Source organism: Acinetobacter sp. MD2 (assembly GCF_035615575.1).
Lineage (GTDB): Bacteria > Pseudomonadota > Gammaproteobacteria > Pseudomonadales > Moraxellaceae > Acinetobacter.
Genome location: NZ_VTDK01000001.1, coordinates 634385 through 681533 on the forward strand (window position 1 = coordinate 634385; position 47149 = coordinate 681533).

Below are 47149 nucleotides of genomic sequence, written 5' to 3' on the forward strand. Positions count from 1 at the left end.
TTGTAATTGTCTGGCCCGAAGTGGAGATAAATCGTAACCACGCGCTTTGGCATATTTTTGGCTGCGTGGGTCCGGCGCTTTGCCTATGTGATACGCAGCTGTACCAGCAGAATCCACCACAATATCAAGATGCTGTTGCTGACACACTTGGCGTAGAACTGCCTCGGCTGTCGGAGACCTACAAATATTGCCCAAGCATACACACAAGACTTTTTTAGCCGTCATATCTGTTGCTCCTCACATTGCACCATTGTTCTTTAAACACCTAACCCTAACGAGCTATTCAGTTTTAAGTTGAATATTCCGAATTTCACCGTTAAAGCTTTCAAGCAAAGTAGAAACGGTTTCATCGGCATGAATCAACTGTTCAGCACGTAAATGTGCATTATGTTTACGTTGTTGCTGCAAAACAAAAGGTGTAATCATACTGACTTCACCATATTGCACCGCAAAACGCGTATTTTGCCATTGCTGCTTTAAGGCATGTTCTAAGTTATGTTGCTGTTGCGTGAGTAATTGTTGATATTGTTCAGGAATACGAAAAATACTCTCGGCATTAATTTCACCTTGCATTACACCATATTGCGCCAATTCTTGTACTGCTGGCGACAACTGACTATTTCTAAACCAATATTCCCATTTGTCTACTGTCCATGTCCCTGTTAAGTCTTGCACTGCCACTTGTAAAATTTGTTGTGGTGTTAAGGATGAATCAACCTTTGGTTCAGGTTCAGGTTCAGGTTCAGGTTCAGGTTCAGGTTCAGGTTCAGCAAACAACATATCGTGCACAACTGCCGTTTCAACTACAGCGAAAGGTGCATTTGCTTGTTCTAACACCCCTGTCGGCTGTATTTCAGTAGCAATTTCTTCATCTTTGCGATAATCAAAAGCAAAGATGGCATCATCCTCTAAACTTGCTGCAATATTTTGCGCAACAGGTGCTGTAGCAAGGGGCACTTCTATGAGTGCAGATTCGTCGGCATTTATTTCAAAATGAACAAAATCAGCCGAACTTTGCGCTGCAACAGGCGCTGCTATTGGCGGTTGTTCTGAGATTGTAGCCGATACATCGACTAAAACAGCTGCTGCATGTATCTGCTTGCTTGGTGCTGCAACATCTACACTGTGCTCAACCGCAGAGGCTTGAGGATTTTGCACAGCCATGTTTTCCACCACCGATGTGGTGATAACAGGCGCTTGTGCTTGCGGCTGTACCACTTCGTTGGCTTGTAAAGGACGAAATGCAAGCAAACGCAACACACACATTTCAAAGCCTTGTTCTTGTGTGACTGCCCATGCCAGTTCTGAACGCCCTTTGCAGGCAATTTGGTAATACAATTGCAAGTCAACCGCAGCAATTAAGCCTGCCAAGGTTCTAATTTTTTGATTAATTTCTTGGCTGTATTTTAAGCTTAAATCGGGCAGATATTGCATAAGTGCCAATTCATGCAAGGTCGAAATCAGCTGATCTAAAACTAACGCCACATCTAACGCTTGTTGTCTAAATTGCAGCAATAATTGGCTGACGTGTTGTGTCTGATTTTGATGAATCGCCAAAATTAAATCGTAAATAATACTGCGGTCAATTAAACCAAGCATATCTTTAACATCTTGGGCTTGAATTTGTCCCTGCCCGTAAGCAATTGCTTGATCGGTTAAAGACAGTGCGTCACGCAATGAACCTTGTGCAGCTTCAGCAATTTGCCAAATCGCATCGGGTTCATTTTGAATATGTTCTTTTTGTAAAATTGCAGTTAAATGGTGCTGAATTTCACTACCATCTAAAGGCCGTAAGGTAAATTGCAAACAACGTGAAATGACCGTAATGGGCAGTTTTTGCGGATCGGTGGTGGCAAATAAAAATTTAACGTGTTCTGGCGGTTCTTCTAAAGTTTTGAGTAGCGCATTAAAAGAATGCGTCGAAAGCATGTGTACTTCGTCAATTAAGTACACCTTAAAACGCCCTTGAGTCGGTGCATAAGGAACATTGTCGAGCAATTCACGCGTATCTTCAACTTTGGTACGAGAAGCCGCATCAATTTCAATTAAATCGATAAAACGCCCTTCATTTACCGCAGTACAAGTTGCACACACTTCACACGGCGTAGAAGTCACGCCCGTTTCACAGTTCAAGCACTTCGCTAAAATACGTGCAATGGTGGTTTTCCCCACGCCACGCGTGCCCGTAAACAAATAAGCATGGTGCAAACGTCCACGCTCTAAAGCACTGGTTAAGGCTCTAGAGACATGATTTTGCCCAACCAACTCATTAAAATTACGCGGACGGTATTTTCTAGCCAGAACTTGATACATGTATGCTCCTCTTTATAGGGTTAAGCATACTGTTTTTTGTCGCAATAGTGAATGAGAGCCAAGTCGATTGGATGAAATAGCACGCATTTCACCCAACTTTATCAATATTTTAAGCACAAATTTTAGTTTTAAAGCGCAAGTAATTGACCTTGTAAATGTGGCTTAGCACTTTTTTGCTGCTGTAACATAAAATCGGTTTGCTGTAATTGCGTTGCAGTATAAAGCTCAACGGTGGATGGTAAGAAAATTGGCAATTTAAATTGCACTTCTGCCTGATATTTTTCAGGCAACGCTAAGCTTGCCAAAACTTTGGCTTTGCTCCACATGCCATGCGCAATTGCACGTTTGAATCCAAAGACTTTAGCACTTAAAGCATGTAAATGAATTAAATTAGCATCCCCCGAAATTAAGGCATAACGGCGGCCAATATTTTCAGCAATGTGCCATGTGTCAACCAAAAGGTAATTTGGCGTAGCGACTGCTTCATTGTTTCTAACTGCTGCTGTAGTGTTTTTTTGACGGGATAAATAGGTACTCACTGCCTCCATTACAACGTCATCGCCTTGCTTAACTTGAGTTACAAATTCAAATTGCAGCCCTTTGGCATGCGGTTGCAACGCACCAAACTTACAACTTAATTGATACTGTAAATTCGCCGCCAAAGACCGATGTTGAATAATTTTATTATGAATATGCACCAACCCTAAAATAGGAAAAGGAAAGGCTTCTTGGGTCATCATGTGCATTTGCAGGCTTTGCGATAACACCGCGAAATACATCGCAGGGATTTTTCCTTGATTTTCAAACCCACAAATTTGATTGTAGGCACGTAAATGCCGTGCATTGACATGAAAGGCATCTACCCAATATTCCACTTCAGGCAAGGTTTGTGGCTTATTTTTATCTTTAAAAATTAAGCCTTTCACAATCTTAGGATAAGCCATGTAAGGCTTTGGAAACTGACTAAAATGACGGGTTCGCATAACTGACCTTCAAATGGTAATTGGGAATGCACCTGTTCAATGTATCCCCAAAATGCTCAACAATGTTTAAATCTAACGTAAATTATGCACCAAGCAAACTTTGCCCACACACACGTACCACATTGCCATTTAAACCTGAAGATGCCGTGCTTGCAAACCATGCAATGGTTTCGGCAACATCTACAGGTAAGCCACCTTGACTCATGGAATTCATACGGCGACCCGCTTCACGAATCGCAAATGGAATCGCTGCGGTCATTTGCGTTTCAATAAAGCCTGGGGCAACGGCGTTAATGGTAATACCATTTTTTAATTTTGGCGCGGTAAATTGCACCAAGCCAATGACTGCCGCTTTAGAAGTTGCATAATTCGTTTGCCCTAAATTACCTGCAATACCACTAATTGAGGAAACACATACAATACGCCCTTGTGCATTGAAGCCTTTATTTTCAAGTAAATACTGATTAATTCGCTCTGCCGCAGTTAAATTAATATTGATGACCAAATCCCACCATTCTGGCGTCATTTTCGCCAAGGTTTTGTCACGGGTAATTCCTGCATTATGCACTAAAACATCTAAACCACCGTGTGTAGCCGCCGCTTTTTGAATTTCGGCCCCTGCATTCTCTGCCGTAATATCAAGTGCCAATACTGAACCATGAATGTGTGCTGCAACACGTTCTAAGTCGGCTTGTTGTGCAGGCACGTCCAAACAAATCACATGTGCGCCATCGCGTGCCAAGACCTGTGCAATCGCTTCACCAATACCACGGCTTGCCCCTGTTACCACCGCAGTTTTACCTGCTAGTGGCAATGACCAATCAACGCTAACCACCTCAGCTTTTGACACTCGAATCACTTGACCCGACACATAAGATGAACGTGCCGATAATAAAAAACGCAAGCTAGATTCAAGGTTTTTCTCAGCATTTTCATCAACATAAACTACTTGTGCAGTAATACCCTTTTTAAATTCTTTACCTACCGACTTAATAAAACCCACCAAAGCACGTTGTGCCACGGCGTGGGCAACATTGCTACAGCTTTCAGGGCTTTTCGCCAAAACAATCACACGGCCTGAACTTTGTACCTGACGCGCCACAGGATGAAAAAATGCATAAAGTTGATGTAAATCGGCAGAAGTTTCAATACCGCTCGCATCAAAAACCAAGGCTTTAAATTTAGTAGTTTGGCTGTTTTCGCTAAGTAGTGTGCTGTGTAAACCGATTTTTTCAGCGCTACTGTCTAAATCCGCCTGCTGAAAATAGGTATTGGCACGAATCGCATTTAAAATTTCAAGCACGGTATTACTTAATGCCGTCACTTTTGCTGCACCAAACAACACTGCACCTTTAATTACAGGTGTTGGGCTTTCAAATCGCTCTAAACCTAACGGGGTTGGCAAACCTAAATTTTTAATGACAAACTTACCAATAGGCGTTTTAGAAAAAAGTTGATATTGATCGGTCATGTGCATTGCCTCAAGCATTCTTTAAATAGGGTGAATCAGAAGATAAAACCTTGAACTGTCTTATGCTGCTGCTCATTCCATTGAATATGATTATGCTTAAGATCATACGCAGAATAACCATTAAATGAGTTGACCTGAATCTTCTGTATGCTGTCATTTAAGTCAATTGTCGACTGATTATTCTATGCTATGTTAATCGTTAATTAAAATTCAACTGCTTAACGCTTAGGACATGCAAAATCAGGCACAGTGATTGATTCATCACACTAAAAACGCCGATTTTTTATCTGCAATAGGAATATTTTATGAGCCAAACTACAGTTCGTCGTGTCGCTATTTTAGGTGGAAATCGCATCCCTTTTGCGCGTTCTAACGGCCCTTATTTTAAAGCCAGTAATAGCGATATGCTCACTGCTGCTTTAAATGGTTTGGTTGCACGTTTTGGCTTAGAAGGACAACGCTTGGGCGAAGTCGTAGCAGGTGCCGTGCTTAAACACAGCCGCGACTTTAATTTAACCCGTGAATGCGTATTAAGCACCCAACTTGCCCCTGAAACCCCAGCGGCAGATTTACAACAAGCCTGTGCCACAGGTTTACAAGCTGCATTTATGGTGGCAAATAAAATTGCTTTAGGGCAAATTGAGGTTGGGATTGCAGGTGGCGTCGATACCGCCTCTGATGCACCAATTGCCATTGGCGATGGACTGCGTAAAGCATTACTCGAACTTAATATTGCCAAAACTGCTAAAGCTCGCTTACAAGCACTGGCTAAAATTAATTTTAAACGCTTAGTCGATGCGCCCAAAAATGGCGAACCTCGCACAGGTTTATCAATGGGGGAACACGCAGCACTCACGGCATTAGAATGGGGCATTTCACGCCAAGCACAAGATGAACTTGCCGCTGCAAGTCATCAAAACCTCGCTGCCGCCTATGAAAAAGGCTTTTTTGATGATTTAATCACCCCATTTTTAGGCTTAGAACGTGACCAAAATTTACGTCCAACGTCAACCGTAGAACAACTTGCAAAATTACGTCCTGTCTTTGGACGTGGTGAAAGTGCCACCATGACCGCAGGTAACTCTACCCCTCTCACCGATGGTGCGTCAGTTGTCTTACTTGCATCAGAAGAGTGGGCAAAAGCCAATGGACATGAAGTCTTAGCCTATTTAAGCTTTAGCGAAACCGCAGCAGTCGATTTTGTAACTAAAAAAGAAGGCTTACTGATGGCACCCGCCTATGCAATGCCACGTATGTTGCAACGTGCCGGTCTATCTTTACAAGATTTTGATTATTATGAAATTCATGAAGCATTTGCCTCACAGGTCTTAAGCACACTTAAAGCATGGGAAGACCCAGTTTTTTGTAAAACACGTTTAGGGTTATCAGCACCGTTAGGCGCAATTGATCGCCGTAAGCTCAATGTCAATGGTTCATCTTTAGCAGCAGGTCACCCTTTTGCGGCAACCGGCGGACGCATTTTAGCAAGCACAGCTAAAATGCTGCATCAAAAAGGTTCGGGACGTGCGTTAATTTCAATTTGCGCAGCAGGTGGCCAAGGTGTAACTGCAATTATTGAAAAATAAGTCTATAGATGCTCCCTGATGTAAAATGACATGAGGGAGTTATTTACTTAGGCTAAATTCAACCAAAAGATCAATTTTTACACAAAAAATACATTCCCCCACGCTATTTCTTCTTATATTCAAAAACATCTGCTTATTTTCATTAACATTGAGTTGCCTATGCAAAATACAGTATCGGTCGCAACGTGGAAATACAATGAGAACTCACGGTATCTAAAGATTTTTTATCAAAATGGCAGTGCAGTTTTATTTTATTCTGTGCCCCACATCATTTATCAAAATTTTTTAAGGGCACAAAATAAAGCGGCTTTTATTGAAAAATATCTTAGCTATGACTTACATTTTTCACATATTTCTATTGCTTAACCAACAACATTAAGCCTGCACCAAGTGGCAATATTGTGGTTAAAAAGCGTGCATCAGACTCAACCAAGCTTTTAAACTCAAGTACATCTTTAGCATGCGACAAGACATTATCGACAACACACAGCCCAGACGATGATAATAATTCAGGTAAATATTGCCAATATTGCACATAAGCATCACGCTCGGCATCTAGCAAAATAAAATCAAATTTTTGCTGCGTATGCTGTAAAAATTGCAGCGCATCACCGACACGAAAATGAACAGGCGTAGTTAAACTAAATTGCATTAATTGCTTTTCTGCCATTTCACTGCGTACTGCATCTATTTCTAAAGTGGTGATCTCGCCACCCGTTATTTCAGCTGCTTTTGCAAGCCAAAGGGTTGAAAATCCTGTCGATGTGCCAATTTCTAAAATATTTTGACTGCGTTGAATGACTACTTGTTGCGCTAGAAACCGTGCCGACTCAGGCTCAATGTTTCGATACCGCGCTAAGCGATGATCTTGCGCGGCATCATGTTGTTGATAATTTAGATATAACTGCTGTTGTTGTTGTAAAAATACGGCGTCAAACATGTTCTTTTTCCTTGAACGGTTATTGGTATCATTTTTCACTTCGAGCCGATGATCTACATTTTATACTGCTTGAATCAGCTCAAAACGTGGATGCAGCGTACCATCTTCTAAAGTTACGTGTTCAGTAAACATCTGTAATGGACGAATCCACATACCGTATTCACCATACAAACACTGATACACTACATGTGCTTCTTCAGTTTCGCTATGCGTTGCGACATGAAAGACCTGATACAACTGCCCTTTATAATGTTGATAAATTCCGCGCTGTAACATAATGCAATCCTTATTAATTAATGGGCTATTTTAACCTTCAATTTGTCCATGACACAAAGACTGAATCACGCTAACAAAATTAATTGCACATTGTGACGGCGATTGTGCTTTATATGCCAAAGCCAAACTCACCTGTGGTATTGGGGTTTGTAAGTCATAATACTGGACTCCCGCTAATTGCACTTGTTTAGAAGATTCAGGGACTAGCGACACGCCCAAATTTGCCGAAACTAACGATAAAATAGAAACCAACTGGGGTGCATGTGGCCCAATTTTAGGCTCAAAACCAACTTTTCGGCAGGCTTCAACCATTGCGTCATACAGTCCCATGCCAGTTGCAGATGTTGGTGTCATAATAAACGCATCGTTCTCAAGCAAATGTAAATCGAACGGTTCGGTCGCTACATGCTGCGCCAAGCGATGTTGCTGTGACATCACCAAAACCAGCGGTTCATCTTTTAAATGTTGGATTTTTAAATCTTGCGGAATCGGATTTGATGGGCGAACGACCACAACATCTAACTCATCGCGCAACACTTTATCGATTAAAACAGCAGAGTTTCCTTCTTCAATTTTTAAATTTACCTGTGGATATTGGGTTTGGAAATGGCGAATTCCCGCAGGAATTAGAGGATTTAAGGCTGCCGTACCTGTGAATCCGACTTTGAGTTGACCTTCTTCACCATTGGCGACGCGCCGTGCAATTTCGATTGCTTCGACTGCACGTTGTTGAATGGGTTTGACAGCATTTAAAAAAGCGTGCCCTGCTTCGGTCAGTTCAATACCATGTGCAGTACGATCAAACAGCAGTGCGCCAACTTCATCCTCTAAATCGCGGATTTGCATACTCAAAGGTGGCTGACGAATTCCAAGTTTTACCGCTGCTCTGGTCAGGTTTTTTTGTTCTGCTGCCATTAAAAAATAACGAATATGACGTAATTCCATAATCTTCGGCTTTGATCTGTTTTTATTAGCATAAGCCATATATAAAACATATCAAGATAACCATTTAAATATATTAGAAAAATACCTAGCCAATTGCTACAGTATTTTAATCCTTTGATCGACAGCCAAATGCATGTCCAATTCATCCACGATTCCAAGTGTTACTGCATCTCATCCAGAGCATCAATTAACATGGATTCAACAAGCCACAGCAGAATATTACCGTGCAGGCATTGCACTGTTTTTATTGGGTTTTGCTAGTTTTTCGTTATTATATTCGGTACAACCTTTATTGCCAGAGTTCACTCGAAGCTTTCAGGTGAGTCCTGCAACCAGCTCATTGGCATTGTCCTTAACAACAGGTTTTTTGGCAGTTTCAATTGTGTTAGCCAGTGCATTTTCTCAGGCAGTTGGGCGCAAAGGCTTAATGTTTAGTTCTATGTTTATTGCGTCTTTATGCAATATTGGCGCAGCAACCTTAAGCCATTGGCAAAGCTTTTTATTTTTACGTGGTTTAGAAGGTTTTATCTTAGGCGGTGTACCTGCCGTTGCCATGGCATGGCTAGCCGAAGAAATCGACCCGAAACATTTGGGTAAAGCAATGGGTCTATATATTGCAGGAACAGCTTTTGGTGCAATGATGGGGCGAGTTTTTATTGGCTTAGTTACTGAACTTGTGTCTTGGCGTTTTGCCTTAGGCAGTTTAAGCCTGCTGTGTTTAATTTTTTCGCTCGGGTTTTTATGGTTATTGCCGCCTTCTCGGCATTTTATCAAAAAATCAGGCTTAAATTTGCGTTTTCATTTAAGTGCATGGAAAAGTCATTTAAAAAACAAGCAACTATTACGCCTATATAGTATTGGATTTCTGCTGACTAGCATTTTTGTCACCCTATTTAATTATTCGACTTTTCACTTATCACTTGCACCATTTTGGCTAAGTCAAAGTCAAATTAGCCTCATTTTTTTGGTTTATGCATTTGGAATTGTGTCATCGTCTGTTGCAGGCGGTTTGTCAGACCGTTTAGGCAAGCGACCTCTCATGTGTAGCGGTTTTATTTTAATGTTACTTGGAATTTTCGTCACATTATTGAGTTCAATCTGGGGCATGATGCTGGGCATTATTTTGGTCACTACTGGGTATTTTATTACCCATTCTGTCGCGAGTGGCAATGTAGGCTCAACTGCACCTGAAGCCAAAGGACATGCAGCATCATTATATTTACTGTTTTACTATTTAGGTTCAAGTATGATGGGCTCGTTTGGCGGTTGGTTCTGGCTACACGGTGGTTGGCATGCCATTGTTGCACTCACGGCGTTATTTGCCGTCATCGGTGCAATCATCACTTTACTCCCTATTCACTCATCTTCTTCAGGTTCTTAAGTCATGCAAACGAAGCAGACTGTTGTATTTATTCCAGGTTTACTCTGCGATGCCGAATTATGGCAACACCAAATTGATGGACTGGCCGATATTTTTGAAAGCTACGTTGCCGACATTTCGCTAGATGATTCCATGACGCACATTGCACAGCGCATTTTAAACAATGCACCTAAACGCTTTCACTTAGTTGCCCTATCTATGGGAGGTTACATTGCTTTTGAAATTCTACGCCTTGCGCCTGAACGGGTAACCAAGTTGACCTTGATGGATACTAGCGCACGCATTGACACACCAAAAGCAGCAGCACATCGTAAAACGATAATTGAATTTACCCAAGTGGGCAAATTTATGGGCGTGACAGATAAATTACTACCTCAGCTTATTCACCCTAGTCGAGTCCATGAACCCATTGGTGAAACCATTAAAACAATGGCGCTTCGTGTTGGGAAAGCAGCATTTTTAAAACAACAAAATGCCATTTTGAATCGCATCGATTCACGTCCATTTCTGGCAAAAATTCAAACGCCAACACTGATGGTGGTTGGTGAGCAAGATGGTTTAACGCCTTTAAGTCATGCCCAAGAAATTAAAGATGGGATTGCCCATGCCCGATTACATGTGTTTCCAACGTGTGGACATCTGCCACCACTAGAATATCCAACCGAAACAACGCAATTACTACGTAACTGGTTAACCGCTTAAGTCAAAATTAAATGGTTTTTCATTCGCCTCTTCAAAATAAAAAGGGGAAATCTTAAAGATCAACACAACGCTTCTGTTGATCTTTAATATAAACCGTTGCTGTTGAGTCAATATACTTTAACTGCTCGTATTTGCTAAAGTCTAATCGACAACACAACAATAAAACCATACATTGAATCGATAATAAAACTCACAATAGTCAGTCATACATATGTCCATTTTAGAAAAATTAAATATTCAATACCCCATTCTTTTATCGCCAATGGCGGGGATTAGCACACCACGATTAGCAGCGGCGATTTCAAATTCAGGTGGGTTGGGCGCTTTAGGTTTAGGAGCAAATACGCTTGAGCAAGCACATGAACAAATTTTAGCGACTCAAGCATTGACGACACAGCCATTTCAGGTGAACTTCTTTTGTCATCAAAGTACATTGCCCGACCAAGCGATTGCACAACAATGGATTGATTATTTAAGCCCGCATTTTTTAAAATTTAATGCGACACCACCAACAGCTCTCTCATGTATTTATCCAAGTTTTTTAGATTCAGATGATTATTTAAATCTCATTTTAGCAACGCGCCCGAAATCGGTCAGTTTTCATTTTGGTATTCCACATCCACACCAAATTCAAGCGTTAAAAGCGGCAGGCATAATTATGATGGCGACGGCAACGAATTTAGTCGAAGCCTTACAAATTGAGCAGGCAGGAATTGATATTATTATTGCACAAGGCATTGAAGCGGGTGGACATCGTGGCTTATTTCATCCACAGATTGAAAGTGGCCTAAGCACACTATCTTTGCTTAGGCTATTACTGCAACACTGTACCCTGCCAATTGTTGCCGCAGGTGGAATCATGAATGGAAAACAGGCACAAGATTATTTAAATATGGGTGCTTCGGCGGTGCAGCTCGGCACCGCTTTTCTCGCAACGCCTGAATCGAATGCGTCTACGGCGTATCGTGAAGCCTTAACGGCTAAAACTGCAACTAGCCAACTGACCTCAAGCATTTCAGGGCGCTCAGCACGCGGCTTAATCAATACTTGGCATACTCAAATTGATACACCACAACGTCCTGATTTACCCGCCTACCCTTATGCTTATGATCTTGCAAAACAACTACATGCGATTGCATTGAAACAAGGTTGTCAAAACTATGCAGCATTTTGGGCAGGCACTGGTGTCGTAAATATCCAAACACAAACAGCAGCCAAAATTTTTCAGGGCATCGTTGCCGATTTAAACATCTAAAAGATGATGATATTCAACCCGAATATCATCCATATTTTGACCGTGTTCAAGTAACGCATTAAAATAAGCAGCAACTACGTCTGCCTGTGCAGCAGTTGATTCAACCTGATACATTTGCTGACGAAACTCGTTACTGCTACGCAAACCTTTGGTGTACCAAGCAATGTGCTTGCGGGCAATTCGACATCCCGAGTATTCGCCATAAAAAGCATACAATTCTTGTAAATGCCCCATCAACACATCACGAACTTCTTGAATATCAGGTGCAGCTAGATGTTGCCCTGTTTGTAAGTAATGGGCAATTTCCCTAAAAATCCACGGACGACCTTGTGCCGCGCGACCAATCATAATCGCATCAGCCCCTGTATAATCTAAAACATATTTGGCTTTTTCTGGCGAATCAATATCACCATTGGCAATCAATGGAATGTTAATTTCAGACTTCACCTGTTTGATTAAATCGTAACGTGCATTATTTAAATACATGTCCTCGCGGGTACGTCCATGCAAAGCCAAAGCCGCAATGCCTGCTTTTTCGGCTTGTTTTGCAACGCGTAAAATATTTTCTTCACCATTTAAAAAACCCAATCGGGTTTTTAAAGTGACAGGCACATCTACGGCAGAAACGACTGTGTCTAAAATACGTGCAACTAAATCTTCATCTTGCAGTAATGCAGAACCTGCAAGTTTATTACAAACTTTTTTTGCAGGACAACCCATATTAATGTCTACAATTTGTGCGCCATTTTGAACTTGGTAACGCGCAGCTTCGGCCAATTGCTCGGGGTCTGAACCTGCAATTTGTGCCGAGATTGGGGCAATTTCGCCATCAAAATTCGCACGATATAGGCTTTTTTTGCTCATGCGCAAGGTTTTATCGGCAGTCATCATTTCACTCACCGCATGCCCTGCACCAAAATATTTACATAGTGTTCTAAATGGCCGATCGGTCACCCCTGCCATAGGTGCGACCCAAATTTGGTTACGCTTTGTTTTATCGAACAATTCTGTAATTACTTTGTTTTTACTCAATTTAAAGCTTCCACAATTTGACTCAGGCACAATCACTTACACTCTCAATTCCGTCCGACCTCTAAACCCAACCAAGAGGATGAAACTTACATTTAGACTAATGCATGATATTTTAACGATTTCTCTAGAAAAAATCTCAAAAAAGCCATAAGAACAATTTTTAAGAAGTATTTACCAATAGTTGTGCCTTTTCACTTCAAACAATTATAGAGGTTTAGAACTTCTTACATTGAATTCGGTTAATCTAGAGCCTTTGCATTTTTTAAGCATTTCAATTGGCTTCACACTTCTATACTTTTCACTTTAGCATGCAATTTGTTAACATCATGACGCATCAAAACCTTGTAAAAATGCTCGGTCATTGTAAGCATGATTTAATGTGCTGAATGCAAATACAACGCAATCTTTTTTATTCATAAAATTTTCTAAATTTAAGGGCTTTCGCACTGTGGATCTTCAAAATTCAACACCAGACCTCTCCAGCCACACCCCAATGATGCAACAATATCTTAAGGTTAAAATGGCACACACACATGCGTTACTATTTTATCGCATGGGAGATTTCTATGAATTATTTTTTGATGATGCACATCAAGCCGCCAAAATTTTAGGAATTACCTTAACTCATCGCGGCAAAGCAGCAGGTGAACCAATTCCAATGGCAGGGGTGCCGTATCATGCCGCAGAAGGTTATTTGGCGCGTTTAATTAAGGCAGGTAAAACCGTTGCAATTTGCGAGCAAGTTGGAGAAGTCACAGGTAAAGGCCCCGTAGACCGGAAAGTAGTCCGAATTTTAACCCCAGGCACCTTAACCGATGATGCCCTACTCGGTAGCTATCAATCTTCTAATTTAGTTGCCATTTCAATTCAGCAAAACCAAATTGGTTTGGCATTACTAGACTTAAGTGCCAGTATTTTTAAAGTACAACAACAAGACTTTAAACCTGAACAACTTGCACTTGAATTGGCTCGTTTAATGCCAAGTGAAATTCTAATTGATGAAGATCTTGTCGATCAAAACATTATCGAACTAATCAAAAAACACATCGACTGTCCAATTAGTAAACGTCCAAATGTCGATTTCAATCTGAACAATGCAAAAAAAACCTTATGCGATCAATTTGGGGTTGCCACACTTGCAGGTTTTGGTGTCGAACATTTACCTCTTGCACAGGCCGCCGCCGCCGCACTGATTCATTATGCCAAAGAAACACAAAAAACGGCTTTACCACATATTCGTGCGCTTCAAGTTGAGCAAAGTAGCCATTTTGTTGCGCTTGACCCTGTTACACGGCGTAATTTAGAAATCATTGAACCTTTATTTGAACATGGTACATCACTTTTTCAACTGATTAATCATACTCAAACGGCCATGGGTGGGCGTTTACTTAGCCGTACGCTCATGCAACCCATTCGCGACACACAAATGCTCGATGCACGTTTAGATGCAGTCGAACAGATGCTCAAAGCAGATTTTGAAGCCAATGTACGCGATGTATTAAAAGAAATTGGTGATATTGAACGTGTTTTAAGTCGTGTTGCACTTGGAAGTGCCCGCCCACGTGATTTAGTTTTGCTGCGTCAAGCATGTGCCCAAATTCCCGCATTACGCCAAACATTAAGTCCTTTAATTGGCACAAAATCATCCCTATTAAAAGAATTAGATCAACAACTTGGTGACTTTAAAGCGTTACACCAACACTTAATGGCAGCAATTGTCGAGCACCCTCCCGTTTTATTGCGTGATGGCAATGTAATTGCCGAAGCTTATGATGCTGAACTTGATGAACTACGAAAAATTCGTGACCATGCGGGGCAATACTTAATTGACCTAGAAATTAGAGAACGTGAACGCACAGGCATTCATGCGCTAAAAATTGGCTATAATCGTGTTAGCGGCTATTATATTGAACTGACCCGTACACAAGCCGAACTTGCCCCTGCCGACTATATTCGTCGTCAAACCCTTAAAAATGCAGAACGCTACATTACACCTGAACTAAAAGGCTTTGAAGATAAAGTCTTATCAAGCGAATCACGGGCATTGGCGCGTGAAAAAATGCTATTTGAAGCTTTGCTTGAAACATTGCGTGACAATCTTGCCCATTTACAAATGATGAGCGGCGCGATTGCACAGATTGACATTTTAAGTAATTTTGCTCATTTAGCCCGTTTAAACACGTGGTCACGTCCAAGTTTCAGCCCTGAAATTGGGATTAAGATTGTGGCAGGTCGCCATCCTGTAGTGGAAGCACTCAACAAAGCCCCTTATACCCCAAATGACACACTGCTCGACTTTAATCACCGTATGGCGATTGTAACAGGGCCAAATATGGGCGGTAAATCAACCTTTATGCGCCAAACCGCACTGATTTGCTTATTGGCATATTGTGGCGCTTTTGTACCAGCACAATCTGCACAACTTGGGCCGATTGATCGTATTTTTACCCGTATTGGTTCGGCAGATGATTTATCTACAGGTAAGTCGACTTTTATGGTCGAAATGACTGAAACTTCGCAAATTTTGCATCATGCTACCCATCAATCTTTAGTACTGATGGATGAGGTTGGACGTGGTACAAGCACCTACGATGGCTTGTCTTTAGCATGGGCCTGTGTGGTCGATTTAACTAAACGGATTAAATGTTTATGCTTATTTGCCACACATTATTTTGAACTTACCGAGCTTGCAAAAGAAACTGGCATCGACAATTATCATGTCACAGCAAAAGAAATTAATGGCAATTTGATTTTACTGCACAAAGTTCAACATGGGCCTGCAAGCCAAAGTCATGGTCTGCAAGTGGCAAAATTGGCAGGAATTCCAACAAATGTGATTAAAGAAGCACAAAAACGCCTACAAATTTTAGAAAAACAGCAACAACAACATTTACAAAGTGCTGTACAAAATGATCTGTTTGCAGCACACGAATCAACCATTGCCACAATTGAGCCAACCATCATTGAAAAAATTATTGAAGTACCCGTTGCCTCGCCTGCACTTGAATTACTCCAGCAAATTGATGTAGATAATTTAAGCCCAAGGCAAGCACTAGAACAGCTTTATGAACTTAAAAAACAGTTATAAGCAATAAAAAAGAGCGTCTATTTTAGGCGCTCTTTTTTGATAATTTAAAACTTCAATAGCCACCACTACACATCGAAGAACTGCGTGACAAATTCGGCCCCCAAGTCCGATAGCCTTGCGTATCAATATGAATTTGCCCCGATGCGTACAACCCAACGCCCATATTTAAGCTTTGTCCATATTGATACCAAAACTGGCAGATTTTATATTTGGTATCATCAATAAAGGCAAAGTCAGAACCTTGTGGATATTGCGGACCAATCCGAAAATCAATTGCAGAATTAAATAGATGTCTTGAAGAGTTTGCACCACCTGCACAGCGGTTGGTTGGTAAATCACGATATACCGAAGTCACCTCAAAATCAGTAAGTACTTTGGTTGCAATTAAATATTTAAACACACGCAAAGTTGCAATTTGATTGTTCCATAACTCTCGATTCGGTACGGCATACTCCACAGCGCCACATTTTTGCCAATCTCGTGCAGTACGTAATAATTCAAATGAAGGTACAAGATTTCCCACATTATTTTTTGTTAAAAATTGCTCATATTCATATACACGCTGCCGATGATCATCTTCCGACAACCATTGCAAATAAGATGCAGGGATCACTTTTACTGGAGTTGGTCTTGGCGTGGTCACCCGCTCTTGTGGAATTTCAATTCGCGTGCCCGTTTGAGCATGGTTATAAACGACTTTTTGTGTCGTTGTTGTCGTACAGCTCGCCAACATAAGTGATGCTACACTTGCTAAAAATATCGAGGAATACGCAACTTGGGTCATTAGAAATAAAAATTTGCAAAAATCTGTCTTAGTTTACTGCAATTTTAAACCTGTTTTTTTAATTTTCGCAGCATAATGTTGGATTTCGGTATCAAAAAATTACGCCAACCAATCGCTTATCTTTCTTCATCTCAACACTGAAGAAAATCACTTACGCAGTGCTATAAAATTCAAAATTCCGCTTTTATCCAAATTGGTTTTATTGTAATTCGCCCATTTTTTTGACAATCACATCGTGCAAAATTGAACTCTCGCTATAAATGTATACAATTGCCCTATCATAATCAGGTGTAACACTTATGCAAGAACTGTGGACCGCAGTAGATGAATATATCGAGTCATATTTAATCCCGCATGATCCAAAGCTCGATCAAGCCGCAGAAAACACCATCACCCATGGCTTTTCTAATCATCTTGCAGTTGCACCGAATCAGGGGATGTTTTTACAAATGCTGATTCAAATGAATCAGTGTAAACGGGTTTTAGAATTAGGTACTTTTGCAGCGTACAGCACCATTTGGTTAGCACGCGCCCTACCTAAAGATGGCTACTTACTCACCATTGAAAACCGCGACACCCATGCCAAAATGGCACAATACAATATCGACCAAGCAGCACTCACACCAGAAGTTGAACTGAAAGTTGGACGGGCTGCCGATATTTTAAATGCTTTAGATGCAAATACCCCTGCATTTGACTTCATTTTTATCGATGCCGATAAAGCAAGTTACCCTGAATATTTAGAGCTCAGCTTAAAGTATTCACGTTCTGGTACCGTTATTGTATTAGACAACGTGATTCGTGCAGGCGATATTATTAATCAGGACAATCACAAGCCGAGTATTGAAGGCTTGCGTAATACTTTTACAGCGCTCAAAAATCACCCACAATTATTATCTTGCACCGCATTACAAACCATTGGGTTAAAAGGACATGATGGTTTTGCCATTGCAATTGTGAAATAAGCGCAAAAAAAGAACAAATACAGTTAAATTATTAAAAACAATAAGATACAAACTCTGTCCATAATCTTATCCACAGATATTGAGGATAATTATGGACAGATTACAATACACTATTTTATTTCACCACAATGAGTGGCACACTTAAATTCCTGAAAATGGTTGTGGTAATACTGCCTAAGAAAAATTGATGAATTTTGCTATGACTAAATGCACCTAATAATAATAACTGAATACCATGTTGACACTGATAATCCATAATATTTTCCGCCACATCGCCATAACGTGTTTCGGCGACCACATTCATTTCTTTGGCTTCTAAAAATGCGAATGGTTCTTGTAGAATTTCAGGATGGTCACCTACATACAATAAATGGCATTGCAATTGACGTAACAAATCACTTTGTGGAATCCGATTCAGCATTTTTGTACAAATTGGCGAATATTCATAAGCAAAAATAAATCGTGTTGGGGCTTTAAAGTGATCACCCACCGTCATAACCGTACATTTTGCCCCACGAATAAAGTTTTCAACATTACTGCCAATAATTTTATTTTTACCCGCAGCACGCTCGCCGACTCGGCCAATAATCGCAAAATCATCTCCTCTTAAGACATTAAAACTTTGCTCTAAAAAATCGCCTTTTTCCTGAATAATAGTCGTATCTAAACCATATTGTTCTTTAATCATCTCTGAAATATGCTGTAATAGATTGTTGCTATAACTAATCGCCAGTTCACTTTGTTTTTGTTCTAATTCCGCCAGCTCTTTTAACAACATCGCATTGCTTTCAAAGCCAATTACTCCACTAATTTCGCCCAAATGGTAACTTGCAGGATAATAATCGAGGACTTGCAACAAAACCAATTCACGATGCGTTTGTTTCGCGACCCACGCTGCCGCCGCTGCAATTGCATTAATACAAGGAGATGAGTCAATACAAGCAATGACACGTTTCATTTTCGCCTCTCTTTTGCGTAAATTACGCTTTAGGTCTATTTGTTAAAATAGAACTTAGCACAACTTCGCCGCAAGCGAAAATGCTTTTCGGTGAATAAAAGACCAAAGTCTTTTAAAAATGTTATTCTCTCCAACGGATGAACTGGGCCGGATTTCCCACTACAACGGTTCGGGCATCAATATCTTTGGTTACCATACTATTCATGCCCACAACGGCTTGTGCGCCAATTTTTACGCCATCTTTAATCCCCACATGTGCCCCTAACCAAACATCTTGCCCAATATGAATGCCTTGTGAGCGTACAGCTTGCTGATAAATCGGTTGTTCAAGCGCCATTCCATGATCAAAAGCATATAAGTGACTATAGGCCGCAATCCGAACTTGGTCTTCAATAACAATACCTGCTCGGCCACCATCTAAAATGCAATGGTGATTAATCGCCACTTCATTGCCAATAGTCAGTGGGCCATGCAAAGTGCAATCTGCCGCAATAAAGCAGTTATCGCCAATGCTAATTTTGCGTCCGCGTTCAGCAAAAATATGCGCCAATGGCGAGATAAAACAATTCTTGCCAATTTCAACAGTTTCCATGTCCATCAAATAGGCTTGATATTCTTGTTGCCATTGCTCTGCCCATACACGATGTTTCGGTTTAAGTGTCCAATACAACCACGGCATGTAATTTAAGCGCTGTTTATGTTGTTCTCGGTATTTAAGTAACGGATCGTATTCAGTCATGCGCATCATCACATTTTAAGCTTTCGCGGCCGCGAGTAACATCTTGAATTTTTTGCGCGAGTGCCACAATTTGATGCACTTGCAACTGTGCCACAACATGCACACCTTCGGCGGTATATTCTTCTTGATACGCAATTTGCTGTTGTTGCAGCTCATATTGCAAAATAGCCCATTCATTAAATAAACAAGCAAATTCAACTTGTTTTTTCTCGATGAGTTCAATTTTTTCAGCCAGTAATAAGCATTGACCCGCCGTACCGCCATAGGCACGAACCAAGCCACCTGTACCCAATTTAATACCACCATACCATCGGTTTACTAAAACCAAAACATTGGTTAAATCATTACCTTCTATGGTGGCTAAAATGGGACGACCTGCGGTGCCTGATGGTTCACCGTCATCATTAAATCGAACGTGATGCCCAATTTTCCATGCCCAACATTGATGCGTCGTACTAATATCTTTGTAGGCTTCTAAAAAATCACGCACCTCTTGCTCATTTTCTACAGGCACAGCAAAAGCCTGAAAACGACTCTTTTTAATGTCTTGTTCAAATTCAACCAAGCTTGCAAGGGTAAATGGCATAGATCACATCGATAAAAACACATTAGAAGATTAATGGCATCGACATTCATTCACACTGATCAATGCCAACGCCATAGCATTTACACTCAATATTATTCAGGTGCACTCAACTCAGTCATCGGCCAACGTGGCGTTGTCGTCACAGCTAAGTCATCACACGCGCCTGCTTTTAAACGTTGATAACCTGCAAACGCAATCATGGCGCCGTTATCGGTACACAATGCAGGTTCGGCGTAATACACTTCGGCTTTTATTTTCGCCAACTTTTGTTCCAAACTTTCACGTAAGCGTAAATTTGCACTGACGCCACCTGCAATCACCAAACGTTTTAAGCCAGTTTGCTTTAACGCTTTGGCTGATTTTTTCACTAACGTGTCAACAATCGCTTCTTGGAAAGATGCAGCAATATCAGCATCGCGGTTTTCGCCATTTAATTTTTTCAATTGCACTGAAACTGCGGTTTTTAAACCACTAAAGGAAAAATCTAATCCTTGATGCAGCATCGGACGCGGAAATTCAAACGCATTCGTATCGCCTTGTAAGGCAAGTTTGGCAATATTTGGCCCACCTGGATATGGCAAGCCCATCATTTTAGCCACTTTATCGAAAGCTTCGCCTGCCGCATCATCAATCGACTCGCCTAATAATTCGTATTGTCCAATGCCGTAAGCCGCCATCAGTTGCGTATGACCACCCGATACCAACAACGCCACAAAAGGAAATTCAGGTGGTGTTTTAGACAACAAAGGCGCAAGCATGTGCCCTTCCATATGGTGTACACCAATCGCAGGTTTATTTAAAGCAAATGCCAAAGTACGGCCAAAAAGTGCGCCGGTCATGAGTGCTCCCATTAAACCCGGCCCACGCGTATAGGCAATCGCATCAATTTGTTGCTTGCTTACACCACTTTGTTGTAACAATTCATTGATTAAAGGAATCAGTTTACGTACATGGTCACGAGATGCCAATTCAGGCACAACACCGCCATATTCAGCATGTAATTGGATCTGGCTATATAAAACTTGCCCCAAAATACCTTGCTCACTGTCATAAAGTGCAAGTCCAGTTTCATCACAAGAGGTTTCTAAGCCTAAAACAATCATTAAAATGCCTATTTTTCTATCCAAATTACAGCGATTGCTATTATAGACTTGTGATATGAGATGTAAATGAGTAAAATACCGAGCTTCACTTGTCAGCTAGTGCATGGTGCATTGGCTGTTATCCATAATATTTGAGGATTCTTCATGCCACAAGTTAAATTGAAAGAAGGCGAACCAGTAGACGTAGCTATCCGTCGTTTCAAGCGTTCATGCGAAAAAGCGGGTGTTTTAGCTGACGTTCGTAAACGTGAATTCTATGAGAAACCAACTCAAGAACGTAAGCGTAAAAAAGCTGCTGCAGTTAAGCGTTATCAAAAGAAATTGACTCGCGAATCTGTACGTACTACTCGCCTTTACTAAGATTAATTTGTGATTGAAGCTTGCATGACTATGAATACATTAAAAAACCAAATTACTGACGCATTAAAAACAGCAATGCGCGCCAAAGAAGTGGCAACAGTGACGGTCATTCGTAGTTTACAAGCTGCAATTAAGCAAATTGAAATTGACGACCGTATTGAGCTTGAAGAACCTCAAGTTCTTGCGGTTGTTGAAAAACAAATTAAGCAACGTAAAGAATCGGTTAAAGCCTTTCAAGGTGCTAACCGAGAAGATTTAGCTAGTAAAGAACAAGCCGAGATTGAGATTTTATCTCAATTTCTACCAGAAGCTATGACTGAGGACGAGCTTGATTCTCTCATTGAGCAAACAATTACTGCTCAAGGTGCAACTAGCATGAAAGATATGGGTAAGGTGATGAATTCTCTACGTCCGATCATAGCCGGGCGTGCCGATCCTGCACAAGTCTCTGCCAAAATTAAAGCCAAACTTTCTTAAGCTTTCATTAAGACAAATGATATAAGCGCTCTTGCTGCATTTGTTTTAAACGTGCGTTAACTGTTGCCAGTAAAGATGGATTATCTTTTGCTAGGCGTTGTGCTTGCAGTAAAGACTTAATTCCCGCTTCTTCTAGTCCCGACCAAAATTGTGTTTCAGCACGATACCTCAACACATTTATTTCTTTAACTGCCGATGTTGAGTTCGTATTTTCCGCGCGCATCATTAAATCCCAACCCGTTATATCACGCGGATTATCCTGTAAAATTTTCTTCACAATCGCTTGCGCCTGCACTGCTTTATTTTGACGAATCAGCGTTTCAGCATATTTATAACTTAATGCACGATTCTCAGGCATTAACACTTGTTGAGCTGCAACAACTTGCTCTGCCTGTGCATATTTTTGCTGATTTAAAAAAATATCGGTTTGAAGTAACACTGCCAACACAGTATGCTTTGTCACAGGTTCTACACCCTCCAAAAGCTGCTGTGCTTTTTGTAAATCATTTTGCTGAATATACAATGTCGTTAAAGCCAATGTTGCCGCCTGATTCTTTTGTGCAACCAACGTTAATAATTGTGCTTCAGTCGCTTTATGGGTAATTACCCCCGTATACCAACGAATCAAATCATATTGCTGATTGTCCATCGTGAGTTTAACTGGCGGCAATTGGCTCGCTCTCAACCTCGCTTCACTCATACGCTGGGTTGTTAAGGGATGAGTTAACCAAAATTCAGGCATGAAACTAAGCTGTGATGAACTGCGCTGCATGCGTTCAAAAAAATCAGCCATACTTGCAGGATTATAACCCGCCGCAGCCATATATTGCATGCCCACACGATCCGCTTCTCGTTCTTGATTACGACTATAGCTCAGCTGCCGATCCATCAATGCAGCTTGTGTTCCCAGCATCACAGCCGAACCCGCGCTCCCATCACCTTGACTGGCAATTGCAGCACCCACCAAAATACCAGCCAATGCCAACAACCCTTGCCCCTTAAATGCTTCTTGCGATCGGCTATAATGTTTTTGCGTCACGTGCGCAATTTCATGCCCAATAACACTTGCAACTTCATCACTATTTTTTGCTAATAAAATCAGTCCAGTATTGATAGCAAACACACCACCAGGAGCAGCAAAAGCATTCACCTGTGGATCATCTATCAACAATAAACCTATCGGTTCTGGAGCATTGGTTTGCGCCCAGATTTTCAAAAAAATTTGATTAAGCTGATCTTGTAACCAAATATCATTTACCAAGGGCAAATGCTGATGAATCTCTCGATAAATTTTCTCACCTAAAAATCGCTCATTTTGCTGCTCAATTAGACCATCCCCTGCCCGAATATCTGGCACCAGACTCACAGCGGGCTGAGGATTCAGACTTAAACTCAATGGCTCAGCATAAAGCGGTTGACTCAGCAACAGTACAGATAATATGCCTTCAAATAAGCGATTTTTTCTCAATTTTTATCCTTTTAATTACACACCACATACGTGCTTAAGTGAAATAAATTCATTTATCTCGACATTGTAAACGATCATTTCGATTAAACTGTTCTCATCTAAAATAAATCGCAACCAAACTTCAACCAATTTTCAATCATTCGACTATTGTTCTTGCGTATTTTCCGTTAGCATAGAATTTTGAACCAATTTGTGTAACCGCTATGGATCAAGCTACCGCCTTAAATCACATGCAGGACGCATGGTTGGAAGACCTTTTCCAACAACAAAAGTATGCCTTTCAGCAGCATCCAAACCCAAGTTTATCTGAACGAAAACAATATTTAAGACAGCTTAAAACTCAACTATTAAAACACCAAAACCAAATCAGCGAAGCGATTCAACAAGATTTTGGCAATCGTAGCCATGATGAAACTCGCTTAGCTGAGCTTTTGCCCAGTGTAATGGGCATTAATTATGCGATTAAACATGTAAAAGAATGGATGCAACCAAATAAACGTCATGTGGGGCTATTATTCCAACCTGCGCAAGCTTATGTGATGTATCAACCCTTAGGTGTAGTCGGAATTGTTGTACCTTGGAACTATCCATTGTTTTTAGCGATTGGCCCACTGTGTCAAGCACTTGCAGCAGGCAACCGTGTCATGCTTAAAATGAGTGAATTCACACCGATTTTTTCAGCCCTACTGCAAAAACTGATTGCTGAAATTTTCCCACAAGATTTAGTTCATGTGATCACAGGCGACGCAAATGTTGCACAGCAATTTACCGCACTACCCTTTGACCATTTACTGTTTACAGGTGCAACCTCTATTGGTCAGCACGTCATGCAGGCAGCCGCAAAAAATCTAACCCCCGTAACCCTAGAGCTTGGTGGAAAATCTCCTGCTATTATTGGCCAACAAGCAGATCTACGCGAATCTGTACTGCGGATTGCCTTTGGCAAAAGCATGAACAGCGGTCAGACCTGCGTTGCGCCCGATTATGCTTTTGTACCTGAAACTGAATTAGAGCGCTTTATTGAGTATTATCAGCAAGCAATTCATCAGTTTTACCCTAAAATTGAGCAGAATGCTGACTACACCCATATTATTAACAATCGACAATATCAACGTTTAAACGCTTACCTTGAAGATGCAACAGAAAAAGGTGCAACCGTTATACCGCTTTATAAAAATGACACAACTGCAAGCCGATGCTTAAGTCACTATTTAGTCTACAACGTTAATAGCAGTATGCAATTAATGCAAGATGAAATCTTTGGGCCAATTTTACCCATTATGACCTACAAAAATATAGAAGATGTCATTGACTATATTCGCAAACGACCACGCCCACTGGCTTTATATTATTTTGGCTCTAACATCCAAGAACAACAGCAAATACTAACCCAAACGCACAGTGGCGGAGTATGTTTAAACGAAACACTCGTTCATGTTGGACAAGATGATTTACCTTTTGGCGGTATTGGTGCATCGGGGATGGGCAGTTATCATGGTTATGAAGGCTTTTTAACCTTTAGCCATGCTAAATCAGTTTTCGTGCGACCACAACTCAGTTTTATGAAATTTATTTATCCACCTTACGGCACAAAAGTACAAAAAATGATTTATAAATGGTTTTTACGCTAGCCTTTATTTTACAAATCACATCAATGGGCTAAAAAACCACCTTTTTAGCTCATTTATTTTGTCTAAAATCTCTTTTTTCCACGATTTTTGATCAAATTGGTCAATCCACAAAGCTGATATTTTAAGCACCCCGATCGCTCATCTCTAATTTTTCTGACATTCGTATTCAAGTTTTCGCTTTTTTAACCTAAAAAACAAAAATAACTACAGTTTAAACACATCAAACTCATTTATCTAAATGAAGAATAAAACCTAAATCAAAAATACAAACAACCATCAATATATTTATACATTTAAATAAAAAACAAATACTTACAATAAATAAAAATCAAAGAATAGAAAAAATATATAAAAATAAAATTCAAAATCAATAAAAAATACCACAACAGTCGTTTATTTTTTAACCGCAGTTAACTTTGTGTAGTTTGAGTAAATCACTGCATCTAAAATTGTCATTTTTTAACATTGTTATTTGAGGCAAAAATTTACAAGATATACGCACATTTTGCTTTGCACATTGCGTTAAAATAATGACAAAGTTGATGCAAATGAGTAGATAATCTACCATAATTGGCAAACTTTGCAGCTATCGTGCAAAAAATATTGCAATTTAAAATGGAGCAAGTTTTATGACTTCACGTATTTTGGTGATTCATGGACCAAATTTAAATCTGCTAGGAAAGCGAGAACCTGAAGTCTATGGTCATCAAACTTTAAATGACATCAATTTAGCACTAACTGAGCAAGCCCAACAGGCAGATTGTACGTTAAGCACCTTCCAAAGTAACCACGAAGGTGAAATTGTTGACCGTATCCATTTAGCACAAACTGAAAATATTCAATTTATTATTATTAATCCTGCTGCATTCACACATACCTCTGTGGCACTGCGTGATGCACTTTTAGGTGTCAACATTCCATTTATTGAAGTGCATCTTTCCAATGTACACGCACGTGAAGCATTTCGCCATCACTCCTATTTATCCGATAAAGCGGTAGGTGTGATTTGCGGACTTGGTGCACAAGGCTATCATTTTGCGCTTAATTACGCGCTTTCAACTTTTCAACCTTAATTTTCCAACCAAGGAATACGAACACTATGGATATTCGTAAAATCAAAAAGCTCATCGACTTGATGATTGAATCTGACCTTCATGCCATTGAAGTGAAAGAAGGTGATCAATCGATTGCTTTGACTCGCCGTAGTCCTGCACCAATTCAAATGGGTGTTGCAGCAATGCCTGCACCTGCTGCTGAAGTTGCTTCTGCTGCACCAAAGGCAAAATCACGTGGTGTGGTTGAAACCTCTCCAATGGTTGGTGTGTACTATGCGGCTCCAAGCCCAGGCGAAGCACCATTTGTTCAAGTTGGTCAAACCATTTCTGCAGGTGATACTTTAGGTATTATCGAAGCAATGAAAATTATGAACCCAATTGAAGCAACTCAAAGCGGTGTGATTGAAGAAATTTTAGTTAAAAATGGCGAAGTGATTGAGTTTGGTCAACCGTTATTCCGTTACCGCGCATAATTACGGAGACTTCTCATGTTGCAAAAAGTACTCATTGCAAACCGTGGTGAAATCGCCCTGCGTATCACACGTGCTTGCAAAGCCTTAGGCATTAAAACCGTTGGCGTTTATTCAAGTGCCGACAAAGACTTAATGCATTTGCGTTTTGTTGATGAAGCTGTATGTATTGGTCCGGGTGCAACTAGCGAAAGCTACTTAAATATTCCTGCGTTATTGACTGCTGCTGAAATTACAGGTGCGGACGCCATTCATCCTGGTTATGGCTTTTTGTCTGAAAATGCTGAATTTGCCGAAATGGTTGAAAGTTCAGGTTATATTTTCATTGGTCCACGTCCTGAACACATTCGCTTAATGGGGAACAAAGTTTCTGCAATTACAGCGATGCGTAAAGCAGGTGTACCGACTGTTCCTGGTTCTCAGCACGCAGTAACGCCTGCCAATGCAAAAGAAGAAGCTGCCAAAATCGGCTTTCCTTTAATTGTAAAAGCAGCGTCTGGTGGTGGTGGTCGTGGTATGCGTATTGTAGAACGCATCGACACATTGTTAGAGTCTGTACAAGCAGCACAACGTGATGCTGAAATGTGGTTTGGCGATGACACGGTTTATATGGAACGTTTCCTACAAAAACCACGTCACGTTGAAGTACAAATACTTGCCGATGGTAATGGTCATGCCGTTCATTTATATGATCGCGATTGCTCGTTACAACGTCGTCATCAAAAAGTACTTGAAGAAGCGCCTGCACCAGATTTACCAGAACAAGCGCGTGCTGATATTTTAGAAGCCTGTGTGCATGCATGTAAACTGATGCAGTACCGTGGTGCAGGAACTTTTGAGTTCTTGTTTGAAGATGGCGAATTCTTCTTTATTGAGATGAATACGCGTGTTCAAGTTGAACATCCTGTAACTGAAATGGTGACAGGTATCGACATTATTGAACAACAATTGCGTATTGCCGCAGGTTTAGGTTTAAACCTTGAGCAAAATGATATTGAAGTTCGTGGTCATGCTATTGAATGTCGTATCAATGCGGAAGATCCAACTACATTTATGCCATCTCCAGGTAAAATCGAGAACTTTTATGCACCAGGTGGTGCAGGAATTCGTTTAGATTCTCATATTTATGAAGGATATAGTATCCCACCATATTATGACTCGATGATTGCAAAATTGATTGCACATGGTAAAGACCGTCAAACGTCAATTGCACGCATGAAACAAGCACTCGACGAGATGATCCTAACCGGTGTTAAAACCAATATTCCACTACATAAAGATTTAATTTTACAAGATAAATCTTTTTGTGATACCGCAATGGACATTCATTATTTAGAAAAACATTTGCTTAAACAACTTGAAGCAAATCAAGAGAAAAAAGAAGAGAAATCTGCTTAATTTTCTAACTTTTCAAACAAAAAGAAGCGATAAATTCGCTTCTTTTTTGTTTTAAAACTTCATCTAAATATTTAAAAGTTTTGTTGCTTGTCAGTTTACATTGACACTAGCAATGGTCATTACTTGGTTTCTAGGCGGTTGCTTAGCATCAAATTTCTCTGCAACTTCAATCAAATATTCACCTGCTGCTGGAAATTGAATAGTTGCACGACCAAGTGTATCGACCTGCACTGCAATGGCTTGTTTATCGGTCATGCCTTTTTTACGAAGATGCACCTCAGCATTGGTAAATGCTTGCTTATCTTTGCTTAGGCTTAAAACCAAAGCTTGGTTATGCGTCAATTGATTAGGATGAATCGAAAAATTCAGCACAATGGGGGTTAATGCAATTTGTGGCGTAGATATTTTGTCTTTTGTCACATAGCTCACAACCGACCATTCACGGGTAATATTGGTCGTTTTCGGCTCGGTTTTGAAATCAGCAGGAATATAAAAATCGCGCTGTGCTTTTGGCGGAACTCGATTGGCATCGGCTTTAAAATATAAATGCCACGCTTTATTCACGTTAACGTAATTGAATGGAAAGCTGGCTTTGGTTTGCAGTGTGTATGTCCCTGCTTGTTTTAGCTCTAAATCAAAAACTGTGGTCGCTTTACTGTTTGAAACGGCGTCTAATTGTAGTTTCTCATTGTTGGGCAAAAGCACCTCTAGTTGGTTATTTTTTAATGCAAATTCGCTTTGTAACGCTTCTTCTGCATATCCAGCTAAAACAGGCACTTGCGTGCTTTGGGTAACATAGGCCAGCGGTGCAATATAAGGCTCGTGTGCAACTGCATAACCACTGACGAACAACATAAGATATAAGTATTTTTTCATTTTAATAAGAAGATTTAAAATTGGAGCTCCACATTAATATAGAATGAGAATCATTACAATTAAATTCATCTCCGCATTAATCCAAAAAGAAAACCGATCAAAAGATCGGTTTCAATGAAAGATGCAAGATAATTTAAATGGCAATGACTTTCACTAAAATTGTTTGAGATTCTTCATCTTCATCAAACATTTGCTTGCGGCTTAGCTCTTTAGATTTTACTTTAAACTCTAAATTTTGAAATTGAATGGTTTTTGGCAAACGGTCAAAATAGTCACCTGTTTCATCAAGTTGTTCTTCAAATAATGGGCGACCCAATTGGTAATCCTTACTTTTTATCACGATATATTTCACAATCGTTTTCATTTTCCACACACCTTTTTAAACACACTTTATTTTTAGTTTTATCAAGTTTCGACATATTTTTCTAATCAAAAATGTTAATTTCGATTAAAAACACAACAAATACTTTATTCTGATGTCTTGTTGTATAAAATACAGACCATAAAAAGCCAATTGAACAGCAAAGTATTCAATCGGCAGATCAAGCATAATTTTTAAGGTGCAATTGGTGCGAATGGTGCCACTACATCTGCATTTTGTGCACGATGGCGCATGAAGTGATCTAGCAATACAATTGCCAACATCGCTTCTGCAATCGGTGTCGCACGCACACCAACACATGGGTCGTGACGACCTTTGGTGAACATCTCAGTATCTTCACGGTTCAGATTAATGGTTTTACCTAAAGTCGTGATACTTGCAGTTGGTTTTAACGCAATTGCAACACGAATGGTTTGACCACTTGAAATACCACCTAAAATACCACCCGCATGGTTGGCTAAAAAGCCGTTCGTACTAAGTTCATCGCGGGTTTCATGACCAAATTGTCCTGCAACCGCAAAACCATCGCCAATTTCAACCCCTTTAACTGCATTGATTCCCATCATGGCATGAGCAATATCTGCATCTAAGCGATCAAAAACTGGTTCGCCCCAACCTACAGGTACATTTTCAGCCAAAATCTCAAGCTTTGCACCGCAACTTGTCCCTTGCTCACGCAATGATGTCACCAATTGCTCAAACCGTGGTACCGCATTGGCATCGCCACAAAAGAATGGATTATTGGGTACTTCATTCCAATCTAATTTTTCTGCAACTTCAGAACCAATTTGGGTGACATGTCCACGCACTACAACACCAAACTTCTCAGCCAAGTATTTCTTCGCAATTGCACCCGCCGCCACGCGCATTGCTGTTTCCCGTGCACTTGAACGCCCACCGCCACGATAATCACGGAAACCGTATTTTTGCGTATAGGTATAATCTGCATGCCCCGGACGGAAAGTTTGCGCAACATTACCATAATCTTTCGACTTTTGGTCGGTATTACGAATTAGCAAACCAATCGGTGTACCTGTCGTTTTGCCTTCAAATACACCTGAAATAATTTCAACTTGGTCAGGTTCTTTACGCTGTGTTGCAAATTTAGATGTTCCAGGTTTACGGCGGTCTAAATCGGCTTGTAAATCCTCCGCAGTGAGTTCAAGCCCAGGCGGCACACCATCTACAATCGCCATTAAACCTACGCCATGCGATTCGCCACAAGTCGTAACACGAAAAAGCTGACCTATACTGTTTCCTGCCATGAAAACATTCCTTATCGGTTAAGCATGAATTGAGTCTTGAAAAAGCTTTTGGTGTTTACGGCATTCTGCTGCTGTTAATGCAAAAATGCCTGAACCACCTTTTTGGAAGGTCAGCCAATGAAAGTCAACTGTATTAAAGTTTTGACGCATTGCCCATTCAGAGTTACCGACTTCAATGACAATCAAGCCATCTTCAGTTAAATAATCTGCCGCTTGTGCTAACATTTTACGTACTAAATCTAAACCATCTTGCCCTGCTGCGAGTGCAAGCTCTGGCTCATGTAAAAATTCTTCAGGCAAATCAGCCATGTCTTCAGCATCAACATAAGGCGGATTGGTTACAATTAAATCATACTGATTTTCAGCTGGAATTTTAGCAAACAAGTCCGACTCCATTAAAGCAACTTGATATTGTTTACTATGGTGTTCTGCATTAATGGCGGCAACTTCTAAAGCTTCACGCGAAATATCCGTTGCATCGACCTCAGCATCAGGAAAAGCATAAGCCAATGCAATGGCAATACAACCCGAACCCGTACACATATCTAAAATACGTTGTGGCGTTTTAGGCTCATCACACAATGGTAAGTTATTTAATGCTTCACGAATTTGTCCACTCTCGTCACGGCAATACGGCGCAAAACGTTGCTCAATGAGTTCAGCAATTGGCGAGCGTGGAATAAGCACACGTTCATCCACATAAAATGGTTTATTAAAGAAATAAGCTAAATTTAACAAATAAGACGTTGGAACACGCTCATTAATGCGTTTTTCAAGCAAGCTTAAAAATTCCGCTTTTTCGCTTGGTAATAATTTCGCATCTAAAATTTCTGCATCAGCCGACCACTCTAACGACAATGTTTGCAGCACTAAGGCTGAACTTTCAGCGAAGAAATCTTCTGTGCCTTGCCCAAGATGTGCATCGTGTTGACGTAATGCGGTGACCCCAAACCGAATAAAATCACGAATCGTTGTTAAATGTTCAGCCGCTTCATTTAAACTTTCAGGGCTAATCGTCAATCGCTCCACTCAGGACTCCACAAATTTATCTATAAAAATATGCCCCTATTCTACCCTGTTTTAGGGGCTTTTATAATGCCTGTTGCAGTGAAAGCGATTATGATCAGTGATTTTGCTAAAGACTTAGGCCAAACCAGTTTAATAAACTCTCCATATTAATGAGAATAACGCAATACTCGCCACAACACGGTAAATATGGTCGCCAAGATTAAATACAACAAATATTCACTGATTCCTTGTGGTGGATTTTTTCTAAAATAAATCACAACTATCACAAAAACGATAAAAACCAGTAAACTTTTCATCTCAGTCCTAATTTATAGACTGGGTAGCATGCCTACATAGCGATATAACCCATGTGCACCCAAATCTTGCTTAAATACAATTAAATCAGGTGCATCGGCTGTTTCAATTTCCGTAAAAACATTCAGTTCTTGGTCATGAATCTCATCAACTGAATGTTTCAATTTTACTTCAAAGGCATCTGCAATAAACTCAAACCCTAAGTCTAAGGCAATAAATGCGGTGTGTTCACATGGCTGCAAATATTGCTCTTGTTCCCAATTGATAATCTCGTGTTGGCAAAATACACATGCGATATTTTTGTGATCAATCGCTAATTCCATCATCTGTTTCATCTTGGCTTTATCTTAAACATCATCTTGCTTATATTAAAACAATTCCTACGAAATAGCATTTTCAATTCTGTGGGCAATATCCTAAAATTTTAAAATAACAATTGTGCCCATGTTTTAATTGGAGCAAAAATGGCAACACTCGAACAAGCAATTATTTTTGCCACACAAAAGCACGCTGGGCAAGTCGATAAAGCAGGACAGCCTTATATTTTGCATCCTTTAAGAGTCATGCTAAATATGCACACACTAGAACAAAAAATTGTTGCCGTTTTACATGATGTTCTTGAGGATAGCGATGCCACAGCTACCGACTTAATCGCCTTAGGCTTTTCGAATCAGATTATTCACGCCATTGAAACACTTACCCGAAAAACAGATGAAAGCCGGATAGATGCAGCTCATCGGGCATGCAAAAATCAATTAGCCTGTGCGGTAAAACTTGCCGATGTAACTGATAATATGAATTTAAAACGGATTCCAACACCAACAGAACGCGACTACTCCCGTTTAAAAGAATATCAACAAGTACAGAAAATTTTATTACAGCAATTTTGAATATTAAAATAAATTCAGTTAACATCTGATTTGGAAAAAAGACACCACCTTTACCCCCATGAGTCAAGTGAAGAGCCATTATGCTGAGTGATTTGGATGATTTTTATTGTTTTGCGCTTGTGGTCGAGCATGGCGGATTTAGTGCAGCCGAACGCGCAACTGATATTCCAAAATCTAAGCTCAGCCGCCGAGTATATAACTTAGAAGAACATTTAGGTGTTCGACTCATTCAACGTAGCTCGCGGCACTTTGCAGTCACTGAAATTGGTATGAATATTTATCGCCATGCTCAGGTAATGATGAATGCAGCTCAAGCAGCACATGATCTAGTCGATCATTTAAGCGTTGAACCTCGTGGAATTATTAAAGTTGCCATTCCCGTTTCGGTTGCGCAAAATGAATTTCCAAAGCTTATTCCTGCTTTTTTAAAACGCTATCCTGAAATTCGCCTGCAACTTTTAGTCAGTAATCGACGCGTTGATGTGATTAATGAAGGAATTGATATTGCTTTACGCGTTCGCTCGACCATCGATGATGATCCGAGTCTGATTGTGCGCCAATTTGAACGAATTGAGCAGCATTTATTTGCTAGTCAGGCCTATTTAAATGAATATGGTCAAGTCGATGACCCGAAACAATTAGTACAACATCGCATATTGAGTATGGCCGATGCACATGTTGACCAAAATTTGGTTTTAAACAATGCCAATGCTGAAACAATGAAGCTTCGAATCAATCCTGTAGTCATGGGTTCAGACTTAATTATGCTCATGCAATTGGCAAAACAAGGTTCAGGTATTGCATTATTGCCCGACTCAATTGCTGCCGATGGCTTAAAAAGTGGTGAACTGGTTCCAGTATTACCTGAATGGAAAGCACCCCATGGCATTTTGCATGCCGTGTATCCAACGCGACAAGGCATACTACCTGCGGTACGGGTTTTCATTGACTATTTAGTTGAATATTTCGCAAAACAAAATGGAAATTAAGCATACTTATGGTTTATGCGTACAAAGGTATGAGCTTTCTGATTCAATTGATCATCTAAAATTAATGAAACCGTCAAATAATCGATTACTTGTGTTGTAAGATCAACGTAACCATCAGAACCGTCACGCCTATTGCTAGTTACTGTAAATGCTGACGATGTTTTTGTCACAATTGCAACAGATATGAGTCACTCTACTCGGCTGATGCAAAGTTGTAGCCAAAAAATAAGCGATCAAAAGATCGCTTTATTTCTTAACAATGAATGTAACCAAGTAGCTTAATCGCCAATATAGCCTTTTAATTTTAAGCGTGCCGCATGTAACAATGGTTCGGTATAACCCGATGGCTGTTCCGCACCTTTAAAAATAAGGTCAGATGCTGCTTGGAAAGCATAACCATCAAAATTTGGTGCCATTGGTATATATTCAACATCATGCGCATTTTGTTGATCAACAATCGCTGCCATGCGTTTGAGTACTTCTTCAACTTGAGCTTTAGTCACAATATTATGGCGCAACCAGTTTGCCACATGTTGTGAGGAAATTCGTAGCGTTGCACGATCTTCCATTAAACCAACATTATGGATATCGGGTACTTTTGAACAGCCCACACCCAAATCAACCCAACGCACCACATAACCCAAAATTCCCTGACAATTATTTTCAAGTTCTTGAGTGATTTCAGCCTCCGACCAATTGGTTTCTGCCGCAAGCGGTGGCGTTAATAAGTCATCTAACGGCAACATTTTTTCCGTTAGAATTTCTTGTTGGCGCTTATGTACATTGCATTGATGATAATGAATTGCATGAATCACCGCACCCGATGGCGAAGGTACCCATGCACAACTTGCGCCTGCTTGTGGATGTTCAATTTTGGTTTTATACATATCAAGGAGCATATCCGGCTTTGGCCACATGCCTTTACCAATTTGCGCTTTACCACTTAAACCACAGGCTAAACCAATTCCAACATTACGGTTTTCATACGCTGCAAACCATTTTTGGTTCTTCACCTCAGTTTTACGCACCATTGGCCCAGCTTCCATAAAGGTATGAATTTCATCACCTGTACGATCCATAAAGCCTGTATTAATAAAAATGGTACGATCTTTAGCCTGTGCAATTGAAGCTTTTAAATTGACAGATGTACGACGCTCTTCATCCATAATCCCAATTTTGATACTTTTTTCAGGCAAACCAATCAGCTGCTCTGCATGCTCGAAGAGTTCAACAGCAAATGCCACTTCTTCAGGCCCATGCATTTTCGGCTTTACAACATACATTGAGCCTGTACGCGAATTTTGAATTTGGTTCTGACCCAAAATATCAACTTTCGACAATAATGGCGTGATCAAAGCATCCATAATGCCTTCAAATATTTCCTCACCATCGACTAAAATAGCAGGATTGGTCATTAGATGCCCAACATTACGCAATAACATGAGTGAACGCCCATGCACACGCGTTTCTCCACCAGTTAAGTTGGTGTAGGTTTTATCTGCATTTAACGTCCGTTTAACCGTTTTACCCCCTTTTTCAAAGGAATCTTCTAAAGTACCCTGCATTAAACCTAACCAATTACGGTAGCCTTCAACTTTTTCTTCAGCATCTACCGCTGCAACAGAATCTTCCAAATCTTGAATAGTGGTTACCGCAGCCTCTAAAACTAAATCTTTAACACCTGCTAAGTCGGTTTGACCAATTGGACTTGTCGCATCAATTTGAATAATGACATGCAGACCATTGCTTTTTAAAACAATTTCTTTTGGCTGCTGTGGATCACCATTGTAACCAACAAAATATGCTGTAGTTGCAAGAGCGCTTTTTTCACCACTTCCCAGCTCAGCTACCAGTTGATGATTTTCAACATAATATGATTTTACTTCGGCATGTGAACCTTGTGTGAGCACAAAATTTTCATCCAAGAACGCTTTTGCAAAAGCGACAACTTTTGCCCCACGCACAGGATTATAGACTCTAGCTTTTTCCGCACCATTCTCTTCGGAAATCACATCAAAACCATATAAGGCGTCGTACAACGACCCCCAACGTGCATTGGCAGCATTCAGGCTATAACGAGGATTACGCACAGGTACAACCAATTGTGGCCCTGCAATTAATGCAATCTCGCTATCAACATTTTCCGTGCTAATTTGAAAGTCATCACCTTCTGGCAATAAATAACCAATTTCAATTAAAAAGGCTTTATAAGCGGTTAATTCAAATTCATTTTCACGATGCCAAGCATCAATTTTAGCTTGTAAGTCATCACGCTTGGCTAAAAGTGCTTTATTTTTTGGGCTAAGTGCCACAACGACCTTTTCAAAACCTGCCCAGTACTGCTCACTCTCTAAACCTGAATTTGGCAGTGCTTCATGTTCAATAAAATCATATAGTTCTTTCGCGATGGCTAATTTGCCTTTTTGAATACGTGTCGTCATTATCTTTCCTAATCGCACTTTTATAACTCAAAAGAAAATGAAGTTTGATGAATTACGATTCATCAGATCTATTTTCTAACCCTTTGATAACCATGCTAAATGTATACCAAACCTTTTAAAAATGAGTATTTATTAATCACCACTTATAAAAATAAAACATATTTCTTAAAAGATCATATTAAGACTCTATGACAGTTTATAAGTTTTGACTAGTCTCGAAATTAGACCAAAGTGAACAGGACAAAAAATGACTCAAGCGTCTACTTTTAAATGAATTATAAGGTATTAATACATATAAATTTTTTTATTTTCTTTGGCAATTAAATTGCACATCACCATTTAAATTGTACGTTATTTTCCCACTAAATGATTGATATTACGTACCAGATCAACAATCAACATTAGACCTCTTACATGATTTTTTCGGTTCTTTGTATTTTAAGCATACATGCAAGAAGTCATAAATGATTAAGACTAGCCATTAAACAGCTGTTTGTTCAACTTGGCGATGTGCTGCATTTAAATAGTCATCCGATTGCATTTCAAGCAAACGTGAACGAGTACGCTCAATCTCAAAAGCCAGCTTTTCACCCTGATAAATATCAATAATCGAGTCTTGTGAAGTGAGCAGTAATTTCACTCCACGATCATAAAACTCATCGACTAAATAAATAAAACGTCGTGTTGCATCATTAATTTGGTCGGTCAAATGTGGAATATTACCAATTAATACAGTTTGATAGGTATTGGCCATTTCAATAAAGTCGGCAGGGCTACGCGGTTTTAAGCAGAGCTCTTTAAAGTCACACCACAATACATCCACGCTATGTCCTAAATTCTCAACTTGACGATGATTCACCTCAATTGCATCTTTAGAAACTTGCTGTCCATGCGTCAGTGCATCAAATCGCTCGGCAAGCCAAATGTCGTTTTGTGCCGATAGCGGATACTTAAACAGCTGTGCCTGCTTTAATACGCGCAAACGATAATCCACACCTGCATCGACATTCAATACTTCACAAAATTGTTTAACCATTTCAATGGTTGGTAAAAAACGGTCACGATGAATCCCATTCTTATATAAACCGTCAGGTGCAATATTTGAGGTCGCCACCAACGTAATACCACGATTAAAAAGCTTTTGAAATAAATCACTTAAAATCATGGCATCGGTCACGTTCGAAACAAAAAATTCATCAAAACAAATCACCACGGCTTTTTTATAAATCAAATCAGCCACCGTATCGAGTGGATTTTGCTGACCTGATAATTTATTTAATTCTTTGTGTACAAACTGCATAAAATGATGAAAATGCATCCGCATTTTTCTTGGAAATGGAATAGAATCAAAAAATTGATCCATCAACCATGTTTTTCCTCGCCCGACACCACCCCACATATATACACCACGCGGACTACTTTGTTTGCGAAATCTTGCAAAAAATGACTGTGCTGCTTTGTGCTGATCGTTCAATTGCTGCCATGTCCGCTGTAATTCGGCAACGGCTTGCGCCTGTGCATCATCGGCAATAAAATGTCCTGAAGCAATGGCGTGTTCATAACGCTTTGCAGGCGATAAGTCAGTTAAATTGGTCATATTTTGCATCTATCATTTAAAATAGTGGTGAAAGGTGAATCATCCAATTTGATTCTTTTATGAAGCATGTTTTTATCCTAGCACATTCCATGTTGTTGGCATCCGTGAATATATCACTTTATTCTTTGCCAAAATCCTTAAGTCATTCAAACTACAAACGTCTACATGTGTGCTTGAATGCACTGCCTATGCAATGCATTCAACAAATTTTTAAGCTAATGTTGCCAAAATATCGTGTAAAGTTTGAGATGGATTTTGCGACTGCGTAATTGGGCGACCAATCACTAAATGGGTTGCGCCATCAAGCATCGCTTGTTTTGGTGTCACAATTCGTTTTTGGTCATCCGCATTGGCACCAACTGGACGAATACCAGGTGTAACTAAAGCAAAATCTTGCCCCAACTCTTGACGCAAAAATTTTGCTTCTTGTGCCGAACAGACCACACCATCTAAACCAGAATCTTGGGTTAACTTGGCTAAGCGGCGCACATGTTCAGCAGGGTCAATATCTAAACCAATATCACGTAAATCTTCACGCCCCATTGAAGTCAGTACAGTAACAGCGATCAACTGAGTTTGATAATTACCCAATTTTAAACGCTCAACACAGGTCTCCATCATTTTACGACCGCCTGATGCATGCACGTTCACCATCCACACACCTAAATCAGCAGCAGCACATACTGCTTGCGCTGTGGTATTTGGAATATCGTGAAATTTTAAATCTAAAAACAATTCAAAACCACGATCTTGTAAAATTCTTACAGTTTGCGGACCATCGTGAGTAAAAAGTTCTTTGCCAACCTTGACGCGGCAAAGTGACGGATCTAGTTGATCTACAATTGTTAAGGCGTCGTATTGGCTTTTTGCGTCTAGGGCAACAATAATACTCACAAATCTAGTTCCATCACATAAAAATTGGCTAATTATAAGGTGATTCAGACAATGAACAAAGTAAGAAAATGATCATATTGCAAAAAAAGCGTTTCAAACACCATAAACTACTCTTATCTTTGCTCTGATATCAAAATAGCTCTAGTATCAGCGTCTAATGCTTCAAAAATATGTGCTTGATCAGCAGGGTAACAAATGTAATCCCCTTCGTTCAGCAAGATTGGCTCGGAGATTAAACCCACATTCGCCCTACCTTTCATGATAATGATATGTTCAACACTACCAATTGGATGAGGATGACTACAGCGCGGTTCGCCTGGTTGAGTAGTCAATATATAAACGTCTCGTCTCGCACCGGTTGGACAGTTTGCTAACAAAATTGCTTGATAATGAGCAATCTCAGATGAAACAGAAGGCCCTTCGCCAAAGCGAATCACTTGTGTTTGTGTGATATTACTTTCCATCAACTTTGCAAATGGAATATCCAAAGCCACACACAAAGCCCATAAGGTTTCTAGACTTGGATTGCCTTGGGCTGCCTCTAATTGCGACAATGTTGATTTTGCAATACCTGCTCGGCGAGCAACTTCAGCCAAGGATAACCCTGCCGTCTGTCTTTCTCTATGTAAACCTTTAGCAACAATTTCTATTGGCAACGCCATATTACACCATAAAAAACGAACGTTCGCTTTGACGAACGATATAAACTTAATCTATTATATCGTACATTCGTTTTATATAGAAAACCAAGATGCAAAATAAAGAACGATACAACTTGATTAAAGCAATCATCCTCATCTGTATTGCAACAGGAATTGTTGGCGTTTCATTAGGTTCTGTTGCAGCAAGTTTTACTGTCCCGCTATGGATTCCATTACTTCTTTCACTGACTGTACTGGCAGGTGCGGCAGAATTTACCTTTATTGGTATGATTGCAACAGGTACACACCCTATTTTCGCAGCATTAACAGGAATATTGATTAACTTGCGTCATCTTCCTTTTGGCTTATCAGTCGCAACATTTATCGACAAAAACGTATACCGATTTATTGCCTGCCATATCATGAATGATGAAAGCGTCATGTTTGGACTGAGCCAACAAGATAATCACACCAAGAAATGGGCTTATTGGATGTGCGGCGTTGGAATCTGTGCACTTTGGCCAATTGGTGTCTTTATTGGTTATCGGCTGAGTAAGAATATTCCTGATATCTATGTATTCGGTATAGATGCGGCATTTCCTGCTATTCTTTTTGCATTAATCCTTCCGATGCTAAAAAATAAAACCACACGAAATCGTATACTTTTGGGAAGTTCTCTATCTTTAGTATCAAGCCCTTTATTGCCAATTGGTTTACCTGTTTTAGTTTCCATGTTGGGTTTATTACTCAAAGGTAAAGTAAAATGAAATATAGTGAAAGTTACATTCTTATTGGAATCGCCATACTTGCCATTGGTACTTATCTTATTCGTTATTCAGGGTTATATTTAGCCAATCGGATGACGATTAAAGAGCATCACAAACAACTGCTAGCAGATTCTGCTTGTGTCTTGTTATTTACCCTCGCCCTATTCAATACGCTTTTTTCTGAAACACATTTTAGCGGAATGAGCAAAGTTATTGGGGTTTCAATTGCTATTATTTTTGCTTGGAAAAAATACTCCCTCATTGTTGTTATTTTTGTTGCTATGTTCATTACCGCATCTTTAAGATACTTCGGCATTTCTTAACACAAAAAAATAGCCCTTTGGTAAAGGGCTATTTCATTAAGTTATAACTTTTTTTCAAATTTACAACTTCATTAATATTTTAAGTTACAGTGGAGTCCGAGGCTGACTTTCAGGATTGATATCCAACACTGTTTTCTCATGTCTTACACTTGCAGCAGCTTCAGCCGCAACTGATTGCGCTACTTGAATTTGTTCTTTTCGTAGTCGATCAATTTCTTTTTGCAAGCGCTTAATTTCCCAGTGATTCTGAAATACTCGAAAAACCTGCACACCCAGCAGCAAACCAACTAACACCCCTAAAGCCAAGGTAATTAGAACGAGTAATCCCACACGCATTTCAGGTACATGTGTGAACCATAAATCAACAGACACGGGCATACCATTTAATAACACCAATGCCAATGAATAAACAAATAATACAATAAGTAAAAGAGCTAATATAAAACGCATACTGCCTCCTAATCGTAATAATTTAACGATTTAATGATTCGTTCACTGCATCACGAAGTGCTTTACCAGGTTTGAAATGTGGTACTGCTTTTGCAGCAACATCAACAGATTTTCCTGTTTTAGGATTACGCCCTACACGTGGTTCGCGGTGATGTAATGAAAAACTACCAAATCCACGAATTTCAATACGATCATCCGAAGATAAAGCAGCGATCATTTGATCCAGCATAATTTTAACTGCTTCTTCCACAAGAGGCTCTGCCAAGTGTGGGTTTTTTAAAGCAATGCGTTGTATTAAATCAGACTTATTTAAAGCTTCTATTGTAGTCATCGACGACCTCATTGATTTATAGCAATTTATCAATTATTTGATGATAACCCGTTTAAATACAAAACGGTAGCGTAATATGTTAATACTACGCTACCGCTTACAGTAATTAAATATAAAGTATCAATTAGTTACACTAATTTTCAACTTTTTATTATTACTTCATTTGCGCTTTAATCAAATCACCAATAGTTTTAGGACCATTGTCTGAATTTGTCGCTACAGTTTTCAAGTTTGCAACTGCTTCTTTCTCTTCAGCTTCGTCTTTCGCTTTGATAGACAAGTTGATAGAGCGAGATTTACGATCAACGTTGATGATTTTCGCTTCAACTTCTTGACCAACTTCTAAGAATTTAGTTGCATCTTCAACGCGGTCACGGTTGATTTCAGAAGCTTTAAGTGTTGCTTCGATGTCGTCACCTAACTTAACAGTTGCGCCTTTCGCGTCAACAGCAGTTACAGTACCTTTAACCAATGCACCACGTTCGTTCGCAGCTAAGAAATCATTGAACGGATCGCTGTTCAATTGTTTGATACCAAGACTGATACGGTTGCCTTCAGCGTCTACAGATAAGATAACTGCTTCAACAGTGTCACCTTTCTTGTAACGACGGATGGCTTCTTCACCTTGTTCGTTCCAAGAAATATCAGACAAGTGAACTAGACCGTCGATACCACCTGGTAAACCAATGAAGATACCGAAGTCAGTGATTGACTTGATTGTACCAGAAACTTTTTCGCCTTTGTCATGCGCTTTAGCAAACTCTTCCCATGGGTTAGCACGAGTTTGTTTGATACCAAGCGAAATACGACGACGTTCTTCGTCAACTTCAAGAACCATAACATCAACTTCATCACCAATCTGAACAACTTTAGATGGGTGGATGTTTTTGTTAGTGTGGTCCATTTCAGAAACGTGAACAAGACCTTCAACGCCTTCAGCGATTTCTGCGAAACAGCCGTAGTCAGTTAAGTTAGTTACACGTGCTTTAACGATAGAACCTTTAGGGTAACGGCTCATGATCGCTAACCATGGATCTTCACCAAGTTGTTTAAGACCTAATGATACACGGTTACGCTCGCGGTCAAATTTAAGCACTTTAACAGTAACTTCTTGACCCACTTCAACAACTTCTGAAGGATGCTTAATACGCTTCCAAGCCATATCTGTGATATGTAGAAGACCATCAATACCACCAAGATCAACGAACGCGCCGTAATCTGTAAGGTTCTTGATTGTACCAGTAACAGTTTGACCTTCTTCAAGTTGAGCAAGTAATGCTTCACGGTCAGCTGAAGATTCAGCTTCCATTACCGCACGACGAGATACAACAACGTTGTTACGTTTAGCATCAAGTTTAATTACTTTAAACTCTAACTCTTTACCTTCAAGGTGAGTTGTGTCACGGATAGGACGAGTGTCTACCAAAGAACCTGGAAGGAACGCACGAACTGGACCGATGTCAACAGTGAAACCGCCTTTAACCTTACCAGAAATAATACCAGTAACGATTTCGCCATCTTCAAAGATTTTTTCAAGTTTAGTCCAAGTTTCAGCACGTTTCGCTTTTTCACGTGATAAAACAGTTTGACCCATACCGTTGTCAAGCGCTTCAACAACAACGTCAACAGTATCGCCAACTTGAACTTCAAGTTCACGTTGGTCATTTAAGAATTCAGCACGGTCAACAACGCCTTCAGATTTAAGGCCAGTGTCAACAGTAACCCAGTCAGAATCGATGTTAACAACAACACCTTGGATGACTGCACCCTTTTCAACGTTTAAGTTTAATTCGCTTTCTTCAAAGAGGGCTGCAAAAGATTCGGTCATGATATACCTGATAAAGTCAGCGGTCTTGGATCAGACAAGGCCGGTTTAATTAAGCATTTGCATCGTCTTTTTAATCTGATCAAGCGATACAAAAGCTGTAAAAATCTAGGTTATGCTAATTTCGAGTCGATATACTGAATCATCATTTCAAAGACTTGTTCGATATTAAGCAAAGAGCTATCAATCAAAAAAGCATCTTCAGCAGGTTTCAGTGGCGCAACGGATCGCTCCATATCGCGCCGATCTCGATCTTCAATATTTGCTAAAATGGCATCTATTTTAGCATCTAGCCCCATAGCCTGCAACTGTTTTACGCGTCGCTCTGCCCGCGACTGTGCTGAAGCCGTTAAATAAATTTTTGCAATTGCCTCTTTAAATACAACCGTACCCATATCACGCCCATCTGCAATTAAACCTGGAGCTTGGGCAAAATCATGTTGTCTTTGCAACAGTGCAGTTCTTAATTCTGGAATTGCTGCAACTTTAGATGCACATGCGCCAATTTCTTCACTACGAATCACCAAAGTAACATCTTGGCCTTCTAGCAGAATTTGAATACCTTCATTTGGATTAGCAATAAATTGAATGTCAAGCTGACGAGCAATTTCAACACAGTCAGTCATTTTTTCATCTAACTGGTTCAATAAATTTTTATTTCTTAAAGATAAGCCTAATAGGCGATACAATGCACCAGAATCTAATAAATGATAACCATAGTGCTGTGCAACTTTGGCAGCTAAAGTTCCTTTACCAGAGCCGCTTGGGCCGTCAATTGTAATGACATGTATATGCATAAATAATCCAAGCTTCGCTTTTCGACTATGATGTCTAATAAAATTGACTGTAGTCTGCCTGCTAAGGACAATAAATTCAATGGACTTTGTTCATATATCTCAAAATACCCTTCCTCGAATGATTGACGGTTTTGTTGCACAAAGCAAAATATACCAAATGTAATGTCAAGTAAAATAAGATACTACCCAAATGGCGTATGTCGCCATGAACCACCAGTAAGATTCCATCCCGTTTTTTGTGCATTTCTAAATGGCGTATGTCGCCATGAACGCCTTTCTTCTCATAATCCCTGCGACGTTCTATTTCTAAATGGCGTATGTCGCCATGAACTTAGACCCTCGGTTGTATTTGGCATTGGTATATTTCTAAATGGCGTATGTCGCCATGAACCAGGAAAGAATAGTTTTTACATGATTGTGCAATTTCTAAATGGCGTATGTCGCCATGAACTTCTTTACACTGAAAACAATGTTCCTCAAACATTTCTAAATGGCGTATGTCGCCATGAACTTCTTAAAAAAGGTTTAAAAGGTTACTCTATATTTCTAAATGGCGTATGTCGCCATGAACTTGGTGTTTTTAGATATGTTTAGGCGTGTTTATTTCTAAATGGCGTATGTCGCCATGAACCCGAACTTGTCATCTAAAAAAACGTGGAACATTTTCTAAATGGCGTATGTCGCCATGAACCAATGCAGTAACCCTGCCAACCACACGTAACTTTTCTAAATGGCGTATGTCGCCATGAACAATCTAATTAAAGACTAAGGCTTGATGGTGTTTTTCTAAATGGCGTATGTCGCCATGAACCTGTCATTGCTTTAAGTCTATTAGTGAAGTCATTTCTAAATGGCGTATGTCGCCATGAACTTGCACCTGTATTTTTAGCAGTTTGTCTATACATTTCTAAATGGCGTATGTCGCCATGAACCGGATGTTAAAAGTTGCAGATCATCACATCATTTTCTAAATGGCGTATGTCGCCATGAACGCTTAGTGATAGGCTGCCCATTTTTATTGGTCATTTCTAAATGGCGTATGTCGCCATGAACAAATTATGCGCTTTTGGCGCAGACAATGACATTTTCTAAATGGCGTATGTCGCCATGAACGGCGGTTCTTTTACTGTAACCGAACTTCCTACATTTCTAAATGGCGTATGTCGCCATGAACCAAAAATTCTTAAAAGAACAAGGCTTTGTTGATTTCTAAATGGCGTATGTCGCCATGAACTTAAACAATGGCTTGTTAGATGAAGCTAGGTTTTTCTAAATGGCGTATGTCGCCATGAACTTGATGGTTCGGGGTTGCAGCCATTTAATCAATTTCTAAATGGCGTATGTCGCCATGAACTAGGCACACATCTATAGAATGAGCTGCATAGATTTCTAAATGGCGTATGTCGCCATGAACTTAACAACTCAAAGTTTTTTGAGTTTCCAACATTTCTAAATGGCGTATGTCGCCATGAACCCATTGCAGGTATGTTTAAAGATGCTCTTGACTTTCTAAATGGCGTATGTCGCCATGAACTTAGAAACTAACAAGTCATATTCAGCATCATAATTTCTAAATGGCGTATGTCGCCATGAACATCAGATGGTAATCGTGAAAAAGTCATTTCTATTTTCTAAATGGCGTATGTCGCCATGAACAGCTAGAACCAGCCGATCTGGCACAACTTGGTTTTCTAAATGGCGTATGTCGCCATGAACTTGAATTGATTTTTTCATGGCTTTTACTCGTATTTCTAAATGGCGTATGTCGCCATGAACATGGTTTTCTTTACCACATGCGTTTTTACGTGTTTCTAAATGGCGTATGTCGCCATGAACGACTGGCGACGCAGGTAACGGTATTTTTGCGCTTTCTAAATGGCGTATGTCGCCATGAACGCCCCGTTCCTGTAATTTCTTGGGTTGCGGCATTTCTAAATGGCGTATGTCGCCATGAACGCTTGGGTAGCATTTGTGGTCTTCACCTGCACTTTCTAAATGGCGTATGTCGCCATGAACGATTTGGCCGAAATGACAATTACTTTCCCGAATTTCTAAATGGCGTATGTCGCCATGAACGCTCATAAACAATGTTGTTAATTTTGCAGTACTTTCTAAATGGCGTATGTCGCCATGAACATCTTTTGCAATCGTTGCTTGATTATCTTTTATTTCTAAATGGCGTATGTCGCCATGAACAGAGCACATTCTTCATCAATCTGTTTGGCAAGTTTCTAAATGGCGTATGTCGCCATGAACGAATAATCATTAATTATATAGTTTTGATATACTTTCTAAATGGCGTATGTCGCCATGAACGATCCGAGATTCTTTTTTGCTGACTACGCCGAATTTCTAAATGGCGTATGTCGCCATGAACGGGCGCACTTTCCCAAACTCATTTCATGGTTTTTTCTAAATGGCGTATGTCGCCATGAACTTTTCGCATAATCATGCGCATCAACTTCAATTTTTCTAAATGGCGTATGTCGCCATGAACTGAAGGTTTTGAAGGTCAGCCCGCACCGCAATTTTCTAAATGGCGTATGTCGCCATGAACGCTTAAATTAGTCAGCAGGGGAGTTAAATAACTTTCTAAATGGCGTATGTCGCCATGAACCATATTCGCGTCGCATCACCCGGCTACCCAGTTTTCTAAATGGCGTATGTCGCCATGAACAGCACAAGCGAAGGTGAGAGCGTGGCGAGAATTTTCTAAATGGCGTATGTCGCCATGAACTGCTCTTTTCGGAACTAATGCAGCAGCAAATTTTTCTAAATGGCGTATGTCGCCATGAACAATGATGTTTAATGCGAGTAACCAACGCGTTATTTCTAAATGGCGTATGTCGCCATGAACACGATGAAAACCTAAGTTTTGAGGAAATTGCGTTTCTAAATGGCGTATGTCGCCATGAACAAAAATCACCGACGATGAACGCCGTCTGTTATTTTCTAAATGGCGTATGTCGCCATGAACAATTGAAACTCAAGATGCTATCTGCTAGAGTTTTTCTAAATGGCGTATGTCGCCATGAACCGTCTGCAAGGGCAATATCGCTATAGCCCGATTTTCTAAATGGCGTATGTCGCCATGAACAACAAGCCATTCCTGTTATGTCTGCCGATGGTTTTCTAAATGGCGTATGTCGCCATGAACCGGATGCTCGTTGGTTTCAAGATTACTGTTTATTTCCGCTATTATGTAGCAACCGCACAATAAATAGGGTGATTCGCCATTTAAAATAATTCCTTTACGCATAAGGAAAGAAATCATGGCTGAATCACATATCGTATCAGGATTAACTAAAAAACGTGCGGAATTGCTTGGTCAAATTGAAGCACATCAAAAAGAAATTCAACGTATCTCTGAAATGCTACTGCATGTAGATCAC

43 protein-coding genes, 1 pseudogene and 1 CRISPR repeat array (1 of these 45 only partly in view) are annotated in these 47149 nt (G+C 40.1%); of the genes and pseudogenes, 17 read left to right on the forward strand and 27 right to left on the reverse strand.

The annotated features are described in order from the left end of the window. From FXN70_RS03030 to FXN70_RS03045, 4 genes are all read right to left on the reverse strand, one after another. Positions 1 to 225 carry the start of a low molecular weight protein-tyrosine-phosphatase gene (locus FXN70_RS03030; protein ID WP_324645993.1) on the reverse strand. 288 nt of this gene lie to the left of the window's left edge, so 225 of the gene's 513 nt are visible here — the first part of the coding sequence; it begins with the start codon at positions 223 to 225; its stop codon lies beyond the left edge, outside the window. Positions 226 to 279: 54 nt separating this feature from the next. Next, positions 280 to 2313, reverse strand: a complete 2034-nt coding sequence (gene dnaX, locus FXN70_RS03035) for a DNA polymerase III subunit gamma/tau (protein WP_324645994.1) — start codon at positions 2311 to 2313, stop codon at positions 280 to 282. 128 nt (positions 2314 to 2441) lie between these two features. Next, positions 2442 to 3296: a MaoC family dehydratase gene (locus FXN70_RS03040; RefSeq protein ID WP_324645995.1), complete on the reverse strand. Its 855-nt coding sequence runs from the start codon at positions 3294 to 3296 to the stop codon at positions 2442 to 2444. 82 nt (positions 3297 to 3378) lie between these two features. Further along, complete coding sequence (locus tag FXN70_RS03045) at positions 3379 to 4767, reverse strand: 3-oxoacyl-ACP reductase (protein ID WP_324645996.1); 1389 nt, start codon at positions 4765 to 4767, stop codon at positions 3379 to 3381. Between the two features lie 305 nt (positions 4768 to 5072). Here FXN70_RS03045 and FXN70_RS03050 point away from each other — a divergent pair. Beyond that, positions 5073 to 6353 (forward strand): annotated as a pseudogene (locus tag FXN70_RS03050) (acetyl-CoA C-acetyltransferase); the annotation flags it as partial. 159 nt (positions 6354 to 6512) lie between these two features. Continuing rightward, positions 6513 to 6719, forward strand: coding sequence for a KTSC domain-containing protein (locus FXN70_RS03055; protein ID WP_324645997.1), 207 nt, complete (start codon positions 6513 to 6515; stop codon positions 6717 to 6719). On the opposite strand, the gene FXN70_RS03060 is transcribed toward FXN70_RS03055, so the two are convergent. Genes FXN70_RS03060 through FXN70_RS03070 form a run of 3 tightly spaced genes read right to left on the reverse strand, consistent with a single transcriptional unit; the run spans position 6709 to position 8514 of the window. Then, a complete protein-coding gene (locus FXN70_RS03060) occupies positions 6709 to 7293 on the reverse strand; it encodes an O-methyltransferase (protein ID WP_324645998.1) in 585 nt (194 codons plus the stop codon). The genes FXN70_RS03055 and FXN70_RS03060 overlap by 11 nt on opposite strands. 60 nt (positions 7294 to 7353) lie before the next feature. Continuing rightward, a complete protein-coding gene (locus FXN70_RS03065) occupies positions 7354 to 7572 on the reverse strand; it encodes a DUF1653 domain-containing protein (RefSeq protein WP_324646063.1) in 219 nt (72 codons plus the stop codon). A gap of 27 nt (positions 7573 to 7599) precedes the next feature. Then, positions 7600 to 8514 carry a LysR family transcriptional regulator gene (locus FXN70_RS03070; RefSeq protein ID WP_324645999.1) on the reverse strand — a complete coding sequence of 305 codons (915 nt, stop codon included), beginning with the start codon at positions 8512 to 8514 and terminating at the stop codon, positions 7600 to 7602. 133 nt (positions 8515 to 8647) lie between these two features. Between FXN70_RS03070 and FXN70_RS03075 the strand changes: the two genes are divergently transcribed. From FXN70_RS03075 to FXN70_RS03085, 3 genes are all read left to right on the forward strand, one after another. After that, positions 8648 to 9895, forward strand: coding sequence for an MFS transporter (locus FXN70_RS03075; RefSeq protein WP_324646000.1), 1248 nt, complete (start codon positions 8648 to 8650; stop codon positions 9893 to 9895). 3 nt (positions 9896 to 9898) lie between these two features. Beyond that, entirely contained in the window at positions 9899 to 10597 is a 699-nt protein-coding gene (locus FXN70_RS03080; RefSeq protein WP_324646001.1) for an alpha/beta fold hydrolase, read from the forward strand. A gap of 211 nt (positions 10598 to 10808) precedes the next feature. Next, a complete protein-coding gene (locus FXN70_RS03085; protein ID WP_324646002.1) occupies positions 10809 to 11852 on the forward strand; it encodes a nitronate monooxygenase in 1044 nt (347 codons plus the stop codon). Here FXN70_RS03085 and dusB read toward each other — a convergent pair. Then, on the reverse strand, positions 11841 to 12857 hold the full coding sequence (gene dusB, locus FXN70_RS03090) for a tRNA dihydrouridine synthase DusB (protein WP_324646064.1): 1017 nt from the start codon (positions 12855 to 12857) through the stop codon (positions 11841 to 11843). The genes FXN70_RS03085 and dusB overlap by 12 nt on opposite strands. Positions 12858 to 13377: 520 nt before the next feature. On the opposite strand from dusB, the gene mutS reads away from it, so the two are divergent. Beyond that, positions 13378 to 15972 carry a DNA mismatch repair protein MutS gene (mutS, locus tag FXN70_RS03095; RefSeq protein WP_324646065.1) on the forward strand — a complete coding sequence of 865 codons (2595 nt, stop codon included), beginning with the start codon at positions 13378 to 13380 and terminating at the stop codon, positions 15970 to 15972. A 52-nt stretch (positions 15973 to 16024) separates the two neighbouring features. Here mutS and FXN70_RS03100 read toward each other — a convergent pair whose 3' ends face one another. Beyond that, positions 16025 to 16705, reverse strand: a complete 681-nt coding sequence (locus tag FXN70_RS03100; RefSeq protein ID WP_324646003.1) for a D-Ala-D-Ala carboxypeptidase family metallohydrolase — start codon at positions 16703 to 16705, stop codon at positions 16025 to 16027. Positions 16706 to 17055: 350 nt separating this feature from the next. On the opposite strand from FXN70_RS03100, the gene FXN70_RS03105 reads away from it, so the two are divergent. After that, positions 17056 to 17721, forward strand: coding sequence for an O-methyltransferase (locus tag FXN70_RS03105; protein ID WP_324646004.1), 666 nt, complete (start codon positions 17056 to 17058; stop codon positions 17719 to 17721). A gap of 115 nt (positions 17722 to 17836) precedes the next feature. On the opposite strand, the gene FXN70_RS03110 is transcribed toward FXN70_RS03105, so the two are convergent. The 4 genes from FXN70_RS03110 to tsaD form a co-directional block, all read right to left on the reverse strand. Continuing rightward, positions 17837 to 18679, reverse strand: coding sequence for a universal stress protein (locus FXN70_RS03110; protein ID WP_324646005.1), 843 nt, complete (start codon positions 18677 to 18679; stop codon positions 17837 to 17839). 121 nt (positions 18680 to 18800) lie between these two features. Further along, positions 18801 to 19418 carry an acyltransferase gene (locus FXN70_RS03115; RefSeq protein ID WP_324646006.1) on the reverse strand — a complete coding sequence of 206 codons (618 nt, stop codon included), beginning with the start codon at positions 19416 to 19418 and terminating at the stop codon, positions 18801 to 18803. Beyond that, positions 19411 to 20004 (reverse strand): YigZ family protein, encoded by a 594-nt coding sequence (locus tag FXN70_RS03120; protein ID WP_324646007.1) that lies wholly within the window; start codon positions 20002 to 20004, stop codon positions 19411 to 19413. The genes FXN70_RS03115 and FXN70_RS03120 overlap by 8 nt, the downstream gene beginning before the upstream one ends. Positions 20005 to 20096: 92 nt before the next feature. Further along, entirely contained in the window at positions 20097 to 21107 is a 1011-nt protein-coding gene (tsaD, locus tag FXN70_RS03125; RefSeq protein WP_324646008.1) for a tRNA (adenosine(37)-N6)-threonylcarbamoyltransferase complex transferase subunit TsaD, read from the reverse strand. 144 nt (positions 21108 to 21251) lie between these two features. Here tsaD and rpsU point away from each other — a divergent pair, with 144 nt between their 5' ends. Continuing rightward, positions 21252 to 21467 (forward strand): 30S ribosomal protein S21, encoded by a 216-nt coding sequence (rpsU, locus tag FXN70_RS03130; protein WP_004652785.1) that lies wholly within the window; start codon positions 21252 to 21254, stop codon positions 21465 to 21467. A gap of 30 nt (positions 21468 to 21497) precedes the next feature. Next, on the forward strand, positions 21498 to 21944 hold the full coding sequence (locus FXN70_RS03135) for a GatB/YqeY domain-containing protein (RefSeq protein WP_324646066.1): 447 nt from the start codon (positions 21498 to 21500) through the stop codon (positions 21942 to 21944). Positions 21945 to 21951: 7 nt separating this feature from the next. Here FXN70_RS03135 and FXN70_RS03140 read toward each other — a convergent pair whose 3' ends face one another. Next, the gene (locus FXN70_RS03140) at positions 21952 to 23412 is read right to left on the reverse strand and encodes a M48 family metalloprotease (RefSeq protein ID WP_420714352.1); all 1461 of its coding nucleotides are present in this window, start codon (positions 23410 to 23412) and stop codon (positions 21952 to 21954) included. Positions 23413 to 23615: 203 nt separating this feature from the next. On the opposite strand from FXN70_RS03140, the gene FXN70_RS03145 reads away from it, so the two are divergent. From FXN70_RS03145 to accC, 4 genes are all read left to right on the forward strand, one after another. Next, positions 23616 to 25043, forward strand: a complete 1428-nt coding sequence (locus FXN70_RS03145) for a coniferyl aldehyde dehydrogenase (RefSeq protein WP_324646009.1) — start codon at positions 23616 to 23618, stop codon at positions 25041 to 25043. Between the two features lie 629 nt (positions 25044 to 25672). Continuing rightward, the gene (gene aroQ, locus FXN70_RS03150; protein WP_324646010.1) at positions 25673 to 26116 is read left to right on the forward strand and encodes a type II 3-dehydroquinate dehydratase; all 444 of its coding nucleotides are present in this window, start codon (positions 25673 to 25675) and stop codon (positions 26114 to 26116) included. Positions 26117 to 26142: 26 nt separating this feature from the next. Next, the gene (gene accB, locus FXN70_RS03155) at positions 26143 to 26571 is read left to right on the forward strand and encodes an acetyl-CoA carboxylase biotin carboxyl carrier protein (RefSeq protein ID WP_324646011.1); all 429 of its coding nucleotides are present in this window, start codon (positions 26143 to 26145) and stop codon (positions 26569 to 26571) included. A gap of 15 nt (positions 26572 to 26586) precedes the next feature. Beyond that, entirely contained in the window at positions 26587 to 27966 is a 1380-nt protein-coding gene (gene accC, locus FXN70_RS03160; protein WP_324646012.1) for an acetyl-CoA carboxylase biotin carboxylase subunit, read from the forward strand. 90 nt (positions 27967 to 28056) lie between these two features. Here accC and FXN70_RS03165 read toward each other — a convergent pair whose 3' ends face one another. From FXN70_RS03165 to FXN70_RS03185, 5 genes are all read right to left on the reverse strand, one after another. Then, positions 28057 to 28821 (reverse strand): DUF4198 domain-containing protein, encoded by a 765-nt coding sequence (locus FXN70_RS03165; protein ID WP_324646013.1) that lies wholly within the window; start codon positions 28819 to 28821, stop codon positions 28057 to 28059. 154 nt (positions 28822 to 28975) lie between these two features. Further along, the gene (locus FXN70_RS03170; RefSeq protein ID WP_324646014.1) at positions 28976 to 29206 is read right to left on the reverse strand and encodes a hypothetical protein; all 231 of its coding nucleotides are present in this window, start codon (positions 29204 to 29206) and stop codon (positions 28976 to 28978) included. A gap of 191 nt (positions 29207 to 29397) precedes the next feature. Next, the gene (aroC, locus tag FXN70_RS03175; RefSeq protein ID WP_324646015.1) at positions 29398 to 30489 is read right to left on the reverse strand and encodes a chorismate synthase; all 1092 of its coding nucleotides are present in this window, start codon (positions 30487 to 30489) and stop codon (positions 29398 to 29400) included. Between the two features lie 18 nt (positions 30490 to 30507). Then, on the reverse strand, positions 30508 to 31518 hold the full coding sequence (gene prmB / locus FXN70_RS03180) for a 50S ribosomal protein L3 N(5)-glutamine methyltransferase (protein ID WP_324646016.1): 1011 nt from the start codon (positions 31516 to 31518) through the stop codon (positions 30508 to 30510). Positions 31519 to 31826: 308 nt separating this feature from the next. Further along, a complete protein-coding gene (locus FXN70_RS03185; RefSeq protein ID WP_324646017.1) occupies positions 31827 to 32147 on the reverse strand; it encodes a hypothetical protein in 321 nt (106 codons plus the stop codon). 129 nt (positions 32148 to 32276) lie between these two features. Here FXN70_RS03185 and FXN70_RS03190 point away from each other — a divergent pair, with 129 nt between their 5' ends. Continuing rightward, entirely contained in the window at positions 32277 to 32702 is a 426-nt protein-coding gene (locus tag FXN70_RS03190) for an HD domain-containing protein (RefSeq protein ID WP_324646018.1), read from the forward strand. 80 nt (positions 32703 to 32782) lie between these two features. Then, the gene (locus tag FXN70_RS03195) at positions 32783 to 33691 is read left to right on the forward strand and encodes a LysR family transcriptional regulator (RefSeq protein ID WP_324646019.1); all 909 of its coding nucleotides are present in this window, start codon (positions 32783 to 32785) and stop codon (positions 33689 to 33691) included. 278 nt (positions 33692 to 33969) lie between these two features. Here the strand turns inward: FXN70_RS03195 and FXN70_RS03200 are convergent, their stop codons facing one another. From FXN70_RS03200 to FXN70_RS03215, 4 genes are all read right to left on the reverse strand, one after another. Further along, positions 33970 to 36132, reverse strand: coding sequence for a malate synthase G (locus FXN70_RS03200; RefSeq protein WP_324646020.1), 2163 nt, complete (start codon positions 36130 to 36132; stop codon positions 33970 to 33972). Positions 36133 to 36613: 481 nt separating this feature from the next. Next, complete coding sequence (gene zapE, locus FXN70_RS03205; RefSeq protein WP_324646021.1) at positions 36614 to 37738, reverse strand: cell division protein ZapE; 1125 nt, start codon at positions 37736 to 37738, stop codon at positions 36614 to 36616. A gap of 201 nt (positions 37739 to 37939) precedes the next feature. After that, positions 37940 to 38623, reverse strand: a complete 684-nt coding sequence (gene pyrF / locus FXN70_RS03210; RefSeq protein WP_324646022.1) for an orotidine-5'-phosphate decarboxylase — start codon at positions 38621 to 38623, stop codon at positions 37940 to 37942. Between the two features lie 113 nt (positions 38624 to 38736). Continuing rightward, entirely contained in the window at positions 38737 to 39285 is a 549-nt protein-coding gene (locus FXN70_RS03215; protein ID WP_324646023.1) for an XRE family transcriptional regulator, read from the reverse strand. An 89-nt stretch (positions 39286 to 39374) separates the two neighbouring features. Between FXN70_RS03215 and FXN70_RS03220 the strand changes: the two genes are divergently transcribed. Both FXN70_RS03220 and FXN70_RS03225 read left to right on the forward strand, forming a co-directional pair. Then, positions 39375 to 40031 (forward strand): AzlC family ABC transporter permease, encoded by a 657-nt coding sequence (locus tag FXN70_RS03220; protein WP_324646024.1) that lies wholly within the window; start codon positions 39375 to 39377, stop codon positions 40029 to 40031. After that, positions 40028 to 40354, forward strand: coding sequence for an AzlD domain-containing protein (locus tag FXN70_RS03225; protein ID WP_324646025.1), 327 nt, complete (start codon positions 40028 to 40030; stop codon positions 40352 to 40354). Before FXN70_RS03220 ends, FXN70_RS03225 begins: the two co-directional genes overlap by 4 nt. An 84-nt stretch (positions 40355 to 40438) precedes the next feature. Here FXN70_RS03225 and FXN70_RS03230 read toward each other — a convergent pair whose 3' ends face one another. From FXN70_RS03230 to cmk, 4 genes are all read right to left on the reverse strand, one after another. Further along, positions 40439 to 40804, reverse strand: coding sequence for a LapA family protein (locus tag FXN70_RS03230; protein ID WP_324646026.1), 366 nt, complete (start codon positions 40802 to 40804; stop codon positions 40439 to 40441). Positions 40805 to 40826: 22 nt separating this feature from the next. Next, complete coding sequence (locus FXN70_RS03235; RefSeq protein ID WP_324646027.1) at positions 40827 to 41135, reverse strand: integration host factor subunit beta; 309 nt, start codon at positions 41133 to 41135, stop codon at positions 40827 to 40829. A 154-nt stretch (positions 41136 to 41289) separates the two neighbouring features. Then, entirely contained in the window at positions 41290 to 42963 is a 1674-nt protein-coding gene (gene rpsA, locus FXN70_RS03240) for a 30S ribosomal protein S1 (protein WP_324646028.1), read from the reverse strand. Positions 42964 to 43073: 110 nt separating this feature from the next. Continuing rightward, the gene (gene cmk / locus FXN70_RS03245; protein WP_324646029.1) at positions 43074 to 43757 is read right to left on the reverse strand and encodes a (d)CMP kinase; all 684 of its coding nucleotides are present in this window, start codon (positions 43755 to 43757) and stop codon (positions 43074 to 43076) included. 183 nt (positions 43758 to 43940) lie between these two features. Next, a CRISPR array of direct repeats spans positions 43941 to 46914; the repeat unit is 28 nt; unit sequence TTTCTAAATGGCGTATGTCGCCATGAAC. Positions 46915 to 47149 lie beyond the last annotated feature (235 nt).

Excerpts from the sequence above, each read along its gene's own strand:
- dnaX (WP_324645994.1), bottom strand. The coding sequence starts at position 2,313 with ATGTATCAAGTTCTGGCTAGAAAATACCGTCCGCGTAATTTTAATGAG.
- FXN70_RS03040 (WP_324645995.1), bottom strand. The coding sequence starts at position 3,296 with ATGCGAACCCGTCATTTTAGTCAGTTTCCAAAGCCTTACATGGCTTAT.
- FXN70_RS03045 (WP_324645996.1), bottom strand. The coding sequence starts at position 4,767 with ATGACCGATCAATATCAACTTTTTTCTAAAACGCCTATTGGTAAGTTT.
- FXN70_RS03055 (WP_324645997.1), top strand. The coding sequence starts at position 6,513 with ATGCAAAATACAGTATCGGTCGCAACGTGGAAATACAATGAGAACTCA.
- FXN70_RS03060 (WP_324645998.1), bottom strand. The coding sequence starts at position 7,293 with ATGTTTGACGCCGTATTTTTACAACAACAACAGCAGTTATATCTAAAT.
- FXN70_RS03070 (WP_324645999.1), bottom strand. The coding sequence starts at position 8,514 with ATGGAATTACGTCATATTCGTTATTTTTTAATGGCAGCAGAACAAAAA.
- FXN70_RS03075 (WP_324646000.1), top strand. The coding sequence starts at position 8,648 with ATGTCCAATTCATCCACGATTCCAAGTGTTACTGCATCTCATCCAGAG.
- FXN70_RS03080 (WP_324646001.1), top strand. The coding sequence starts at position 9,899 with ATGCAAACGAAGCAGACTGTTGTATTTATTCCAGGTTTACTCTGCGAT.
- FXN70_RS03085 (WP_324646002.1), top strand. The coding sequence starts at position 10,809 with ATGTCCATTTTAGAAAAATTAAATATTCAATACCCCATTCTTTTATCG.
- mutS (WP_324646065.1), top strand. The coding sequence starts at position 13,378 with ATGATGCAACAATATCTTAAGGTTAAAATGGCACACACACATGCGTTA.
- FXN70_RS03100 (WP_324646003.1), bottom strand. The coding sequence starts at position 16,705 with ATGTTGGCGAGCTGTACGACAACAACGACACAAAAAGTCGTTTATAAC.
- FXN70_RS03105 (WP_324646004.1), top strand. The coding sequence starts at position 17,056 with ATGCAAGAACTGTGGACCGCAGTAGATGAATATATCGAGTCATATTTA.
- FXN70_RS03110 (WP_324646005.1), bottom strand. The coding sequence starts at position 18,679 with ATGAAACGTGTCATTGCTTGTATTGACTCATCTCCTTGTATTAATGCA.
- FXN70_RS03115 (WP_324646006.1), bottom strand. The coding sequence starts at position 19,418 with ATGACTGAATACGATCCGTTACTTAAATACCGAGAACAACATAAACAG.
- FXN70_RS03120 (WP_324646007.1), bottom strand. The coding sequence starts at position 20,004 with ATGCCATTTACCCTTGCAAGCTTGGTTGAATTTGAACAAGACATTAAA.
- tsaD (WP_324646008.1), bottom strand. The coding sequence starts at position 21,107 with ATGATTGTTTTAGGCTTAGAAACCTCTTGTGATGAAACTGGACTTGCA.
- rpsU (WP_004652785.1), top strand. The coding sequence starts at position 21,252 with ATGCCACAAGTTAAATTGAAAGAAGGCGAACCAGTAGACGTAGCTATC.
- FXN70_RS03135 (WP_324646066.1), top strand. The coding sequence starts at position 21,498 with ATGAATACATTAAAAAACCAAATTACTGACGCATTAAAAACAGCAATG.
- FXN70_RS03145 (WP_324646009.1), top strand. The coding sequence starts at position 23,616 with ATGGATCAAGCTACCGCCTTAAATCACATGCAGGACGCATGGTTGGAA.
- aroQ (WP_324646010.1), top strand. The coding sequence starts at position 25,673 with ATGACTTCACGTATTTTGGTGATTCATGGACCAAATTTAAATCTGCTA.
- accB (WP_324646011.1), top strand. The coding sequence starts at position 26,143 with ATGGATATTCGTAAAATCAAAAAGCTCATCGACTTGATGATTGAATCT.
- accC (WP_324646012.1), top strand. The coding sequence starts at position 26,587 with ATGTTGCAAAAAGTACTCATTGCAAACCGTGGTGAAATCGCCCTGCGT.
- FXN70_RS03165 (WP_324646013.1), bottom strand. The coding sequence starts at position 28,821 with ATGTTGTTCGTCAGTGGTTATGCAGTTGCACACGAGCCTTATATTGCA.
- FXN70_RS03170 (WP_324646014.1), bottom strand. The coding sequence starts at position 29,206 with ATGAAAACGATTGTGAAATATATCGTGATAAAAAGTAAGGATTACCAA.
- aroC (WP_324646015.1), bottom strand. The coding sequence starts at position 30,489 with ATGGCAGGAAACAGTATAGGTCAGCTTTTTCGTGTTACGACTTGTGGC.
- FXN70_RS03185 (WP_324646017.1), bottom strand. The coding sequence starts at position 32,147 with ATGAAACAGATGATGGAATTAGCGATTGATCACAAAAATATCGCATGT.
- FXN70_RS03190 (WP_324646018.1), top strand. The coding sequence starts at position 32,277 with ATGGCAACACTCGAACAAGCAATTATTTTTGCCACACAAAAGCACGCT.
- FXN70_RS03195 (WP_324646019.1), top strand. The coding sequence starts at position 32,783 with ATGCTGAGTGATTTGGATGATTTTTATTGTTTTGCGCTTGTGGTCGAG.
- FXN70_RS03200 (WP_324646020.1), bottom strand. The coding sequence starts at position 36,132 with ATGACGACACGTATTCAAAAAGGCAAATTAGCCATCGCGAAAGAACTA.
- zapE (WP_324646021.1), bottom strand. The coding sequence starts at position 37,738 with ATGCAAAATATGACCAATTTAACTGACTTATCGCCTGCAAAGCGTTAT.
- FXN70_RS03215 (WP_324646023.1), bottom strand. The coding sequence starts at position 39,285 with ATGGCGTTGCCAATAGAAATTGTTGCTAAAGGTTTACATAGAGAAAGA.
- FXN70_RS03220 (WP_324646024.1), top strand. The coding sequence starts at position 39,375 with ATGCAAAATAAAGAACGATACAACTTGATTAAAGCAATCATCCTCATC.
- FXN70_RS03225 (WP_324646025.1), top strand. The coding sequence starts at position 40,028 with ATGAAATATAGTGAAAGTTACATTCTTATTGGAATCGCCATACTTGCC.
- FXN70_RS03230 (WP_324646026.1), bottom strand. The coding sequence starts at position 40,804 with ATGCGTTTTATATTAGCTCTTTTACTTATTGTATTATTTGTTTATTCA.
- FXN70_RS03235 (WP_324646027.1), bottom strand. The coding sequence starts at position 41,135 with ATGACTACAATAGAAGCTTTAAATAAGTCTGATTTAATACAACGCATT.
- rpsA (WP_324646028.1), bottom strand. The coding sequence starts at position 42,963 with ATGACCGAATCTTTTGCAGCCCTCTTTGAAGAAAGCGAATTAAACTTA.
- cmk (WP_324646029.1), bottom strand. The coding sequence starts at position 43,757 with ATGCATATACATGTCATTACAATTGACGGCCCAAGCGGCTCTGGTAAA.